At 49.5% G+C, this 54,684-nt stretch carries 67 protein-coding genes, 2 pseudogenes and 2 riboswitches (1 of these 71 only partly in view); of the genes and pseudogenes, 24 read left to right on the forward strand and 45 right to left on the reverse strand.

Annotated elements, in window-relative coordinates; all coding sequences use genetic code 11:
- Positions 1–816: 816 nt before the first annotated feature.
- The 6 genes from KNP02_RS11305 to KNP02_RS11330 form a co-directional block, all read right to left on the reverse strand.
- The gene (locus KNP02_RS11305; RefSeq protein ID WP_251129294.1) at positions 817–2,178 is read right to left on the reverse strand and encodes an NCS2 family permease; all 1,362 of its coding nucleotides are present in this window, start codon (positions 2,176–2,178) and stop codon (positions 817–819) included.
- 89 nt (positions 2,179–2,267) lie between these two features.
- Positions 2,268–2,369: riboswitch (purine riboswitch) on the reverse strand.
- Between the two features lie 137 nt (positions 2,370–2,506).
- On the reverse strand, positions 2,507–4,030 hold the full coding sequence (gene guaA / locus KNP02_RS11310) for a glutamine-hydrolyzing GMP synthase (protein ID WP_034781662.1): 1,524 nt from the start codon (positions 4,028–4,030) through the stop codon (positions 2,507–2,509).
- Between the two features lie 111 nt (positions 4,031–4,141).
- Positions 4,142–4,242, reverse strand: a riboswitch (purine riboswitch).
- Positions 4,243–4,281: 39 nt separating this feature from the next.
- Positions 4,282–6,378: a transglutaminase domain-containing protein gene (locus KNP02_RS11315; protein ID WP_214709529.1), complete on the reverse strand. Its 2,097-nt coding sequence runs from the start codon at positions 6,376–6,378 to the stop codon at positions 4,282–4,284.
- Entirely contained in the window at positions 6,375–7,442 is a 1,068-nt protein-coding gene (locus KNP02_RS11320) for a DUF58 domain-containing protein (protein ID WP_214709527.1), read from the reverse strand. The genes KNP02_RS11315 and KNP02_RS11320 overlap by 4 nt, the downstream gene beginning before the upstream one ends.
- Positions 7,439–8,392 (reverse strand): AAA family ATPase, encoded by a 954-nt coding sequence (locus KNP02_RS11325; RefSeq protein WP_214709525.1) that lies wholly within the window; start codon positions 8,390–8,392, stop codon positions 7,439–7,441. Before KNP02_RS11325 ends, KNP02_RS11320 begins: the two co-directional genes overlap by 4 nt.
- A gap of 172 nt (positions 8,393–8,564) precedes the next feature.
- Entirely contained in the window at positions 8,565–9,170 is a 606-nt protein-coding gene (locus tag KNP02_RS11330) for a flavin reductase family protein (RefSeq protein WP_214709523.1), read from the reverse strand.
- Between the two features lie 258 nt (positions 9,171–9,428).
- Here KNP02_RS11330 and KNP02_RS11335 point away from each other — a divergent pair, with 258 nt between their 5' ends.
- Together KNP02_RS11335 and KNP02_RS11340 are read left to right on the forward strand one after the other, a co-directional pair.
- Positions 9,429–11,267, forward strand: a complete 1,839-nt coding sequence (locus KNP02_RS11335) for an ATP-binding protein (protein WP_251129295.1) — start codon at positions 9,429–9,431, stop codon at positions 11,265–11,267.
- Between the two features lie 201 nt (positions 11,268–11,468).
- Positions 11,469–11,786, forward strand: coding sequence for a hypothetical protein (locus KNP02_RS11340; RefSeq protein WP_214709521.1), 318 nt, complete (start codon positions 11,469–11,471; stop codon positions 11,784–11,786).
- A 62-nt stretch (positions 11,787–11,848) separates the two neighbouring features.
- Here the strand turns inward: KNP02_RS11340 and KNP02_RS11345 are convergent, their stop codons facing one another.
- Positions 11,849–13,111 carry a tetratricopeptide repeat protein gene (locus KNP02_RS11345; RefSeq protein WP_214709519.1) on the reverse strand — a complete coding sequence of 421 codons (1,263 nt, stop codon included), beginning with the start codon at positions 13,109–13,111 and terminating at the stop codon, positions 11,849–11,851.
- 273 nt (positions 13,112–13,384) lie between these two features.
- On the opposite strand from KNP02_RS11345, the gene KNP02_RS11350 reads away from it, so the two are divergent.
- The 4 genes and pseudogenes from KNP02_RS11350 (at position 13,385) to KNP02_RS15095 (ending at position 16,069) form a co-directional block, all read left to right on the forward strand.
- The gene (locus KNP02_RS11350) at positions 13,385–14,059 is read left to right on the forward strand and encodes a hypothetical protein (RefSeq protein WP_214709517.1); all 675 of its coding nucleotides are present in this window, start codon (positions 13,385–13,387) and stop codon (positions 14,057–14,059) included.
- A 57-nt stretch (positions 14,060–14,116) separates the two neighbouring features.
- Positions 14,117–14,317, forward strand: a complete 201-nt coding sequence (locus KNP02_RS11355) for a hypothetical protein (protein ID WP_214709515.1) — start codon at positions 14,117–14,119, stop codon at positions 14,315–14,317.
- A 267-nt stretch (positions 14,318–14,584) separates the two neighbouring features.
- Positions 14,585–15,448, forward strand: a pseudogene (locus KNP02_RS15090) (SH3 domain-containing protein); the annotation flags it as partial.
- Positions 15,449–15,511: 63 nt separating this feature from the next.
- On the forward strand, positions 15,512–16,069 hold the full coding sequence (locus KNP02_RS15095) for an N-acetylmuramoyl-L-alanine amidase family protein (RefSeq protein WP_308162318.1): 558 nt from the start codon (positions 15,512–15,514) through the stop codon (positions 16,067–16,069).
- A gap of 25 nt (positions 16,070–16,094) precedes the next feature.
- On the opposite strand, the gene KNP02_RS11365 is transcribed toward KNP02_RS15095, so the two are convergent.
- Both KNP02_RS11365 and KNP02_RS11370 read right to left on the reverse strand, forming a co-directional pair.
- The gene (locus tag KNP02_RS11365) at positions 16,095–16,619 is read right to left on the reverse strand and encodes a GNAT family N-acetyltransferase (RefSeq protein WP_214709511.1); all 525 of its coding nucleotides are present in this window, start codon (positions 16,617–16,619) and stop codon (positions 16,095–16,097) included.
- A gap of 35 nt (positions 16,620–16,654) precedes the next feature.
- Complete coding sequence (locus KNP02_RS11370; RefSeq protein ID WP_214709509.1) at positions 16,655–17,497, reverse strand: CPBP family intramembrane glutamic endopeptidase; 843 nt, start codon at positions 17,495–17,497, stop codon at positions 16,655–16,657.
- 164 nt (positions 17,498–17,661) lie between these two features.
- Here KNP02_RS11370 and KNP02_RS11375 point away from each other — a divergent pair, with 164 nt between their 5' ends.
- On the forward strand, positions 17,662–20,019 hold the full coding sequence (locus KNP02_RS11375; protein ID WP_251129297.1) for a bifunctional diguanylate cyclase/phosphodiesterase: 2,358 nt from the start codon (positions 17,662–17,664) through the stop codon (positions 20,017–20,019).
- A 77-nt stretch (positions 20,020–20,096) separates the two neighbouring features.
- Here the strand turns inward: KNP02_RS11375 and KNP02_RS11380 are convergent, their stop codons facing one another.
- The gene (locus KNP02_RS11380) at positions 20,097–20,486 is read right to left on the reverse strand and encodes a mannitol dehydrogenase family protein (RefSeq protein ID WP_251129310.1); all 390 of its coding nucleotides are present in this window, start codon (positions 20,484–20,486) and stop codon (positions 20,097–20,099) included.
- Between KNP02_RS11380 and KNP02_RS11385 the strand changes: the two genes are divergently transcribed.
- Positions 20,453–20,719, forward strand: a complete 267-nt coding sequence (locus KNP02_RS11385; protein WP_214751525.1) for a hypothetical protein — start codon at positions 20,453–20,455, stop codon at positions 20,717–20,719. The two genes, KNP02_RS11380 and KNP02_RS11385, sit on opposite strands and share 34 nt — an antisense overlap.
- A gap of 33 nt (positions 20,720–20,752) precedes the next feature.
- Here the strand turns inward: KNP02_RS11385 and KNP02_RS11390 are convergent, their stop codons facing one another.
- Genes KNP02_RS11390 through KNP02_RS11420 form a run of 7 tightly spaced genes read right to left on the reverse strand, consistent with a single transcriptional unit; the run spans position 20,753 to position 24,378 of the window.
- Positions 20,753–21,511, reverse strand: a complete 759-nt coding sequence (locus tag KNP02_RS11390) for an endonuclease/exonuclease/phosphatase family protein (RefSeq protein ID WP_214709505.1) — start codon at positions 21,509–21,511, stop codon at positions 20,753–20,755.
- Positions 21,508–22,053 carry a P-loop nucleotide/nucleoside kinase family protein gene (locus KNP02_RS11395; RefSeq protein WP_214709503.1) on the reverse strand — a complete coding sequence of 182 codons (546 nt, stop codon included), beginning with the start codon at positions 22,051–22,053 and terminating at the stop codon, positions 21,508–21,510. The genes KNP02_RS11390 and KNP02_RS11395 overlap by 4 nt, the downstream gene beginning before the upstream one ends.
- A gap of 35 nt (positions 22,054–22,088) precedes the next feature.
- Entirely contained in the window at positions 22,089–22,559 is a 471-nt protein-coding gene (locus tag KNP02_RS11400; RefSeq protein ID WP_214709501.1) for a hypothetical protein, read from the reverse strand.
- Positions 22,552–23,061, reverse strand: a complete 510-nt coding sequence (locus KNP02_RS11405; RefSeq protein ID WP_214709499.1) for a hypothetical protein — start codon at positions 23,059–23,061, stop codon at positions 22,552–22,554. Before KNP02_RS11405 ends, KNP02_RS11400 begins: the two co-directional genes overlap by 8 nt.
- Positions 23,062–23,505, reverse strand: a complete 444-nt coding sequence (locus tag KNP02_RS11410) for a hypothetical protein (RefSeq protein WP_131472859.1) — start codon at positions 23,503–23,505, stop codon at positions 23,062–23,064. It lies immediately after the preceding gene.
- A gap of 4 nt (positions 23,506–23,509) precedes the next feature.
- On the reverse strand, positions 23,510–23,938 hold the full coding sequence (locus tag KNP02_RS11415; RefSeq protein WP_214709497.1) for a hypothetical protein: 429 nt from the start codon (positions 23,936–23,938) through the stop codon (positions 23,510–23,512).
- Positions 23,935–24,378, reverse strand: a complete 444-nt coding sequence (locus KNP02_RS11420; RefSeq protein ID WP_214709495.1) for a hypothetical protein — start codon at positions 24,376–24,378, stop codon at positions 23,935–23,937. The genes KNP02_RS11415 and KNP02_RS11420 overlap by 4 nt, the downstream gene beginning before the upstream one ends.
- A gap of 199 nt (positions 24,379–24,577) precedes the next feature.
- Between KNP02_RS11420 and KNP02_RS11425 the strand changes: the two genes are divergently transcribed.
- The 4 genes from KNP02_RS11425 to KNP02_RS11440 all read left to right on the forward strand — a co-directional run bounded on the left by KNP02_RS11425 (position 24,578) and on the right by KNP02_RS11440 (position 26,929).
- Positions 24,578–25,288 (forward strand): GntR family transcriptional regulator, encoded by a 711-nt coding sequence (locus tag KNP02_RS11425; protein WP_214709493.1) that lies wholly within the window; start codon positions 24,578–24,580, stop codon positions 25,286–25,288.
- Between the two features lie 151 nt (positions 25,289–25,439).
- Positions 25,440–25,787, forward strand: coding sequence for a PTS lactose/cellobiose transporter subunit IIA (locus tag KNP02_RS11430; protein WP_214709491.1), 348 nt, complete (start codon positions 25,440–25,442; stop codon positions 25,785–25,787).
- A complete protein-coding gene (locus KNP02_RS11435) occupies positions 25,784–26,407 on the forward strand; it encodes a PTS transporter subunit EIIC (RefSeq protein WP_251130740.1) in 624 nt (207 codons plus the stop codon). Before KNP02_RS11430 ends, KNP02_RS11435 begins: the two co-directional genes overlap by 4 nt.
- Before the next feature lie 339 nt (positions 26,408–26,746).
- The gene (locus tag KNP02_RS11440; RefSeq protein WP_034781551.1) at positions 26,747–26,929 is read left to right on the forward strand and encodes a hypothetical protein; all 183 of its coding nucleotides are present in this window, start codon (positions 26,747–26,749) and stop codon (positions 26,927–26,929) included.
- A 48-nt stretch (positions 26,930–26,977) separates the two neighbouring features.
- On the opposite strand, the gene KNP02_RS11445 is transcribed toward KNP02_RS11440, so the two are convergent.
- The 5 genes from KNP02_RS11445 to KNP02_RS11465 form a co-directional block, all read right to left on the reverse strand.
- Entirely contained in the window at positions 26,978–27,439 is a 462-nt protein-coding gene (locus tag KNP02_RS11445; protein ID WP_214709487.1) for a WapI family immunity protein, read from the reverse strand.
- Between the two features lie 2 nt (positions 27,440–27,441).
- The gene (locus KNP02_RS11450) at positions 27,442–27,942 is read right to left on the reverse strand and encodes a hypothetical protein (protein ID WP_214709485.1); all 501 of its coding nucleotides are present in this window, start codon (positions 27,940–27,942) and stop codon (positions 27,442–27,444) included.
- A 92-nt stretch (positions 27,943–28,034) separates the two neighbouring features.
- Positions 28,035–28,778 (reverse strand): extracellular solute-binding protein, encoded by a 744-nt coding sequence (locus tag KNP02_RS11455; protein WP_251129300.1) that lies wholly within the window; start codon positions 28,776–28,778, stop codon positions 28,035–28,037.
- Between the two features lie 390 nt (positions 28,779–29,168).
- Positions 29,169–30,182, reverse strand: coding sequence for a LacI family DNA-binding transcriptional regulator (locus tag KNP02_RS11460; protein WP_214709483.1), 1,014 nt, complete (start codon positions 30,180–30,182; stop codon positions 29,169–29,171).
- A gap of 146 nt (positions 30,183–30,328) precedes the next feature.
- On the reverse strand, positions 30,329–31,201 hold the full coding sequence (locus tag KNP02_RS11465; RefSeq protein WP_131472853.1) for a TetR/AcrR family transcriptional regulator: 873 nt from the start codon (positions 31,199–31,201) through the stop codon (positions 30,329–30,331).
- Between the two features lie 154 nt (positions 31,202–31,355).
- Here KNP02_RS11465 and KNP02_RS11470 point away from each other — a divergent pair, with 154 nt between their 5' ends.
- Entirely contained in the window at positions 31,356–32,849 is a 1,494-nt protein-coding gene (locus tag KNP02_RS11470) for an MDR family MFS transporter (protein ID WP_214709481.1), read from the forward strand.
- 48 nt (positions 32,850–32,897) lie between these two features.
- Here KNP02_RS11470 and KNP02_RS11475 read toward each other — a convergent pair whose 3' ends face one another.
- Positions 32,898–33,356, reverse strand: coding sequence for a hypothetical protein (locus KNP02_RS11475; RefSeq protein WP_214709479.1), 459 nt, complete (start codon positions 33,354–33,356; stop codon positions 32,898–32,900).
- A 288-nt stretch (positions 33,357–33,644) separates the two neighbouring features.
- Here KNP02_RS11475 and KNP02_RS11480 point away from each other — a divergent pair, with 288 nt between their 5' ends.
- A complete protein-coding gene (locus tag KNP02_RS11480) occupies positions 33,645–34,250 on the forward strand; it encodes an SAM-dependent methyltransferase (protein WP_214709477.1) in 606 nt (201 codons plus the stop codon).
- Between the two features lie 50 nt (positions 34,251–34,300).
- Here the strand turns inward: KNP02_RS11480 and KNP02_RS11485 are convergent, their stop codons facing one another.
- Both KNP02_RS11485 and KNP02_RS11490 read right to left on the reverse strand, forming a co-directional pair.
- Positions 34,301–35,314 carry an ABC transporter permease gene (locus KNP02_RS11485; RefSeq protein ID WP_214709475.1) on the reverse strand — a complete coding sequence of 338 codons (1,014 nt, stop codon included), beginning with the start codon at positions 35,312–35,314 and terminating at the stop codon, positions 34,301–34,303.
- A complete protein-coding gene (locus KNP02_RS11490; RefSeq protein ID WP_214709473.1) occupies positions 35,307–36,035 on the reverse strand; it encodes an ABC transporter ATP-binding protein in 729 nt (242 codons plus the stop codon). Before KNP02_RS11490 ends, KNP02_RS11485 begins: the two co-directional genes overlap by 8 nt.
- Before the next feature lie 171 nt (positions 36,036–36,206).
- On the opposite strand from KNP02_RS11490, the gene KNP02_RS11495 reads away from it, so the two are divergent.
- From KNP02_RS11495 to KNP02_RS11510, 4 genes are all read left to right on the forward strand, one after another.
- The gene (locus KNP02_RS11495; RefSeq protein WP_214709471.1) at positions 36,207–36,809 is read left to right on the forward strand and encodes a TetR/AcrR family transcriptional regulator; all 603 of its coding nucleotides are present in this window, start codon (positions 36,207–36,209) and stop codon (positions 36,807–36,809) included.
- A 123-nt stretch (positions 36,810–36,932) separates the two neighbouring features.
- The gene (locus KNP02_RS11500; protein ID WP_214709469.1) at positions 36,933–38,429 is read left to right on the forward strand and encodes a phytoene desaturase family protein; all 1,497 of its coding nucleotides are present in this window, start codon (positions 36,933–36,935) and stop codon (positions 38,427–38,429) included.
- Between the two features lie 110 nt (positions 38,430–38,539).
- Positions 38,540–39,265, forward strand: a complete 726-nt coding sequence (locus KNP02_RS11505) for a hypothetical protein (RefSeq protein WP_214709467.1) — start codon at positions 38,540–38,542, stop codon at positions 39,263–39,265.
- A gap of 9 nt (positions 39,266–39,274) precedes the next feature.
- Positions 39,275–40,003 carry an ATP-binding cassette domain-containing protein gene (locus KNP02_RS11510; protein ID WP_214709465.1) on the forward strand — a complete coding sequence of 243 codons (729 nt, stop codon included), beginning with the start codon at positions 39,275–39,277 and terminating at the stop codon, positions 40,001–40,003.
- Between the two features lie 245 nt (positions 40,004–40,248).
- On the opposite strand, the gene KNP02_RS11515 is transcribed toward KNP02_RS11510, so the two are convergent.
- Genes KNP02_RS11515 through KNP02_RS11535 form a run of 5 tightly spaced genes read right to left on the reverse strand, consistent with a single transcriptional unit; the run spans position 40,249 to position 43,076 of the window.
- Complete coding sequence (locus KNP02_RS11515) at positions 40,249–40,734, reverse strand: hypothetical protein (protein WP_214709463.1); 486 nt, start codon at positions 40,732–40,734, stop codon at positions 40,249–40,251.
- Positions 40,735–40,749: 15 nt separating this feature from the next.
- Entirely contained in the window at positions 40,750–41,229 is a 480-nt protein-coding gene (locus tag KNP02_RS11520) for a hypothetical protein (protein WP_214709461.1), read from the reverse strand.
- Positions 41,230–41,287: 58 nt separating this feature from the next.
- Positions 41,288–42,106 (reverse strand): SMI1/KNR4 family protein, encoded by an 819-nt coding sequence (locus KNP02_RS11525; RefSeq protein ID WP_214709459.1) that lies wholly within the window; start codon positions 42,104–42,106, stop codon positions 41,288–41,290.
- Positions 42,103–42,585: a hypothetical protein gene (locus tag KNP02_RS11530; RefSeq protein WP_214709457.1), complete on the reverse strand. Its 483-nt coding sequence runs from the start codon at positions 42,583–42,585 to the stop codon at positions 42,103–42,105. Before KNP02_RS11530 ends, KNP02_RS11525 begins: the two co-directional genes overlap by 4 nt.
- Entirely contained in the window at positions 42,585–43,076 is a 492-nt protein-coding gene (locus KNP02_RS11535; protein WP_214709455.1) for a hypothetical protein, read from the reverse strand. Before KNP02_RS11535 ends, KNP02_RS11530 begins: the two co-directional genes overlap by 1 nt.
- A 79-nt stretch (positions 43,077–43,155) precedes the next feature.
- Between KNP02_RS11535 and KNP02_RS11540 the strand changes: the two genes are divergently transcribed.
- Entirely contained in the window at positions 43,156–43,359 is a 204-nt protein-coding gene (locus KNP02_RS11540; RefSeq protein WP_214709453.1) for a hypothetical protein, read from the forward strand.
- On the opposite strand, the gene KNP02_RS11545 is transcribed toward KNP02_RS11540, so the two are convergent.
- The 10 genes and pseudogenes from KNP02_RS11545 to KNP02_RS11585 form a co-directional block, all read right to left on the reverse strand.
- Positions 43,356–43,829, reverse strand: coding sequence for a DMT family transporter (locus KNP02_RS11545; protein WP_214709451.1), 474 nt, complete (start codon positions 43,827–43,829; stop codon positions 43,356–43,358). The genes KNP02_RS11540 and KNP02_RS11545 overlap by 4 nt on opposite strands.
- 12 nt (positions 43,830–43,841) lie before the next feature.
- Positions 43,842–44,510, reverse strand: a complete 669-nt coding sequence (locus KNP02_RS11550) for a Crp/Fnr family transcriptional regulator (RefSeq protein WP_214709449.1) — start codon at positions 44,508–44,510, stop codon at positions 43,842–43,844.
- Positions 44,511–44,516: 6 nt separating this feature from the next.
- On the reverse strand, positions 44,517–44,942 hold the full coding sequence (locus KNP02_RS11555; protein ID WP_214709447.1) for a DMT family transporter: 426 nt from the start codon (positions 44,940–44,942) through the stop codon (positions 44,517–44,519).
- 15 nt (positions 44,943–44,957) lie between these two features.
- On the reverse strand, positions 44,958–45,359 hold the full coding sequence (locus KNP02_RS11560; protein ID WP_353048796.1) for a DMT family transporter: 402 nt from the start codon (positions 45,357–45,359) through the stop codon (positions 44,958–44,960).
- 174 nt (positions 45,360–45,533) lie between these two features.
- A pseudogene (locus KNP02_RS14940) lies at positions 45,534–45,895 on the reverse strand (DMT family transporter); the annotation flags it as partial.
- A 112-nt stretch (positions 45,896–46,007) separates the two neighbouring features.
- Complete coding sequence (locus tag KNP02_RS11565) at positions 46,008–46,496, reverse strand: hypothetical protein (protein ID WP_214751528.1); 489 nt, start codon at positions 46,494–46,496, stop codon at positions 46,008–46,010.
- Positions 46,493–46,948 carry a hypothetical protein gene (locus KNP02_RS11570; protein WP_214709443.1) on the reverse strand — a complete coding sequence of 152 codons (456 nt, stop codon included), beginning with the start codon at positions 46,946–46,948 and terminating at the stop codon, positions 46,493–46,495. Before KNP02_RS11570 ends, KNP02_RS11565 begins: the two co-directional genes overlap by 4 nt.
- A 17-nt stretch (positions 46,949–46,965) precedes the next feature.
- Positions 46,966–47,448: a hypothetical protein gene (locus KNP02_RS11575; protein WP_029596174.1), complete on the reverse strand. Its 483-nt coding sequence runs from the start codon at positions 47,446–47,448 to the stop codon at positions 46,966–46,968.
- Between the two features lie 11 nt (positions 47,449–47,459).
- Positions 47,460–47,921 (reverse strand): hypothetical protein, encoded by a 462-nt coding sequence (locus tag KNP02_RS11580; protein ID WP_214709441.1) that lies wholly within the window; start codon positions 47,919–47,921, stop codon positions 47,460–47,462.
- A 9-nt stretch (positions 47,922–47,930) separates the two neighbouring features.
- Positions 47,931–48,395, reverse strand: a complete 465-nt coding sequence (locus tag KNP02_RS11585) for a hypothetical protein (protein WP_214751531.1) — start codon at positions 48,393–48,395, stop codon at positions 47,931–47,933.
- 160 nt (positions 48,396–48,555) lie between these two features.
- Here KNP02_RS11585 and KNP02_RS11590 point away from each other — a divergent pair, with 160 nt between their 5' ends.
- Positions 48,556–49,761: an MFS transporter gene (locus KNP02_RS11590; protein ID WP_214709437.1), complete on the forward strand. Its 1,206-nt coding sequence runs from the start codon at positions 48,556–48,558 to the stop codon at positions 49,759–49,761.
- A gap of 14 nt (positions 49,762–49,775) precedes the next feature.
- Entirely contained in the window at positions 49,776–50,207 is a 432-nt protein-coding gene (locus KNP02_RS11595; RefSeq protein ID WP_251129305.1) for a MarR family winged helix-turn-helix transcriptional regulator, read from the forward strand.
- Between the two features lie 43 nt (positions 50,208–50,250).
- On the opposite strand, the gene KNP02_RS11600 is transcribed toward KNP02_RS11595, so the two are convergent.
- Positions 50,251–51,291 (reverse strand): flavin monoamine oxidase family protein, encoded by a 1,041-nt coding sequence (locus KNP02_RS11600; protein WP_214709433.1) that lies wholly within the window; start codon positions 51,289–51,291, stop codon positions 50,251–50,253.
- Positions 51,292–51,716: 425 nt separating this feature from the next.
- On the opposite strand from KNP02_RS11600, the gene KNP02_RS11605 reads away from it, so the two are divergent.
- Positions 51,717–51,944 carry a hypothetical protein gene (locus KNP02_RS11605; protein WP_214709432.1) on the forward strand — a complete coding sequence of 76 codons (228 nt, stop codon included), beginning with the start codon at positions 51,717–51,719 and terminating at the stop codon, positions 51,942–51,944.
- Positions 51,945–51,961: 17 nt separating this feature from the next.
- The gene (locus KNP02_RS11610; protein ID WP_214709430.1) at positions 51,962–52,234 is read left to right on the forward strand and encodes a hypothetical protein; all 273 of its coding nucleotides are present in this window, start codon (positions 51,962–51,964) and stop codon (positions 52,232–52,234) included.
- Positions 52,235–52,260: 26 nt separating this feature from the next.
- Here KNP02_RS11610 and KNP02_RS11615 read toward each other — a convergent pair whose 3' ends face one another.
- Complete coding sequence (locus tag KNP02_RS11615; protein ID WP_214709427.1) at positions 52,261–52,731, reverse strand: hypothetical protein; 471 nt, start codon at positions 52,729–52,731, stop codon at positions 52,261–52,263.
- Positions 52,732–52,783: 52 nt separating this feature from the next.
- Positions 52,784–53,206 carry an Lrp/AsnC family transcriptional regulator gene (locus tag KNP02_RS11620; RefSeq protein WP_214709426.1) on the reverse strand — a complete coding sequence of 141 codons (423 nt, stop codon included), beginning with the start codon at positions 53,204–53,206 and terminating at the stop codon, positions 52,784–52,786.
- 146 nt (positions 53,207–53,352) lie between these two features.
- On the opposite strand from KNP02_RS11620, the gene KNP02_RS11625 reads away from it, so the two are divergent.
- A complete protein-coding gene (locus KNP02_RS11625; RefSeq protein WP_214709424.1) occupies positions 53,353–53,934 on the forward strand; it encodes a cysteine hydrolase family protein in 582 nt (193 codons plus the stop codon).
- Between the two features lie 61 nt (positions 53,935–53,995).
- Here KNP02_RS11625 and KNP02_RS11630 read toward each other — a convergent pair whose 3' ends face one another.
- Positions 53,996–54,427: a hypothetical protein gene (locus tag KNP02_RS11630; protein ID WP_214709421.1), complete on the reverse strand. Its 432-nt coding sequence runs from the start codon at positions 54,425–54,427 to the stop codon at positions 53,996–53,998.
- Positions 54,424–54,684 carry the 3' portion of a nucleotide pyrophosphohydrolase gene (locus KNP02_RS11635; RefSeq protein ID WP_214709419.1) on the reverse strand. 48 nt of this gene lie beyond the right edge of the window, so 261 of the gene's 309 nt are visible here — the last part of the coding sequence; the start codon falls outside the window, past its right edge; the stop codon is at positions 54,424–54,426. Before KNP02_RS11635 ends, KNP02_RS11630 begins: the two co-directional genes overlap by 4 nt.

Consider the following 54,684-nt stretch of genomic DNA (forward strand, 5'->3'; position numbering starts at 1 on the left):
ATAGCTCTTTAAAAATGACGAAGCTTGCGCTTCATTCAAAAATTGTAAAACTTTTTTTGCCTCATCGTTCAGTTTTCAAAGTTCGTCTGTCGCTCTTGGCGACTAAATGATAATAACATTTGTCATTATTGTGTGTCAACCAGTTTGTTTACTAAGTTGTAAGCATCGCTGGCAACAGAGATAACTATAGCATCCCTTTCTATAACACGGCAAGCATTATTCTAAAAAAACTTTAAAAAGTTTTAAATCACCTTTTCACCTCGCCCGACTCAAGGATTGGAAGACGATCGACCGACGGAATGATTTTACATTACGGAAAAGTACCGACCGGGGTCAAGGGAGGATTGTACCAACTATCTAACCTAATCTACTGCTCACACTCCATAGTCCCCTTTCCGGAATCAAGCGTTATCTTCCTAGCTATGATGTCTTTCCAGACTCTCGCAGAGACCAACCGTTCGGAAACAGGCCACGTACGCTACAACTATTTGAATCTCCAAATCGCGAATCAAACGGCTCAAACGTTTCAACTCCTTCAATATATTGAGGACAATTGCCTAGTAGGTGAATGGCGGTTAAATACACCATCGACTGTTTAATACCATATATATGAAGAAAACCATCATTTCACGAAGGAATGGTGGAACAGGACCATTCGCCACAATCAAATTTTCAGATGCGTTCTCTCACAAGGTGTCACGTTTATCCGCAATGAACACATTACAGAAACCACGCACCAACGATGTATGATCTGTTCCTTCCCGAAAACACTGCATACAAAAAAAGCCGACTCATAACCGAGTCGGCTCCGTTTATTTACGCGTGTGGCAAGAACATGAAGTACGCCAAGAATATGACTAGCATTCCGTACATGATTGGGTGAATCTCTTTTGTCTTCCCTTTCGCGATCATCATGAGCGGGTACAAGATGAACCCAAGCCCAATCCCCGTCGCAATCGACGAAGTGAGTGGCATCATGATAATCGTTAAGAATGCCGGAACCGCGATTTCGATTTTTTTCCAATCGATATCAAGGAGAGCTGAAGCCATCAACACACCAACAATAATCAAGGCCGGTGCCGTGACCGGTGCCGTGACAACCGCTAAGAGTGGTGAGAAGAACAAAGCCAATCCGAAGAATAAACCTGCGAATACAGCAGTCAACCCTGTACGACCACCCGCCGCAACTCCCGCCGACGACTCTACATATGATGTCGCAGTCGATGTCCCAAAGATTGCACCTGCAACCGTCGCAGTCGAATCAGCCATGAGCGCCTTACTCGCACGCGGCACTTTGTTTTCTTTCATGATCCCAGCTTGACGCGCCACCGCGACGAGCGTGCCGGCTGTATCGAAGAAGTCGATGAAGAAGAACGTCAGGATGACGACAAGCATTTGAAGTGTGAAGACATCACCAAAGTTAATGAACGCTTGGCCGAACGTCGAAGACATGCTCGGCGGCATCGATACAACATCTGAAATCGCAGTCGGTGTCGGCACGAGACCAAAAATCATTCCCGCGATAGCCGTCAACAACATCCCAATGAAAATGCCACCTTTGACGTCTCGTGCCATTAGCAATGCACTTACAACAAGACCGAATACCGCGAGGAGCGTAGTTCCTGTTCCGAGCGAACCGAGACTAACAAGCGTCGCTTCGTTCGCAACGACAATTCCTGCATTTTTCAAGCCGATGAAGGCGATGAAGAAACCAATTCCTGCAGCCACCGCCATTTTAAGCGGAGCCGGAATCGCGTTAACAACCGTCTCGCGAATGCCCGAGAGCGTCAAAGCGATAAAGAACAGTCCTGAGACGAGAACACCCGAGAGTGCCGTCTGCCAAGGGATGCCCATGCCGATGACGACACTGTAGGCGAAGAAGGCGTTAAGCCCCATACCTGGCGCGATGGCGATCGGGTAGTTGGCGAATAGACCCATCGTGACCGATCCAATCAGTGCGACGAGACCAGTTGCCACGAAGACGGCTCCCGGATTCATGCCAGCAGCACCAAGCACGTTCGGGTTGACGAATAAGATGTAAGCCATGGCCAAGAATGTCGTGAATCCTGCGACGAGTTCGGTTTTCACGTTCGTTCCAAGTTCTTTCAACTGGAAGTGACGTTCGATTCGGCTTTCTGACGGTTGATGTTGCGGTTCTTGCTTGAGCTGTGTGCTCATTGATTTTCCTCCTTGGCTCGCCGTAAAACGAGAAAAGGTCCCCGATCGATGACCGGAGACCCCACGCGAAACATACAGGGACATACGTCCCCGAATCTATGTCTCGCCGTAGTGAAATCATTTAAGGTGATTTCGTAGAGACTCTCGGGCCATATTCCCGATATTATACGGCAAAATAATTTTTAATTGTTCGGATATGATAAGAACGTTTTTATCTTAACAACGTCAAAAATGAATGTCAACAGTAATGACGGATTTTAATCAAATATTTCATTCTAATGTTCGGTTTTTCCATATAAAAACAGAGAGGATTGCTCCCCTCTGCCTATTATTCCCACTCGATTGTTGCTGGTGGCTTCGATGTGATGTCGTACAGGACACGGTTGACGTGACTGACTTCGTTGACGATACGGACCGAAATCTTCTCGAGTACATCCCATGGGATGCGGGCCCAATCCGAAGTCATCCCATCAATTGATGTGACGGCACGTACGCCGACGGCATAGTCATACGTCCGCTCGTCGCCCATGACGCCGACTGAACGAATCGGTGTAAGGACCGTGAAATATTGCCAAATATCACGTTCGAGACCGGCTTTCTTCACTTCTTCGCGCAAAATCGCATCAGATTCGCGCACGATTTCGAGTTTCTCTTCTGTGATTTCACCCAGAACACGAATGCCAAGACCTGGTCCCGGGAACGGTTGGCGCCATACGATATAGTCTGGCAATCCGAGTTCAGTACCGAGTTCACGTACTTCGTCTTTAAAGAGCGTGTTGAGCGGCTCGATCAACGTGAAGTTCATATCTTCTGGAAGTCCACCGACGTTATGGTGCGACTTGATCGTTTGTGCCGTATCTGTTCCACTCTCGATGATATCCGTGTAGAGCGTACCTTGGGCAAGGAAGTCCATGTCCACAAGTTTAGACGCTTCTTCGTCAAACACGTAGATGAACTCGTTGCCGATGATTTTACGCTTTTGTTCTGGATCTGAGACGCCGGCTAGTTTCGCCATGAAACGATCACGTGCATCGATTTTGATGACTTTCATGTTAAATCCGTCCGCGAACGTCTTCATGACGCTGTCCGCTTCGTTTTTACGGAGCAAGCCATGGTCGACGAACATACATGTCAACTGGTCGCCGATCGCGCGGTGAACGAGCGCCGCCACGACCGATGAGTCAACACCGCCTGACAACGCGCAAAGAACTTGCTTGTCACCGACGATTTCACGAATCTTCTCAACTTCGATGTCGATGAAGTTTTCCATCGACCATTCGCCTTTGGCACCACACACTTCATAGATGAAGTTTTTCAAGATGTCGTTTCCGTACTCCGAGTGACGGACTTCCGGGTGATACTGCACCCCATACATCTTGAGGTCATCACTCTTGATTGAGGCGACCGGACAAGAAGGGTTCGTCCCATCAACGATAAATCCTGGCGGTGCTTCCATGACGAGGTCACCGTGACTCATCCAAACAGTATGTTCCACTGGAAGATCCTTGTAGAGGGCCGAAGCTTCCGGTGTCGAGAAGAGCGTCGCTTTCCCGTATTCACGATGTGCGGCCCGCTCGACACGTCCACCGAAGTGATGCGTCATGAGCTGCATGCCGTAACAGATCCCGAAAATCGGAATCCCGAGTTCGAAAATTTCTGGGTCACAGCGATATGCGCCTTCCGCGTACACACTGTTCGGTCCACCCGAGAAAATAATCCCGGCCGGAGCCAGTTCACGAATCTCAGCAGCGGTCATCTTGTGGGAATGAAGCTCACTATATACGCCAAGGTCACGCACACGACGTGTGATCAACTGGTTGTACTGGCCTCCAAAGTCGAGCACCAAAATCATCTCTTGTTCTATTTTCACAAAACCTCCACCTTTCTGCCTTCTTCTCAAAAAAAGAGCGAGCTTCTCCCACGGATTCACTAAACCGAAGAAGAAGCACGCCCTTTTCTGTGTATACGAAACGTGCTCCTTCATAGTCGGTCCATTTACGGTGGTCCGGTAGAGACTCTCGCGCCAATTTGCGAGTATATACGAAGGAATGCTGTTCAATTATCTAACTAATGCGTCTATCTTACTGTATGCATCCGCCTACTTCAACTTATAATTCGACGAATCATGATTTTCCAATATTCTTTATATTTTGAATTCGGTGTTTGGTCGGCATAGATACTTTGCTCGAACAGACGGGTCAATCTCGTCATTTCGGTCGACTCATAATAGGCATCGACCTCTGCAGCGAGTTCGGACGGCGTGCGCCCGTCGACTTTGAAGCCTGCTCCGCGGAGTCGTTTAACTAGATATCGATGCATGGCGACGAGTCGGTTTTCATTCAATGGACGCCGTGTCCACCAAAGCATCAGGACGAGGCGTTCAATCGATTTTCGGTTCCATACGAGAACGGCGACCGTAAAGACAATCAACACCCAACCCCAGACCGGCATATTCCAATTCTCCGTTGCCGCCTCACCTGATGTGACATCATCGAGTGCCAAATCTTCCTGTGGACGGTTCGTCTGCTCATTGTCTTGCGATGCTTGTGGATCGTTGGCTGCCGGGTCTTCTGAATTCGTTTCGTCCTCCGTCTCGATTTGAAGTAAGTTGGCGTCCGAGAAACTGATCGTCGCCTCAAGCGGGACCCAGCCTGCGCCTTCCACGAAATATTCTACCCATGAGTGAGCGTGACGGTTCCGGACCGTGTATTCTTCTTCCCCTTGAATGACCCCGCGCGCATCACCCATCGTGAAGCCTTTGACCCAACGCGTCGGCACCCCGCTCGCCCGTAGAAGGACAGCGGCCGAGGTCGAGAAGTTGTCGCAGTACCCAATCAACGTATCAAACAAAAATTGATCGACGTAATCGGTATCCCCTTCCGGGACGGCGACGTCTTCCGTATTGTATTGGAAATCTCCAGATTGGAAGTAGGCTTGAACCGCTTGGGCTTGGTCGTAAGGTGTCTCACTGTCGCCCGTGATATCGGCCGACAAGTCGCGGACCCGATCCGGAAGCGAGTCCGGCAGTTGCAAGTACGCCTGCCGTTCTTCTTCCGTCAACGTCGTAACCGGTTCGTTCAATGCCAGTTGCTCTTCAGTAAAGGAAGGGACGCTGTAGCGAAGTTGAATCGTCTGCGGCGTCGTTTGGCCATCATTGTCGAAGACAATCTTTCCGGACGGACGGATGTGAATCGTCTCGTTCGGGAACGGCTCCTCGATACTGCCGACCCTGAATTCGGTCCCATTTTCCGTCTCGGTCGCTTGTGGATACTCCCCGCCATACGGGACGAACGTTTGACGCCGGTCGAATCGGAGCAGCGCCTGTTCAGGCGTCGTATCGACGTCCGGGTCGACGAGCTGGCCGCGGTTGTAGTCCGAGTCGAGGACCGGGGACTCGACCCAACCTTTACCGGTGTAAATCTCTTTTGATTCGATGCGCCAGTAGCGTGCCGGTACACCACGGGCGATGAAGACGATCCCGTCATCCTGTTCGAACGGTCCACCGAGTTGCTCATCGTTCACCCCGTAGCCGACTCGACCGCTGCCTGACCCTTCATCGTTGCCAGCGTTTTGGAAACTCGTCGTCAACCGATCGGACCAGTCCCCTTCAATCGTCGGCGACACGCTCGCGAGCGCCAACACGACCGAAGCGAGGAGAGCGATACTGACATAGCGGACGAGCGACTTGCTCGGCCGTTTCGCCAAATCGGTCACGAAGAGTAATAAGAGTGACGCTAAAATCGCAAGTAGTATTTTTCCTTCTCCGTCATAAAGCGTCCATGTGTCAAAGTACGCCATCAATCCGAGCGTCGAGACGATCATCCCGAGGACGAAACCATAGCTTGGATACGTCCGTCCGACCAAGATGGCGAATAGGACACCGATGAGCGCCATCGCCGAGAAGAAAATTGCTTCTTCTGGTAAAGCCCCGCTCAGCACGCCACTCAAATCTTCTAGCCAGAGCCCAAACCAATCTAAGATACTGCCGTGATACACGTACAAGATGGTAAAGAAGTTGAGGACAACCACAGCGATGAACCCATACCAAGGCAACAAGCTCGCAAACATCGGTACGAGGAGTAAAAACAGGAACGGCCAATTGACGTCGAACGTCGTGCTTCCGACAATCGGCTCGACCCAAAACGACAACAAGTAAGCGGCAAGTGCCGTATAGACAATCCGTTTCACCCACATCGTCATGTCGTCACCTCATTCGCCGTGTACAAGTGATAGCTGCCTTGGGTCTCATTCATGATTTCGCGTACCCATTTCGTTTCGAGCGGGCTGATTAAAATCAAGTTTCCGACCTCTTGCGGCAAGTTACGCTTCACTCGTTCAACGAGATGTCCTTCCGGTTCCGGCGTCGCCGTCAGCAAGTAATGCCCGACCTCGGCGCTTTGGTCCGGCAAATGGAAAAGGCGGACCTGTTCTTCGATGACATACAGTTCAAACGGCAAGTTTTTCCGTTCAAGTTGCCGAATCGCGCCGACGAGTAACGACAGCGATCGTTCGAACGCTTCTTCGTGTCCGGCAGATGTGGACGGGACGAAGACGAGCGAGAGTTTTTTCTCCTGCTCTTGATCGAACGTTTTCGTCATCAAGTTATCTCGACGAGCCGAGGCCTTCCAGTCAATCCGGCCGATGCGGTCACCGGCCGCGTATTCCCGGACACCGCTCGTCGTGTTCGCTACTTCTGTATATGTCCGCGTGCGCCGGTACTGTTCGCCACGCCCACCGACCTGCTCATCACGCGGCAAATCGAACGGAAGTTCAGCCGGCGACACTTCGACGACCGTCTCGAGCCGCAACGTCCGTTTACGATCGAATAACCCGAACACGTCACGTACGTGAAGGACCGTCCGATCGAACACGTGGATCCCCCGGCGGATCTGTTCGATTTCGTAATGCACCGTCTCTGTTCGCCGAAAAAAGCGGTCGACCGGGGTAACAATCACGTCCGTCGATGTAGCGAGACGAGGCGGTGGTGTCTCTTCTAACGTGACGACCCCGACAAGAAACGGATACTTCCGCTCCACTTGCAGTTCTACGTCCATCGTTTGGCCCGAGACGAGCCGTTTCGTCGTGATTCGCCGCGAGACGTTGGCTGCCGTGACCGGGTAAATCATAAAGATTGTCCAATACGCCGCCAAAACGAAAAATGACCACCAAAGTGTCGAGGCGACGATACTCCCTTCGATCCGGGCGAACGCGTAAAGTCCGAATGCCGCCGCCCACACGAGGAACAGCTTCACCCAATTTTTCATACTTCTTTGACCTCACGATCCATCGGGACCGGTAGCGAGTCGAGCCAACCTTTGACGAGCTGTTCGGCCGTTTTCCCTTTATAACGCGCCTCTGCCGTCAACAAGATACGGTGACCGAGCACACTACCCGCGAGCGCCTTCACGTCATCTGGCAAGACGAAATCACGGTTATGGATATACGCCCACGCCTGAGCAGCCTTCATCAGAGCGAGCGTCGCACGCGGACTACCCCCGAGGTACGTGTTCGGGTCGTTGCGCGACTCATGGATCAAGCGGACGATATACTGTTTGACCGCACTCGAGACATGCACGTCACGCACGTCACGTTGCATCTGTTCGACTTCGTGTTTCGTGATGACACTTTGGAGCGCCTCGAGCGGCTCTGCCTTTTCGAAACGGGTCAACAAAGAGATTTCTTCATTGAACGACGGGTACCCCATCTCGATTTTAAGAAGGAATCGGTCAAGCTGGGCTTCCGGGAGCGGGTATGTTCCTTCATGTTCAATCGGGTTTTGTGTCGCCATGACGAAGAACGGGGAAGGTAAGATTTTGACTTCCCCATCGACGGTCACACTGCGCTCCGCCATCGCCTCGAGTAACGCCGACTGCGTTTTCGGAGAGGTCCGGTTGATTTCATCAGCCAAGACGATGTTCCCCATCAAAGGTCCCGGACGGTACTCGAACTCTTTTGTCTTTTGATTGTACATCGAGATCCCCGTCAAGTCGGACGGCAACATGTCCGGAGTGAACTGAACGCGTTTAAAATCCAAATCAATGGCACGACTAAACGTACGAACGAGCATCGTCTTCCCGACCCCGGGCACGTCCTCTAACAATACGTGACCTCCGGCAAGCAACGCAGTCAAACTTTTTGCGATGACATCTTCTTTCCCGACGATCACCGTTTCAATGGCATTGATGATTGATTGAATGGCTGGACGATAGGACATAGCCGACTCCCCTTTTTTCTCTAATCGCTGAAGCGTTCGAAAATTGAATGTTCTGACTTTATTGTGACATATTCAAGCGCTCGTGTGAAAGAAAACCATCACGCCAATCGGTTTTCCATTCTTTACCCGAAAAAAGGCGCCTTGTCTCTGATTTGAGCAGGCGCCATGACGTTTATTTTGGACGTTCGATTTCAAAAGTGTCCCCGAGGGTCGCATAAAAGTTGCCCGCGAGACGACTGACCGGCGCCAGTTGTTCCGCATCGATGCGTCCAGCATGATAAAGTGCTGGCTCGATGTGAAAACGGACGACGCGAGCGATCAACAAGTCCGCTGTCACGACGCCATCGTGTTCGATTGGCACGTGATGGTGAAGTTTACACTCCATCCGGATTTTGGCTTCTTTCACACCCGGTGTCTCCACGACGTCGCTAGGCACGATGGTGAAGGCCGTCCGCTCAAGTTCGCTTTCCTCGGGTCCTAGATTGGCTGCCGTCTCATTGACGAGGGTCACATTCGTTTCGTCTACGACATGGATGACGAGTTCTTCGGTCGCGACAGCGTTTCGAGCCGTGTCTTTCATGACACCGCCCTTCCGTTGAACCGACACCGAGAGAAGTGGTGGTTCGGAAGCGACGATATTGAAATAACTGAACGGGGCGGCGTTAATCGTCTCTCCGTTTCGTGTCGTCACAAATGCGATTGGGCGCGGTACGACACTTCCAATCAAAAATTTATACGCGTCACGTTCGGTTAAAGCTGAAGGTTCAATCGATAGCATACGATAGCACTCCTTTGGATTCGACTATAGGTTCAAACTATCCCGTTCACAGCGGACGTGTCAAACGTGAGCACATCGGAATGTGTAGGATGATGAAATACGGGGTATATCCGTCTAGATATGACAATTAAACAGACAATCATCTGATGGCACATCGCTTGAGCAGTTCGGTGTTCATCTGATTTTTCTTTTTGTATATTTCGGTTATGACGATTGAATTGAAGATGGTTTTAGTTAAGGAAGGAAGTAGAGCGTATTATGGGCAAGTGGATTGAACAATTGAACAGTCGTCAAATACTCGGCATCCTCTACGGAGTCTGTGCTATGAGTCTTGTCTTAACGGCAATTGGCGCTTGGGTCGTTCGAGACGGAGCGGTATCACCCACTGAATTGTTGTCGTTGCGTTGGATTTGGATGATCGGCCTCATCATGTTTATCGGTGCCATCTTATTGATTGGTCGACCGCTCATCAAACGGATATCGACTCAAAATGAAAAGATGCATGCGAAGCAACAAGAGATGCAGTCGGTGCTCGAAGCATCTAAACAAAACGAAACAAAACTGCAGTACCGTAACGAACTGATTGAAGTGCTCGCCTCGAAAGAGTCACTCTTTGATTATTCATCGGTCATCGAAAAAATCGTCTTGTTGACTGAAGCAGAGTTCGGGGCTCTACTTATCATCAAGGACGGCGAAATTGTTTCAGTCGTACCAAAAGGCATGACGGAAGATCAACAAGAAGATTTAAAGACCAAGTCTCTTCTGTTGAAACGCGTCATGATCTCTAAATCGTTAGAAGCGACATCTAAAAAGATTGCCGACGAAATTCATGAACACCCGTATTACATTCATGAAACGGTCATCCCCGTTAAAGACCCGTCAGACAGCAACATGATCGGATGTCTTTATTTAACGTGCTACGACGAACAGTTCGACGCGAGCGAAACTTCGGAATTAAACGCGTTTGCAAACCAGTTGGCGATTTCTCTCTTGCGGACCCAACTTTATCGCCAAATGCAACAAGACCGGAAAGAGACGGCTCAGCTCATCAATTCAGTACGTGAAGCCATCTTATACCTCAACTACGAGGAGAACAGCGTTGTCGGAAACCGCGCATTCATCCGTATGTTCGACGAGTTGCAATTCGAGTATCAAGGCTACGAGCAACTGACTACCGTCTCGATCGATATCGAACAGTGGGCGGAACGCGTCGATCAACGGGATCGTTTTATTAGCTACATCGAGCGCGTGTTCGACCAAGACCCGCCAGAAGATGGCCTGTCCGTCTCGCTCGATCAAGGCGATTGCTTCCTTCAAGTATATGCCGAGAGCATTTACCGGGATGGGAAGATTCACGGCACGATGCTCGTGTTGCGTGATGTGACGGCCGAGACCGAGATTGACCGGATGAAGTCAGAGCTCGTCTCAACAGTCTCACACGAACTGAGAACCCCTTTGTCATCGATTTATGGGTTCACGGAACTGATGCTCGAGCGTGACTTAAAAGAAAAACGTCGCGAATTGTATTTGAAGACTATCCATGACGAAGCGAAGCGTCTCTCCTACTTGGTAAACGACTTCCTCGACCTGCAAAAGATGGAGGCCGGGAAACAGACGTTCGAATGGAAAACGGTAGACCTTCTCGACCTTGCCCGTGACAGCATCAGCTTCTATCAAGAAACGACCGACTCGCATCATTTACATCTCGATGCCGACGTCGGACAAGACTTCAAAATCGAAGCTGACTTAGAAGGAATGCGGCAGTTGCTCGGTAACTTGCTCAGTAACGCCATCAAGTATTCACCTGAAGGCGGCAACGTGCTCGTCTCGTTGGAACGACTCGAAGGACAAGTCGTCATGAAAGTCCGGGATAACGGGATGGGCATCCCTTCTTCCGCCTTGCCGAACTTGTTCGGCAAATTTTACCGAGTCGACAACTCGGACCGCCGGAAAATCGGCGGAACAGGCCTCGGTCTCGCCATCTGTAAAGAGATCGCCAAAGCGCACGACGGACATTTACATGTCGAATCGATCTACGGTGAAGGCAGCACCTTTGTCTGTGAGCTCCCGACGTCAAAAGAGGCGATTCATCAATGAGCGCGGCCGGATTCATTCCGGTCGTGTTTTTATATCGTCGCTTCTCTTTTTTGCAGGAATGTTTTGGCATAATCTAGAAAAAGAGTAACACCGAGAACCTGAGGCGACGTCACTACACCCTTCCCATTATTCTCGCAGGTAAAATTTAAAAAAAGAGTTATACTAGTAAGGAAGAGACAGACAAGATTGGAGGTCATGGAGTTGGATCATCGCGACCCACCGTTTTCAGAAGTAGGCGACTTTAAACAATGGGGCCGTTTTGATATAAACGTGCCACTGCAGGGCGGGCAAGCTGAACTTCAGACTGCCGTGTCGATTGTAAGAAATCATATTCCGTTGCGATTGGGTGGATTTTATATCATCGCGAGTGAAGATGGGATTTTGATAAGCGGCTCACACGACGCCAATTTACAAAAGCACATCATTCACTTGCTCCAACAAGTGCAAACGGGCCATGTGGAAGATGAAGCGTTGATGAACGAACCGATTTGGACGATTCATTATTTCACCACTCCATAAAACGACAAGAGACGATTCGGGCGTCTCTTTTTTTGTGCAAAAAAAGAACGCCTCGAGAGGCGTTAATCCCATCGAGACATAATCGCAATGGATTTTTCATAGTATTCAGTGGATAGTTTATACTTCCCATTTTCACGTAGCTCACGCGCTAACCAAAGTGCGTATTTGTTTGTGTATAGATAGTCATCGAATGACTCAAAATATTGAACAGCTTTTTTTAAACTACTAATTAATTTTAATTTATCGTGTTCTTGATAACAATTTTTATAAACTTCAAAATGATGGTGAAATTCTTCTAGACCTTCATGATTCCCTATAATCTCATATCCATTACCGAGCCATGTTATAACCCCATCTGAGTCTTCTTGTTCAGCATAAACTTCGATTAAGGAAAGAACGCTGTAGAGTTTGCTTTTGGAATCAGACTTGTAAGATAGACTTTCAAGAAAATACTCCAACGCCTTTTCTTGGTTACCTAATAAAGAATAAATTTCCCCCATATTGTTATACAACATGCCATTATAATATTTTAAGTCAGTTGCACTAGTGACTTTAGTAGCTCGTTCGTAATGAGACAATGATTCTGAATAGCGTTTTCTTCTTTTGTAAGAAAGCCCGATGATTAAATGACACTCAATGATTCTTTCTACATAAAAATTATCTTTAAAATATCCAAGTGCAAATTTAACGTTCTCAATAGCTTGTAAATAATCCGTCGATTTATAATACAATCCCCCCATGATATATCGCATATCTGCAATCTCCCAATCAGGAATATTCGATGTAGGCAATTGTTCATTTAGTTGCTCTAAAAGCTGCAATGATGATTCCTTATCGTTTGATTGAAAATGGGTCAAACTTTGCATGAGCAAATATCTGATTTTATTGTCTCGATCTAATTGGTCTTCAAGCCACCCAAGTTCGTTTAAATAACGCCCTTTTCCTCCAGGCATCAAATCGAATCTTGCCAATGTAATCAGTAACATAATATATAATTCTTTCGATTGATTAACTACTGGATTAGAAATGTATTTTTCAATCTGCTTTCTTCTATCTTCATCTCTTCTCGTTAGAACTGCTTCTTTTAAAATACTTTGAATTTCTTCTCTGACTTTATCAACTTGTTGACTAAAATCAAAATAAACAGGGACATTTATATTCAACTTTTCAAAAATCAATTCTAGTACTTCTTCACTAGGTGTCGTTTGATTATTCTCAATCTTACTTAAATACGATATGGAACAAATACCTCTCGCTAAGACAGATTGCTTCATGTTCTTACGCATACGCTCTACTTTAATAAGGTTACCGTAGTTATATTCCATCTTAAGTAGTAGCTCCTTCGTCCCAAATATGATTAGTTTTTGTATTAATTATTCGCTATTTCCTGCTGTTTAGGAAAATGGAAGCTAAAAACCTCAAAAAATCCGATGCTTTTTGCACTAATTTTCCCAACCGACTACTAAACGAATGACCTAATATACATGTTAAGATTTAAATAAGAACTAATATATTAGTTCTCAATTTAGGTCCATTGGTTTATTAACAATCTACCACCAGAAAATATGGACATTTAATAATGGAGGTGAATATAGCATATGGGAAAGTTAAACTTCTTGCTTGCTGAAGACTACATTAAACCAAAAATCTATTTTCAATCAAAACAACAAAACATCTTTGATGCATCATACTCTTCGTCTGATCGAAGTCAATTTGAAGGATTAGAACATTTAACCCAATTGTTACGTTCATCAACAGGTTTTATAGTTAACGCTTTCCAAGTTGATTACTATCAAACTTTACCACGACTCATAGCTAAAACATTGAAAGAAAACAAAATGTACAAGCGCGTTTATGTTTTAGGTCCTGAACTATCTCTTTCCATTCTAAAGCGCAGTTCTAAAACCGTCTATGAGAAACATTTCCAAGAATTCGGATATATAAATATAGAACAAGCATATGATAGTGTTCTTAAACAGTGTTTAGCACTATTAAAAGAAGGTCATATCTTATATGTTCTTCCTGAAGCCTCTATTTGTTGGAATCCAGAACCACTTACACAATTTAAAAATAGATTTACTCCTTTGTGCAGCACCTTACTTAGTCAAGAAGCAAACGTTCCGATTTTGTCATCAAGCACAAAAGAAAATAATGACAAATTTATTTTACACGAACCAAACATGCCTCAACAGTACATTGGTGACTTAGAAACTCGCATTGAACAACAATCTGATGCGATTTATTCATTGCTAGAATCACCATTTTCTGAGTAAAATCATACTAGGGATCGCAACTTACAAAATACACCACCCTACATTGGAGGAATTATCATGAAAAAATTAACTGGAATTTTCTTTATTGCCACAGCACTCTTTTTACTCGGAACTTCTTTCAAGCCATTAGCAGACGATTTTCCACGTCTAACTAAACTTGAGGCTCCTATTCAAAAATTTGCAGATGATTTTCCACGCCTTACGAAAATCGAAGAGCCTATCAAAACATTCGCTGATGATTTCCCTCGCCTTACTTAATCTGAAAAAGAGACGCCTACTAGCGTCTCTTTTTCATTTCTACTTTACTTTTTTATAAATTTCAAAAAAAGTAAAGCAATTTACATATTAACCTCCATTTTTTTCTTGTTTCCTTATATAATAACGGAGACATGATAAAAAATTTCATTTCATATTCTCAATTAAAGGAGCGGATATTGTTTGAACATATCGAAACCATCTTGGAATCTTAAACTATTACTTAGCTCGTCTATCGTTTTAGGAGGACTGGTTGCCATTCCATCTGATTTGACATCACAGTACTTCGAAATAGGCCAAGTCGAAGCTGCCTCAACATATACTACCACTGCTAACCTGAACTTACGTAAGAGCGCATCCACATCTGCTACAATTCTCGTGACAATCCCAAGCGGCAAAGCTGTCACTTATCTCGGTACTTACGGTTCTTGGTACAAAGTCAGCTACGGTGGCAAGACTGGATACGTTTCTTCCCAGTACGTAAAGGTTTCAACGACTAGCACGACAACGACTAGTTCCACAAAAACCTACACGACTACCGCCAACCTGAACCTACGCCAAAGCGCCTCTACATCCGCTACCGTTCTTGTGACAATCCCAAGCGGTAAGGCAGTGACCTATCTCGGCACTTACGGTTCTTGGTACAAAGTCAGCTACGGTGGCAAGACTGGATATGTGTCTTCCCAATACGTAAAGGTTTCAACGACGACGACACCGACGACAACAAGCTCCACAACAAGCTCCACAACAAGCTCCACAAAAACCTACACGACTACCGCCAACCTGAACCTACGCCAAAGCGCCTCTACATCCGCTACCGTTCTTGTGACAATCCCAAGCGGTAAGGCTGTCACTTATCTCGGCACTTACGGTTCTTGGTACAAAGTCAGCTACGGTGGCAAGACTGGATACGTTTCTTCCCAGTACGTAAAGGTTTCAACGACGACGACACCGACGACAACAAGCTCCACAAAAACCTACACGACTACCGTCAACCTGAACCTACGCCAAAGCGCATCTACATCCGCTACCGTTCTCGTGACAGTCCCAAGCGGTAAAGCTGTCACTTATCTCGGCACTTATGGTTCCTGGTACAAAGTCAGCTACGGTGGCAAGACTGGATATGTGTCTTCCCAATACGTAAAGGTTTCAACGACGACGACACCGACGACGTCCACGGGTACGGGACGTACGATTGTGATCGATGCCGGACACGGTGGAAACGACCCTGGAGCTGTCTACGGCTCATCTTACGAAAAAGTGATTGCGTTCGACATTGCCGCACGTCTCGCGAGTACGCTCTCGAATACATATGGCTATAACGCACGGATGACACGCACGAACGATGTCTACTTGTCGCTCGCACAACGCGTCGAATTGACGAAGTCGTATAAAGGCAGCGCCTTTGTCAGCATTCACAACAACTCTTCGACGAATACGTCTTACCACGGTCATGAAGTACTCGTGCCGACCGGAGAAAGCTATACGACGAACCCATACATCTCGGCTAGCCGGAGTCTAGGGGCGGCCATCAACCGTGAACTCGGTGCCCGTATCCCGACAATCCGTAACCGTGGCGTGAAGTATCAAAACGTTTACGTCGTTGGAAAGAACAGCGTCCCTTCGACACTCGTCGAATACGGGTTCATCAGCAACGCAAACGACCGCTCGCATTTGACGAGCACCACTTACCGGCAACGGATGGCAGACGCCACCGCTTCTGGGATTCATCAATTCATGAGCACTTATAAATAAGCAAGAGACCTGACCGCATATGCGATCAGGTCTCTTTTTCTGTAGTCGTACAACGCCAAATCTTATGCGGTGCGCCAGTTCCCCAGTAATGGTCAAGCGTCAACGTCGGCGGCCCGATCCGCTTTTCCCAATAGGCTTGAGACGTCGGGAAGCCAGCATCCAAGTAAAACGCCGTCTGTCCGTTCGCTGACAATTGTCGTTTGATGTTCTCAATCAAGAAGTGACCTACCCCTTGACGTTGGGACGTAGGCGACACGTACATGCAACCGACTTCTGGCGTGTTCGGTTCGACGTCGATATGGGCAGTAATGATGTCATTGGGAGGTAAAATCGCCGCTGTGCCCACGATGACGTCGTCTTTTACGACAACGAAAATTTGAACGGACTCGTCCTCGAAACTGTCCTGAACGGTCGTGTTCAATCGCTCTACTTCTTCATCCAATAGATCGGCATCCTCAAACTGTTCTCGCCGAATCAAGTCACTCAGACTCTCCATGAACAGTCGTTGGAGCGGTTTGACGTCTTCGCGGTCAAGCGGGCGAAAGTTCAATGTCTCCACTTCCCTCTAGTCCTGAATTGTACGTGCTAGTCTTTACCCGCGTCCCGATGGGGGATAACGTTCGCTTGATGCGATCCTTCGACCGCTTCGAGTTGCTCGAGGTGATCATAACCGAGATGGCCGTGTGTCTGCCAGACGAGGATGATCGCGGTCGTAAGGAGTAACAGCGTCAAGTGAAGAAATCCAATCGGGAACGCGCCCGGCTCAATTAACGGAACGAGCGTGAACGAGACATTGAACATCGTGTGCAATAAGAACACAGACCATAAGTTCATCGTCGTGACGTTATAGAGCCACGAAATGATAAACGTGAACGCCAGAATCGCCGAGCCATACGCCCAAAACGGGATCAATGACTGCCCCGTCCCCTCCATGAAGAAGAGCGGAATATGCCAGCCCGCCCAGATGACGCCGACGAACAGGCTCGCCTTGACGGGCGTGACTTTCAGTTGAAACGCATCGAGCAAATATCCGCGCCATCCGTACTCTTCTTGGATTGTTCCTCCAAGGAACAACATGTAGAGGAAATAGGGAACAACGAGCCATGGACGTTCGAGTAACGACGCGCCATCGGCATCGGACCACCAATAGGCAATCAAAAACAACACAGGCAGGAATAAGAGCCCGAACGCGTAATAGCGAACGGACATCTTCCACTCGAACCCTCGCTTCCAAAGCGTCTTCACTCCTAACCAGCCATTCTCTCGAAACGCCATATAGCTCCCTGCCAGACTTGGACCGAACGCCCCAATCACGATAATCACCTGGATCGGTAATCCGGTCCACATATACAGCCCCCACCACGCCAGCCATGAGAACCCGAACGCGATGAGGAGAAACAGAATGATTTCTTTTTTTGTCGGAATCAACGCGTCCCCCTCCCTTCTACACGTAGTTTACCCGCTTTCTGCTTGGCTTCCCTATTTCACGCAAAAAATATTTTCAACAAGTGAAGCAAAATGATAGGTGGGCTTTTGTTTTGCGGGGTATAATTAGAATTACTATAAAAAATACATTCTTTAGCGAGGTATACATGGAACCAGTAGTCGAACACTCGATGAGTCATAATGTTTTTCTTGTGATTCTCTCTTATATCATTGCCGCCGTTTCTGCATACGCCGCCATCGAGCTGGCACGGCGTGTCAATTCAGCGAACCGTTCCGTCCAGAACGTGTGGATCTTAGCTGGAGGTGCGACGCTCGGTCTCGGGATCTGGTCGATGCATTTTATCGCCATGCTCGCGCATGAGGCGTTGCGACCGGTCACGTATTCGATCCCGCTCGTCCTATTTTCCGTCATCATCGCCATGGCTGGCTGTATTTTCGGCTTCTTGATTGTCTCGCGTCGCACGACCCGCCCCGCTTTGATCGGTGCCGGGGTTGTGATGGGCGGCAGTATCGCGAGCATGCATTATGTCGGCATGGCCGCCCTGCAAGGTGTAGTGACTTCGTATAATCCATGGCTTGCGGCGTTATCGGTTCTGATTGCGATTGGCGCCTCGCTCGTCGCCCTCTGGATTGGTTTCTTCTCGAAGTATGCCAAGCAAAAGATTGATCTCGAATTGAAAGTATTTTTCTCGTTGCTGATGGGCATCGCCATCTTCGGCATGCACTTCGTCGGCATGCTAGCCGTGTCGTTCACGTATGTCGAGACGGATCGTCCGTTCGCCAATGCGATCGAGCCATCGTTACTCGCATGGCTCGTCACGGCGATCACGATTCTCTTGTTCGCAATTTTCTTCCTGTCGCTCACGCTCGATCGTCACCTTCGTAAACGAGAGTTCATTCAAGCGACGATTCTTGAGTCGACGACGGATGCCGTCGTCACGACGACGAAAGATGGAATGATCCAATATGCGAACACGGCCTTCTATCGCTTGTTTGACGAAATCGAGGAAGATGCTTTTTTCCAAGACTATCATCCATCGCTCACGATCAATCAACCGTTTTATGAACCACGGCGCGTCGACATCGATGACCGAACGATCGAAGTGACGAGTTACCCACTCAAAGGCGAAACGATGGACCAGATGCTTTGGTTCCTCCGTGACGTCTCAGAAACGATCGCCTCACAGCGTCTCGTCGAACATATGGCGTATCACGACACGCTCACGGATTTGCCGAACCGGCACAAGCTCGAACGTATTCTCGCCGAACATATTCAAATCGAGGACCCGGTCGCTTGTCTCTACATCGACATCGATCGTTGGCGGTTCTTGAGCGACATGCTCGGTCATCACGGTTCGGACGAATTGACGATGCAAATCGCCGAACGTCTGCAAGTGACCATTCACCCGGATGACATTTTGACGCGCGTCGGTTCATCCGAATTCATCATCTTGTTGTTCGACAAGCGGAGCACGCTCGCCAAACAGAAAGCCGAGAAGTGTATCAAGGCGATCTCGCAACCGTTCGATATCGACGGGACGACCGTCGAACTGACGATGAGCGCCGGCATCAGTCATTATCCGAAAGATACGAAGTCGGCCGAGGAGCTCGTGCAATACGCACGCCTCGCCGTCCACGAGTCGAAACGGACCGGTAAGAATCAAATTAAAGAATTCGAAGACGAGTCGAAGCATCAAATCCTTCGTACCGTCGAAATCGAAAAGGCGCTCACGCAGGCGCTCGACCGAAATGAGTTTTCACTCGTGTACCAGCCGAAAGTGTCACTTACGCAAAATCGACTCGAAGGCGTTGAGGCGCTCCTGCGTTGGAACAACCGCGAGCTCGGTCACGTGTCACCGACAGACTTCATTCCAATCGCGGAGAACACCGGCCTGATTCACTCAATCGGCAGTTGGGTCATGCGTGAGTCGTGCCGAGCCTGGGTGCGCTGGAAGAAGTCTGGTGTGAAACCATTCACCCTTTCGGTCAACGTCTCGCCGCTCCAATTCGCACGTGAAGATTTCGTCGAGTCACTCCAAGCCATCTTGGATGAGACCGGGATGGATCCAATGTTCCTCGAATTGGAAGTGACGGAGTCGTCGATGCTGTCCTATGAAGCGTCGACACGGGAGAAACTTGCCCAGCTCCATCAGTTCGGCATCTTGATCTCGCTCGACGATTTCGGGACCGGCTACTCGTCGTTCCGTCAATTGCGGGAGCTCCCGGTCCAAGTGTTGAAGATCGACCGGTCGTTCATCGTCAACTTGTTCACGGACCGGAACCAGGAAGCCATCGTCCGTTCGATGATCCAGCTCGGCCATAACCTTAATATGAAAGTGCTCATGGAAGGCGTCGAGACGTCGGATCAACTCGAATGGTTGCTGAACGAACAGTGTGATTACGTTCAAGGTTATTACTTCAGTCGTCCCCTTCGTGAGAAGGACGTCGTGAAGCACGTCAAATCGGTCACCACTTATATTGAGTTCGGAAAGACCCGAGCTTGAGGAGACTGCAGCCCCTGCGCTGCAGTCTTTTTATATGCCAAAAATCTCCCATGCCGCTCGGGCATAGGAGATTCGATTTACGAGACTTGCGCTTTTTCTTGCTCGCGAATCAAGTGGTATTGTTCGAGGATTAGCTTCGTCAGCGTGTCATCCTCATGCAATTGAAGATATTTTTCCACCGTCGAGACGATGCCGTCTTCTTCGATGGACACATAAAGTTCAGAAGATTCTGAATCCTCAGGGTTGTAATAGGTTAAGGCAGCTGCGATCCCGTATGCGAGTTCGTTCGGTTCGATGCCGTTGTCGATCAGTTCACGGGCCGGTTTGACGAGCCGGTCACTTGGTCCGAGCTTCCGGATTGGTGAGCGGGCGACGCGTGAGACTTCATCTTTCAACTTCGGATTCTCGAATCGTTTGATGATCTTTTGAATGTATGGGCTATGTTCTTTCGCCTCTCGTGTTTCCAGCCGCCTTTTTCTTGGCGCTCGCGCTCTTGTTCAGCTTCCCGTTCTTTAAAGAATGGTGGGATGACCCGTCGCTTCGCCCGAAAGCGTATCGCTTTGCGGGACGTGTTGCCGGCGGCGTCTTGTCATTCCAGCTCTTCGCCTGGCTCCTATTCGGTCAAGGCGAGTGGATCGGAAGTATGTTCTTGATCCCGTTCCTCATTTGTCTCTACTTCGTCATCCGCACGTTCAAATGAAAAAGGGGGAAGCGACTAAGCGTTCCCCCTTTTTTAAGAGATGTCGAGATCGAGTAAGACTCCATAGTGATCACTCGGCAGCATGTCGGTGATTGAATCGGACGTCTTCCCAAACACGTCCACGCTCGAGATGAGCGGGACGTTTCCTTCGTCGTGACGCAATAACATCCAATCATAACGCGACGGTCGTTTCAGCAAGGCATCCTGTTTCAAATACGGATTGTGTCTATAATCCAACGTCGGCTCATCCCCTCCACGATGACATGTGGCGACATCAATCCAACGATGTGCGGTCAAATCACGATAAATCTCCGACTGCGGATTGTCATTGAAGTCACCACATAGCAGCTCGTAACGTTCTCCCTCACCAATCCACTCGCGGACGGCCCGCACTTGCGTTTCCCGAATGTCCGGCGACCGCCAATTCAAATGGACGTTCGTCAATCCGAACGCGTGACCTCCTGCTTGAAACGTCACCCGCATCGCACAGTAGTTCGCTTCTTCTACCTCGTGGTGCCAAATCGCATCATTCGTATCGAGCGGAATGTTGCTTAAGACAGCGAGCCCTTCATCGGGTGAGTCCGGATAGGCGAGAAATACGCAAAACGGATAGCCCGTTTCGTTGGCGATTTGCTCGGCCACACTGATGCCTTGCTCCCCTTCCACATACGTTTTGACTTCTTGAAACGCCAGCACATCGGCGTCAATCATCTTCACTGTGGCACAGATGGACTCGATCCGCTCCGACCATAATGTCGGATTGTTCCAGAGGTTGAACGTCGCAATCCTCATGTACTGGCTCCACTTTGTTGCAAATCTGTCAGCACGAATTGTTCGCTTTCTTGAAGCTGTTGAATCATTTCGCTCAACTCACCGACCGTGTTGTCTAAATAGTAACGGTCCGGTGCACCCGAGCTTAGAAACTCGTTCCGCAATATGATGACCCGCTCGCCCATCTGCGCATCGCTCGGCCGGTGTTGATCACGTTGGACGTGAACGTCTTGCTCCGCCCATAAGATGACGTAGCGCACTTCAATACCTTGTTCAATCCAGTGCGCCGTGTAGCGCTTCACATCTTTCCAAAACGCGACCCAATCCACGACGACGTCATAGCTTGCCTCAAGAAAATTATTGGTTAAAGATACGATGTTCTTCCACACCAGGTCGTTCGCCCGCTCCGATTCCCATGGCCTTTCACGACCGGACACCGTCATATGACTGATGTCGTCACCAGACACATATGCACTCTTCTCCATGTCTTGAGCGAGCCGTCTCGCCGTCGTCGACTTTCCGACACCAGCCGGTCCCGAGATAATCCATACCTTCCGCTTCATCAATTGTTCCCCCTTCAACATGTAAAAGGAAGCGCCTAAGCGCTCCCCCACTTTTGCTCTTCTCGTAATTCGGCTTCCGTGACGTAGTGATCGTCGAGCTGAGCCATGTGACGCTCGTACAGACGATGCTCAAGAATAGCGAGCCCGTATGCTCCTAGCCCAATCAAAGCGAACGTTTGAAGTGAAATCAAATCCGTGAGCAATGCATAAACCCATAATAGGAAGAAGGGTAGTGTCACGAGCCCAAAGATGGAGTTAAGATGGATGAGGCGCTTTGCTGCATCCGACTTCAAAAACTGCTTTTTGATGTTCTCGCGTTGCCACATCTTACGAAAATCAGGAAGACCCGCTGCGATGCTGAGAAATATGACTGTCATTGGTGAGAGCCAATTATACTCTAATGAGAAAAATAGAAGCGCGGCCAACACCGCTGACAAAAACACTTGTGTGGAATGCTTTCTCTGATCGAACGCCGTCAATTCACGCATTTGGCTCCGTTTATCCATGCTCTCGCTCCTGCTCCATCTCACGGGCTTCCCGAATCAACTTTAAATCCTCTCCCGTCAAATAATGACCGTCATGCTTTTGGATGATACGGTCGAGCCATCTCCCCAAAAAGGCAGCTCCCCAGAAAAAGGCTTGCGACAACAAAAATGCCTGGAACGTTTGTGATTGTGTCGTCTCATAAAATACGACGACCCCGTAGTATCCGATTGCGCTAAACCCAATCAAATAAACCGTGTACCGCAACGTGAGCAGCTTTCGTGCTGTTTCGTTTTTCACGAATCGGAGCCACATGAGGAATCGAGTCGTTTCGATGCTAATCAACATAGCGAAAATCGCTACTAAGAACACTAGAAAAAACGAATCGGGCATCTCCCAGTACGATGCGTAAACGAGCATCCCAACGATTGCAGAAACAGCCAGGATGCCAAAACCCCAACCTGTCCACTTTTCAAATCGAAGAATCGTATCAATTTGTTGTTTCGATTGTGGTGACAGTTCCATTCAACTCATCCTTTCGATGACTTCATCATATGTCGGTATATCGGGATCATACTGTTTCAATTGACGCGCAATGATGCGGGAACGATATTTTTCAGTCAAACCCCAAATCCCAAATAGAAATCCAATTCCAAATCCAAGCGACTCCGTTGTGAGTAAGGTCGTCATGAACGTACCCATCAGTATTGCGCTAATCCACGTGTCCGCGTATTCGACTTGCAACCACCGTAAGCTTTTCGGATGCGTCGAGAAGTGCCGAAGGAGGCGGTATTGTGTATGCCCCATGAAAATCAGAAACAGCGCCACGGACCACATTAAAGGAATCAACAACATCTTTTCGAATAGAAGGGCCACAATCATAGATAGGATATAGAGGACTAGTACTGGTACACCGATTCGTCGGATTCGCTTCACCCATCGGACTTCTTGTTGAATCTGATTCTCCATCCGCTCACCCCCTCAGTTGTTCATATGTAGGACGCCACACATCCTCTTCTTTCATCCGCTTCTCGATTCGCATCGTCAGCCATCCGGCCACGCCCACAATCAGAACTCCACCGATATATGCTGTATTCGACTCTAGCAGCTTCCCCCCATTGATGGCGATAAAAAAGGCGACCGTATTCAGGCAGTCACTTCCGATTTGTCGGCGATAGAGATGCGACAATTGCGGATTCAACGTCCGCCGCATCCGGTAACGCTTGACGTACATCACATTGATGGGGACGAGCATAAGCCCCGTAACGATGCCCCAATCCAAACTGTCCGTCCATATCGTGGCGGGGATCACGATGACGAGAAACACGCCTAAAATCCCAAAAATCAGTTGGTGGAATGCGCGAAACCAGGCGCGCTCCGCCTCTACTCGACGATTCTTCATTTCACTTCCTCCAACTCGAGGGCGCGTAAGATTGGGTCATATTCTTGTAGTGTCCGGTTCAAACGGCGCGACACAATCTCGGCCATGATTCCCCAGATGACGACAGCGAACGCCCAATAGAGGTTGTCTCGACTAAAGATCAATAGCCCACCGACCATGATGACAAGCACACTCGTATTTACGAGTTCGTATCCTAATTGCCAGCGGAGCATCTTTTTGGCGACAGGATTGACCAGAAACGACCGTCTCATCCGATATTTCGCCACGTCCGAGACGAGCAGGGCGATTCCGACGAGACCGAGCGGGACAGTCATCCACGTCGTCTGTCCAACGAACATCAACGCGAACGTCAGGATGACCACCACCAATAAGACGTACCCGATGCGTGTATGCCGTTGCTTCCATTCTCGTTCCCGTTCCATTCGAACTGATTGTGCCATATCCTTCTCCTCCTCAACTCTTCTCCTTTTCTATACGAAACCCTTTCAAATTCGTTTCGCCATTTTCAAGGATTCTCTTCACAATCGTTCGACGTTTTTCAACAAATGCCGAAGGATTGTCGTCCATCAATCTATAATTTCTGATATACTGACAGCGTATTCATACCTACAAATTTTCATGTGAAAGGTGCAGACCCTGATGGCTCCAAAGTATAAACAAGTCGCCGAACAGATTGAGACGGACATTATGAATCACGTCTATCAACATACGAACAAGCTCCTCACCGAGGACGAGTACGCCAACAAGTATGGCGTCAGCCGCAACACGATTCGAAAAGCGATTGAGATTCTCGTCAACAAAGGTTACGTCTATCAAGTCCAAGGGAGCGGCGTCTTCGTCCGTGACCATTATATGAGCGATTACGTGAACCTCGAGAAGTTGCAAGGTCTCACGAGTGACTTCAGTGGACGGAAAGTCGAGACGTGCGTCCTAGATTTCGAATTGACGACAGCGAACGATGAAGTGGCCGAGCGGATGAAGTGTGATATCGGCACACCCGTCTATTACGTCAAACGTCTCCGGCTCGTCGATGACCATCCGTTCTCGGTCGAGGATTCGTATTTCCGGAAAGACCTCGTCGTCTATCTCGATCGGGACATCACCGAGAAGTCGATTTACAACTACTTCCGCAACGACCAAAAACTCGCCATCGGTTTCGCCGACCGTGTCATTTACGCCGACTTTTTGAACGCGGAAGATGCGGCACTGCTCGGACTGAAAGAGAACGACCCGGCCCTCCTCGTCGACAACACCGTCTATTTGACGAACGGTCAAATCTTCGACGTATCGCGCTCGACACATCATTTCCGCCATGTGAAGATGCTCAAAGTCTCTAACATCAAGTCCTAAACGCATTCGAGAGATTGTTCTCGTGTGCGTTTTATTATGTTCGCATTTCGGGCGAAAGAAAGGGTTTACATGTAAGCGGTATCGTGCACTATCATCTTTTTATAATTTGTAACTATGAATTTTGGTTATCCATACAAAAAGGAGAGATAATATGGTTTCTGAAACAATTGAAATTACTCCCAAAGATATCTTCGGTTTAATCGCCCTTTCAGGCGACGCGAAAGCAAGCTACCATCATGCGATGCTGTTGATGCAAGAAGGCAAAGCAGAAGAAGCGGCTGAAGCGGTCAAAGCTGGTGACGCGACATTAAAAGAAGCCCACGCCATCCAGACGAAATTCGTCACACTCGAGGCACAAGGGAAAACGGCTACGGTCGGAGTCCTCATGGTGCACGCGCAAGACCACTTAATGAACACGATCCTCGTCAAAGAGATGCTCGGCTATATGATGAACATGCAAAACGAAATCAACCAATTGAAAGGAATGGATCAAAAATGATGAAAATCGGACTCTTCTGTGCAGCAGGTATGTCAACAAGTATGTTAGTCGAAAAGATGAAAGCGGTTGCCGAGCATACGTTCACAGAAGTCGTCTATGACGTGCTTCAAGCACCACTTCAAAACTTGACAGACACACTTGCCGGAGCCGTCATCATCATGGTGCTCATGTCAGTCATGTGGTGGTGTGGAATTCACGGAGCTGCGATCATCATGGGACCACTCATCGTCGCCCGTTCGGCTCACTTGAAGCAGCTCGGTAAGCTCTCACTCGCACCAAGTCTCTTCAACATCAACGAGCCGGTCATCTTCGGGATGCCAATCGTGTTCAACCCGATCATGTTCGTACCATTCGTCATCGTTCCAGCGATTGCTTCGTTCATGGTGTACTTCTCAATCCTTTGGGGCTGGGCCGACTCGTTCAACGCGCTTCAAGTGCCTTGGACGACACCACCGGTCATCTCTGGTTTCTTGATCGGCGGATGGCGTGCAGCGCTCTTACAGATCGTCACGATCGCTTTGGCCGTAGCCGTCTACCTCCCGTTCGTCCGCACGCAAGACCGCGTGTCGTATGGTGAAGAGTTGAAAGCACAAGAAGACGCAGACAAAGCGTCAGCCTAAGCAAAAAACGACAGCCCTTCTCAGCGATGAGAAGGGCTGTTATATTTAGGGAAACAAGTAATAATGTGGATGGTCTTCAAACATTGTCTGCTCAGTCGACACGACTTAGAAATGAGGAAAGATCTCTATGACAAGAAAAAGTATGCAATGGATTGCGTCTGCTATCGCTATTTTGCCTACGTTCGCTCTAGCGATGGCTATGATTGTCGGATTTCAGTTATCAAGAGAAGACACGAGAACTATCTTGTCTATAGCTTACGGGCTATCGGTGGCCCTACTCTTGATTTCTCTTCTTCTACCTAAGATAGTTACTAACAAATAGATAAGGAGTAACTGGATATGAAAAACTACACCCCTAGCTTCATGATCTTATCGAGCGCAGCGCTCGCTTTCGGGCTTGGGTTCAAATCCATCGTCCCGTACGCGATGTTGATCGGCATCGGGCTACATATGATTTTTCTTCTATGTGCCGCCTACTCGTTAGGCAAGTACCGGGCCAATAAATCACAACTCGATTCGTAACGCCATGACACTTACTGTCACGGCGTTTTTTTCATCTGTTTCGTCTTATTACAAATCACTCTCACGTTCCCGGACCGGAAATTCAGCAGCGATGTCTCGCAAGCCTTTTAGAAAGTGCTCCACGTTCGCTACAGAGGTTTCAAAGTTAATATCAAGTTCTTCCGTCTCGTCCCCGAGCGGGTGCTCCAGATGGCCTCGCACGTCCACTTCGTCCCCATCGCCGTCTCTCCTCGTCACCGTCAAGCGGATATACGGTTCTGTCGGTTCGAACTCGACTTTTTGTGTGTCACCGGCAACGAACGACTCGAACACCGGTATGTAGTGTGCGACGAGCAAACTGTCGAGCATGATGTCATCGAACGTGATGCGATGGTCCGGCGTATGGAGCCCGACCCAATTCCGATGCCACGCCGCATCATGGATGTCATCGGCGTCAGGATAGGCATACGCATAGCTCTCGATCGTCACATCAATCGTTTCGTCGCGCGACGCCAACTTCGTGAGCGCCATCGTCAACCGTCCTTCCTGAGCGAATAGCCGTCAATCTCCAAGAGGCGCATCCGTTTCTGATCCACCGCTGCGTGGACGATGACCGTCACGCCTGGATTGAGTTCCATCATCTTCTTGATTTTCGTCAAGTCGTCCCCTTTGATTTCGACCGGCAAGACGAACTCGCCTTCCTTCAAATGGATGAACTTGATCTTTCCTTTGTCGTCATAACCTGTCACTTCATACGTTGCATACTCGCGTTTCATCAACATCTCCCCTTCTTCCGAATCAATCTCCACACCGAGATCACGAATTTCCCGTTCCCGTTCAATCCGTTTATTCCGTTCCATCAGTCCTTTCACGCCTAAAAAAGAAGAGAACAACACAATAAAGATCATGAGGACATTCGAATAGACAAACCCATAGAGCAAACCGTACATGAACCAGCACAGCAACGACATCATCATAAGCGTGGTCGTCTTACCCTGTTCCCGCTCTTGATCCGTTCTATGGTGTGACGCCATCATCCGTCCTCCTCTCCATACTTCATACGTTCCCCGCTTGAATCGGTTCCACACAAGAAATCCACCCCTGTAGCGGCAGGGATGGATCCAGCTTACGCCTCGACGCTATCCGCGTGTTTGGCTTTCTGGTCCGCGATGACGCCTGCGTACCATTTCGCGCTGTCTTTCAAGACGCTGTGAAGACCCCATGTCGGGAGGACGTAAGAGAAGACTTGTGTCTCTGTCTCTTTGCCGCCTTCTTTCACTTTGATCGGCTTCGACATCCCTTCGAACCAAGATGGTGACCATTCTGGAGCGAGTGCCGTGTATTGTTTCTCACGAAGCTCCTTCGCGTAGTCCATGTAGTTGATCTTGTCTTCTGTCAAGACGAGTTCGTTCTTGTCGTTTACCCATGCTTTTGGGTTCGCGCCTTGTGAGAACCAACGAATCGCGCCTTCGTCCAGGAACATTTTGTAGCCTTTTTGCTTCATCTTCTCTGCAACTTCGAAGACGCCGTCCATCGAGCTCATCATGTTGCCGATTTCAGCCGGATCGTCCGTACCGAGCACTTCTTTCGCTAAGCTGCGTTTGTAGTAGACGCCACCTGGTGTCGTTTGCCACGAAAGCGCGCGCACGTTGCCATCTTTATCTTTCCCGAGGTCGAAGACGTAAGGGATGTAATCGTCTGAGATACCGTCGACGTTATAAAACTCGTCTGAAAGGTTTTCCCAGTATCCTGCGTCAACCCATTGCTTGAGGAACGCGATTTCTCCTGTGAAGACGTCCGGTGCCCCAACGCCGCTTTCAAGTGCCGGCTTAAGTTTTGTCGGATAGTTCGCGATTGGAACGATTGTCAATTCAACCTTAACGCCGTTCTTCTCTTCGTATGTTTTGATTGGCTCTTTAAGCTCGTCGTCCGTGAACGACCAAACTTTAAGTACGTCGTCTTTGCCACCTGTCGCTTCTGAAGATCCTTCGTCGTTTGAGCACGCGCCTAAGACGCCGACTGATAGTGCTCCGATCGAGAGTAAGCTGACTAATTTTTTCGCATGTGTGAACCCATCCTTTTAAGTGTTTTAAAAAGCGTTTACAAGAAGAGGTAATAATTTGTCGAAAGCGCTTTCGAAAATATTGAAATAAAATATCGAAAGCGGTTTCGATTTAGGGTGAATGATTTTCGAAATCGTTCTCTTCTCTCTATTCCGCTGAAGCGAACAGAGCGACTTCGAAAGATCATCGTGACTTGTTTACTTTTTGACCGATGCGCAAGACGCACGTTCAATCAACCGAACTGGGATGACACGACGTTCAGTCCGTCGTTCTTTGGCTGTCATCTGCTCGATGAGCAGTTCGGCCGCCGCTTCTCCGATTTCGTCCGTATCTTGACGAATCGTCGTCAGCTTCGGTGTGATGTATTTGATCATCTCGATGTCGTCATAGCCGATAATCGAGATGTCTTCCGGGACCCGGAGACCGTGTTCATGGACGGCTTCGATTGCCCCGATGGCCATTTGATCGCCTGCGACGAAGACTGCTGTCGGCGGTGCCGGCAGTTGTAATAACTTCTCCATCGCCTGCTTGCCTTCTTCGACCGAGAAGAACCCGGCGTTGACCAAGTAACCTGGTTGAATCGGTAAGTCGAGTGCGTGCATCGCAAGCTCATACCCTTTCACCCGGGCCGCACCGGCGTCAATCGACGAATCTCCGGCGATGTGCGCGATATGGCGATGTCCTAACTCGTACAAGTAGTTCACAGCCATGCGGGCACCTTCCGTGTTGTCCGAGTAGACGACGCTACAGTTCGCGCTGTCCATATCGACCACGACGATCGGGATATCGCTTTGCATGAGCTCTTGCACTTGCACGTCCATCCGGTCCGAACAAATAACGACGATACCGTCGACTACTCGATGTTTGAAATGTTCGAGATAACTCATGTCACGGTTGCGAAGGTTTCGAGAGGCGAAGATTAAATCGTAGCCGTGTTCCTCGGTCGCGTGACGGAAACTTTCAATGATGCCGTTAAAAAATGGATGTTTCATTCCGACTTCGTTCGCTTCTGAGAACATGACCCCAATCGCCCACGATTTTTTCGTCGATAACGACTGGGCGTGTGCGTTCGGCAGATAGTCCATCTCAGCCGCTGCTTGTAATATTTTGGCTCTCGTCTTTTCGCTGACGTCCTTATAGTTGTTCAACGCTTTGGAGACCGTCGTAATCGAAAAGCCAGTTTTTTTAGCTAAATCATAAATCGTGCCCATGTCATTCTCCTCTTCCCGAAAGCGCTTTCGGTAATTTGATTGTAGCGCATGAATTTGTAGGAATCAATTCTTTTTCGTGGAATATTTTGAGATTTATTTTCGTACCGTGTTTCTTCTATATTAACGGATAAAATCACTTTTTGTCGTTAGTGTGTCCGCGTGTATAACCAAACGAGATTCGTGAACTTTTGAACTTCCGTCTCTCCCGTCTCACCTTTGAACAAACGTTGGAACGGTTTCAGCAACTGTTCAAGGACGATTTTCCGGAGCCGGTCTTGATGGAGTTCGTACGTGATTGCTTCGAATAAATCGGCTTGTTCCTCGGTCATCTTCACGTGCTCATGGATGCGCGCCGCCATCCCAATCAACTCATCTTTCGTGACGAGGTTCTTATCCGTCGTCCCCCGCATTTGATCGACAGTGACCGGGTTCAAGATATGTTCTCCGGTGTCGACCATACGCGCCGCCATCAACTCGACGTAGGCGTACAAATTACGAATCAATCGCTGAATCGAGTAGGCCGTGTTCGTGATGCGGAGTGTGAACAGGATATGTTGCAACATCCCGTTGAAGAGCACTGTCAACTCGACCGAATACGGGCGAATCTCTTCCCCGATAATTTCTGTCAGGCGCATGGCGAGCCACTCGATCTCATAGACGCGGTGTTGTAAGACGAGCTTTTTCAATTCAGGCTCATTCGCTGACATAATCGACTCGAACAAGGCGTGGAGATTCCGCTCCTCGTTCAATTGAATGAGAATCGAAATCTGCTCGATAAAGACGTCCTTGTCGCGTTTGTCACGTCCCATCTGCATCTCAATCCGGCGTTGTCCAGCGTCATAGCGCAAGTTCTCGAGAATGTTGGCGACACAGTCCGTCTTCGAGGCGAAGTAGTTATAGAACGTGCCTTTTGAGATGTTGGCCCGTTCGATGATTTCTTGGACCGACGTCTGCTGCACTCCGTTCTCAATGAACAAAGCCATGGCGACGTCAGCAACTTTTCGTTTCTTATCCTTCATATATTGATTGCTCCGTTCTGTCTGGTTTCTGGCTTAAGTATACCATTTTGAACCGACAGTACAAAATGGTTGATTAATTTGTACGGCGGGTATAAAATCACTACATCGACACTTACTAGTATATAACTATTCAGAACATAAAGGAGCAACTCGTATGAAACCAGAATTCCAAAAGAAACCGCCGTATCTCATGCTCGCGGTCCTCTTTGTCGGGGCGTTCATCGCCTTCCTCAACAACTCTTTACTTAACGTCGCGCTCCCATCGATCATGGTCGATTTGGAGATTGCTGACTACTCGACCGTCCAATGGCTCGCGACAGGATTTATGCTCGTCACAGGCGTGCTCGTCCCAGCATCGGCCTACTTGATCACCCGGTTCTCGAACCGTGGTCTCTTCATCACGTCGATGGCGATTTTCGCTCTCGGGACGGCCATCGCCGCTTTCTCTCCGAACTTCGGTGTCTTACTCGCCGGTCGGATGATTCAAGCGGTCGGGGCGTCGACGATGGGACCGCTCTTGATGAACGTCATGCTCGTCAGTTTCCCGCGTGAAAAACGCGGAACGGCGATGGGCATTTTCGGTCTCGTCATGATTTCTGCACCAGCGATCGGACCGACACTCTCGGGCTACATCGTCGAATACTACGACTGGCGCGTCTTGTTCGAAATGATTCTCCCGCTCGCCATCATCGGCCTCGGTCTCGCCATTTGGAAAGCCGAGAACGTCATGGTCCAAAATAAAGAGCAATCGCTCGATTACTTGTCACTCGTCTTATCGACGCTCGGGTTCGGTGGCGTCTTGTACGGTGTCAGCTCAGCGAGTTCAGACGGCTGGGATAACCCAATCGTCTTGACGACGATGATCGTCGGATTCGTCGCGTTGATCGCCTTCGTCATCCGTCAGCTCAACATGGAGAAACCGCTCCTCGACTTACGGGCATACAAATACCCGATGTTCGCGCTCGCTTCAATCATCGCGATTGTCAACGCCGTCGCCATGTTCTCCGGGATGATTTTGACACCGGCCTACGTTCAAAGCGTCCGCGGCATCTCGCCTCTCGACTCTGGGCTCATGTTGTTACCGGGTGCGATCATCATGGGGATCATGTCACCGATCACAGGGAAACTGTTCGATAAGTTCGGACCGAAGTTACTCTCGATCACAGGTCTCACGATTACCGCGATCTCAACGTACATGCTCGCCAACGTCCAACTCGATTCGACGTACACGTACATCGTGACGACGTACACGCTTCGCATGTTCGGGATGTCGATGGTCATGATGCCGATTTTAACTAACGGTCTTAATCAGTTGCCAACGCATCTCAACCCGCACGGGACTGCCATCAACAACACTGCCCAACAAGTGTCGGGTGCGATCGGTACGGCCATCCTTATCACCGTCATGAACTCGGTGACACGGACCGAAGCCGAATCGCTCATGACCGGCGTCGACCCAGCGACACTTACCGAAAGTGCGATGGGCGCATTGACGCAACAAGCGTTACTGTCAGGGATTCAGTATTCGTTCTACGTGGCACTTGGAATGAACCTACTCGCGCTCGTTCTCGCCTTCTTCGTGAAACGGGTTGATGTTAAAAAACTTGATTTCAAAGAAGAGACAGCAGAACTCAAAAAAGCGAATTAATGAATACAACAAGCCGTCCTGTGCGAACAGGGCGGCTTGTTTTCTCGGTTATCCTTTTGTGAAACTCAAATCATGCCGACTCGGATGCTCCGGGTCAATCTGTCGAATCTTCCGCTCGTAATGTATCGTCGTGGCTGCCTGTGCAGCAATCGCACCAAAGAAAATGACGAGCCATAAAAGCAAGTTTGACTGCATGTCGTTCTTAAATAAGAAGTAGAATCCAATCGCCCCGAACAACGAGACGGCGTTGCGGCCAACGTACGTGCGACGAATGAACTTCTGAACGGTCCGTTCGTCCGTCAATCGTTGCATGAATCGGCTCTCGCGCCACTCCAAATAGATCAACACAACGAGCGCCGCTAAGAAGGCGATTCTATAACCCGTTTGAAACTCATTCATGACCAATAGCGCAAATGAGAGACCGACCGCGATGACGACCGATACGTGCAAGGGCATCCATCTTTTTTGATACAGTTGAATCGTCCGGATCCGTGCTTGTTTCTCCATTCGTAATCACCTCACTTCTATCTTACGTAAGAAAACTGGTTTTTGTTCCCTTTTTTAAGGATTTAGATTATTCTGATTAGAGGAAGATATTGAATGTAGGGGTGAAGGATAGTGACTTGCAACCAAATACGATTGTTTAGCGGACTCGCACTTCTCGTGACGGGCGTCGCTTTACTACTTAAACGTTAACAAGCATTCGGGGCATCTACTCGGATGCTTTTTTCATGTAAACTGAAAGAACAAACTTGAGGACGTATAAGCTCTACGTCCGTTAAGGAGGAACAGAGCATGTCAACTTGGGACAAACGGTTCAATACGGATGAGTATGTATATGGGGAAGCCCCGAATGCCTTTGTGAAGCAACAGGCACATCTGTTCAAACGAGGGATGCGCGTGCTCGCGATCGCCGAAGGGGAAGGTCGAAACGCGGTTTGGCTCGCAGAACAAGGAGTCAATGTGGACATGTGGGACTATTCGCAAGTCGGTCTCGACAAAGCAAACCGGTTAGCGGAACGCCGCGGGGTCACTCTTCATACTCGTCTCGTCGATTTGGCTGAGGCCGATTGGCCGATAGACACCTATGACGCCATCGTCTGTATTTACGGACATTTCCCCGACAACGTGAAAAAATCCGTCTTAGGAGGCGTCAAGCGGGCCTTAAAACCAGGTGGTTATTTTGTGACGGAAGTCTACAGTGAGGCGCAACTCGATTACGGGACGGGCGGTCCGAAACAAAAAGTACTGCTATATGCGCCCGCTGACTTCTCCACACTAACGGATTCATTCAAAACGATTCACTTTTTCGACGGGACCATGGAACGGTATGAAGGCGCGCTCCATAACGGCGAATCGGCGATCTTGCAATATATCGGTCAAAAAGCAAGCAGCCTATAAATAAACGAAAACCGACTCGCTAACCACGAGTCGGTTTTGTCTTTGTGACATCAATGCCCCCGATACTTTCCAAGCGCACGCATATTCAACAAGTAGAGCACACCGGCGTAAACGATCAAACCGAGCACGTAGCCCCAGATTCCGGCAAATCCACTACCGTACACCATCACTTCTTTGATTGCCGTCGCCCCGTAAAAGATTGGCATGACATAGCTCAAGTTGCCGAGGCCGTATGGAATCAAGTCGAGCGGGATTAACCCTGAGAAAAATACTTGCGGGATGATCGTGAACGGGATCATCTGGACGACCTGGAGTTCTGAGCGGGCGAACACCGAGATCGTCGCGCCGAACAAGACGGCCGTCCCGGCCATTAGAATCATCACGAGAAACACCCAGCCGATATTGCCGAGCGATGTCAGCCCGAGCACGTAAATCGTATAGAGGACGATGAAGACGGACTGGACGACCGCAAACACGCCATAGCCGAGCGTATACCCTAGAATGACCTGGCCGCGTTTGATCGGTGTCATTAGCAGACGTTCGAGCGTGCCGCCGCTCCGTTCTTTGACGAGCGCCATCGCCGACAGGATGAAGACGAAGAAGAACGAGAACAGTGACAAGAACACGTAGCCGAACGAGTCGAACGTCGATTGGCCTTCTTCCCCGTATACATAGTTCATCTCGATATCAGCCGCCGGGTTCAACGCCGACAGCGCCGTTTGAATCTCTCGCACCGCCTTCGATGACTTCGTCGACGGTTCTCGGAGCGTGATTGTCGTCCCTTCCTGCGTCGCTTCAAAAATCGCATCGATGTCCTTATTGTCTTCCAAGTATCCGAACGGGTCGTCGACCGTGTCCAACCGGACGTCGAGCGTCTCGGCTTCGAACGCCTCGACGAGTTGCGTTTGCGCGTTCTCATCGAGCACGACGACCGGCACGTAATCCGAGTCACCGAGGAGGAAGTAAACGAGCGTCAAAATCAAGAGTGGTGCGATCAAAATCAAGGCGACACTCCGCTTATCGTTGAGCGTCTGAAAAATGACGCGTTTCGCCAAGTTACGCATGATCCATCCCTCCTTCTCGACCGGCGATGAGGAACAGTTCCTCGACGCGACCGTTCTCCGTCTGGTCCAACAGGTGCGGGACGGTATCGTAAGCGATCAAACGGCCGTTATAGATGAGCGCGCCCCGGTCACATTCGAGTACCTCGTCCATGACGTGCGTCGAGACGATGATCGTCGTCCCGTTCGCCCGAATCGCTTGAAACTGATCCCAAATCTGACGGCGCAAGATCGGGTCGATTCCGACCGTCGGCTCGTCTAAAAATAAGACGTCGGGTTGATGGAGGATCGCGATCGCGAGCGAGAGCCGTTTTTTCATCCCGCCCGAGAAGTTACGGACGAGCTTTTTGCGGTCGTCCATCAAATCGACGAGCGTGAGCACTTCCGTGATGCGTTGTTGGAGCTTCGTTTTACCGAGTTTATAGATCGAGCCAAAAAACTCCAAGTTCGCCTCGGCCGACAAGTCGTCATACAATCCGTCGTTCTGGGGCATGAAGCCGATATTGTGGAGCATGCCCATGTTCGGCATCTTTGTTTCGCCGATGCGAATCGAACCTTTGTCCGCGGCCAAGGCACCGATCATCAGCCGAATGAGCGTCGTCTTTCCCGAACCGGACGGGCCGAGCAAGCAACAAATGTCGCCTGAGTTGATGGTAAAGCCGACATGGTCGATGGCCAATTGGTCACCGAACGATTTACTGATGTCGTTCAGTTGAATATCCATATTCATTCTCCTTTTCGATGCCTTGTTCGAGTACACTGAATTAATAGACACCGTGTTGGTTTATAGGTTCAGTATAGACCTCAGTCGACAGCCCAACAATCGGCAATATCGGCCATCGTGTCGGTTATCAGACAGTTTTCACTCAAGTGTTGGATAAAGGAGAATATTCAGATGGGACATGAAGATTTACGCATCACACGAACGAAACAATTGATTAAAAGCGCCTTCCTCGAGTTGATTGACGAGCATGGATTCGAGGCGGTCACCGTGAAAGCGATCACCGAACGGGCCGGTATCAACCGAGGGACATTTTACAGTCACTATGTGGATAAGTTCGACTTGATGGAGAAGTCGATTGAAGCGATTTTCCATGAGGCCGAACTTAAACTCGTCAAAAACCTCCCTCACGTCTTCGGTGAAGAGCGCGGCGAATCATCCTATCAACTGCTCGTCCCGTTCATCCGTTTCATCGAAGACAACAAAATCTTGATGAAACCGCTCCTCAGACCGAACGGGGACCCGCAGTTCCAGGCCCGGCTCCGGTCGTACATGCATGCGGCGCTGTTCCATCGTTCCCCGACGGTCTTGTTCGACGAGACGAAGGCGCTCGTGCCGGCCGATTATTTAGTGTCTTACATCTCGTCGGCCCATATGGGTGTCATTTACGAATGGCTCTATAGCGACCGTCCCGACACGGCCGAGGACATTGCCCGCATCATCTATACGATCACATTTGAAGGGCCGCTCGTCGCGGGTGGTCTCCATGCACATTGAAACTTTTACCGTTCCCTCTTGTACGTTAATATTTGGATAAAATACTTCTCGAATGGGTATGTATACGGAGAAGAATGTCTTAGATTTATAAAATTTAACTGGCGAAAGAAGGGCGGCTCGTCTATGCAAAACGTGAACAAGTCTGTGATTGTGATCGGGGGAGGTCTCGGAGGGATATCAGCGGCCATCTCGCTCGCTCAAAAAGGGTATGACGTCTCCTTGTACGAAAAGAACGACCACATCGGCGGGAAAGTGAATCGGCTTGAACAGGACGGGTTCGGCTTCGATCTCGGCCCCTCAATTTTAACGATGCCGCAGATTTTCGAGAAACTGTTCGCAGGCAGCGGTAAGCGGATGGAAGACTATGTGCCAACCAAGCGGCTCGACCTCGAGTGGCGCTCGTTCTTCCCGGACGGAACGGTGCTCGATTTGTATCACGACTTGGATCTGATGGAGCGCGCTAACCCGACGCTGTCGCGGAAAGACATGCGTGAGTATCGCGAACTGTTGAAGTATGCCGAGCGCATCTACAAGACGACGGAGAAGAGTTATTTGAAGGAAGGGTTCGAGTCGCCGCGCGAAGCGGTGGCACAGACCGGACTTTTCTCGACGTTGTTCGGCTTCGATTTGACGTCGACGATGTACGATGGGATTGCCAAACGAATCAGCAACCCGCATTTGCGGACGATGCTGTCGTATTACGTGAAATATGTCGGCTCATCCCCGTACAGCGCACCGGCCGTCCTCAACATGATGATTTACATGCAACACGCGCAAGGCTGCTGGTACGTCGAAGGCGGGACGCATAAACTCGCTGAAGGATTGACGAAACTCGCTGAAGAGATTGGTGTGAAGCTCCATACCGGGCAGGGCGTCGTCCGGGCCCATACGTTGAACGGTCAACTGACGGCGATCGAGCTCGAGGATGGACGGCTTCGTTCAGCTGACTATTTCGTCTCCAACATGGAAGTCATCCCGTTCTATCAAAAGATGGTCGAGGCGGATGAACAATTCGTCGATAAGCTCGTCGAGAAGTATGAACCGGCCAGCTCCGGCTTCGTGCTGCACCTCGGCGTGAACAAAGAGTATCCGGCGCTCGGCCACCACAACTTCTTCTTCTCGGAGAACTTGCATGAACAGATGGATAAGATTTTCGAGCAGCATCAGTTGCCGGACGACCCGACGATTTACTTGGTGAACGTCAATAAGACCGACCCGACACAGGCACCGCCCGGGCACGAGAACATCAAAATCTTGCCGCACATCCCGTACATCCAAGACGAGCCGTTCACTCCTGAACAGTACGCGGCGTTTGAAGAGCTTGTCCTGGACAAGCTCGAGCGCATGGGCTTGGACGGCTTACGCGAACATACGGTGACGCGCGACGTCTGGACCCCGCATGACATCGAGCGTACGTACGGCTCGGACCGGGGCGCGATTTATGGGACCGTCGCCGATAAGAAACAGAACGGCGGCTTTAAGCACAAGAAGCAGAGCGAGCTGTACGACAACCTCTACTTCGTCGGCGGCACGGTCAATCCCGGCGGCGGCATGCCGATGGTGACATTGAGCGGCCAGCAAGTGAGTGATAAGATTGCGAAACGTGACAAAGTGAAATGATTTTCTTCAATCCCTCATTCGATGTGAGGGGTTATTTTTTTGGAACTTTTTCCAATCATCTTCCGTATATTGTGCTACGATACAACAATCAAACCAAGCGGAGGAACAGGATGCATCAAATCACAAGTTATTTCTTTATGTATGCCAAAGTTGTCGTCACCGATAAAATTCCATTCATCTGGACGCTCGGGATCCCACTCATTATCGCCTTGACGCAGTCGTTTTCAGATATCCGCCAAGCGACGACAGCGGAATACTACCCAGGGCTCTCTTATTTCTGGGTGTATATTATTCTTGCTACATATGTGAACGGTGTCGGTATAGAACTCGCTCGAATGCGCGAATATGGACTGATGAAAACGTACGTGATGATTTCCGGGAACAAACTGACGTATGTCATCGCCGTCATCTTAGCACAGCTATTATTCGCCTCCATCAGCCTGCTTTTATTCACAATGGTCGTCACACTCGTACATGGGTTCTTCTCGTTCAAGTTGATTGCAACGTCTCTACTCGTATTGATCGGGAGTATCCCGTTCGCGGTTGCTAGTGTCGCCATCACGGCACTTCCAGTGAAAGTATCGAGTCTCGGGACGTTCGCGAACATTCTGATGTTTCCGCTCTTTTTATTGGCAATCAACTCACCTGATCAATGGTTCAGCTTCCTCAACCCGTTCTACGCGCTCCATGAATTCGCGCTCGGATTGCTGCACCTGACTACTCAAGTCGAACTCTCGTTTGGAGTATGGGCGACATTCCTTTCCGTACTCGGTTACTTCATCATCGGTGCGATTGCGTTGAAACGCTTCAGTCTCGTCTCACTCATCACACGCTAGGAGGTTCTTATGCACGTACACCAACTTACTTATCACTATCCGAAAGCGACGCGTCCTGTGCTCGACGGTGTCTCGTTCACACTGCAACCGAATAAGCTGAATGTCTTGATCGGACAAAACGGTGCCGGGAAGACGACACTCTTTGATTGTATGACCGGGACACTTTCAGTCGACAAAGAATCACTTGAACTCGTCCCGACGGCGGACATGTTGTATTTGACACAACTCATGTATAACCATCATGAGTTGACCGGAAAAGACCTCGCCTACTTTATCGGACGGTTGTCCAAACGTCCCGATTTCAAAAAACTCGAGTCGTATGTGAACGGACTCTCGACCGCTCGAGAGCAAGAATTGTTCGAACACTTATGGAAGATGAAACTCGGGAAAATGTCTGTTGGGGAGCGGAAATGGTTGTTCGTGACGTTGCTCGCCTCGGTCAAGCGCTCCCTCTATCTGTTCGACGAACCGACGAGCGGGGTCGACCCGGCATCGCGGATCCACATCATGCGGCGGTTACACCGTCTCGTCCAAGAGGGACGGACGTGCCTCATCTCGACGCATCAGCTACATGACCTCTCGCAATTTGACGCACATGTCATCTTCCTCCACGCGGGACGTGTGTTATACGAAGGCGACTTCCAAGACTGGTTGCGCGCCTCCGGGACGACCGACCCGGACGAGGCGTTCGTCGCGATGGTCGAAGGAACGACGAATGATGTGGCGGTGACACGATGACCGATTCATTTTGGGAACGACACCGCTTCAAATTCTATACGATTGGCATGGTCATCTGCGGGATATTGGTGGGCATGTTTTCATAAGAAAAAGCATCTGACACGACGTCAGATGCTTCTTTTAGTTGCCTGAACTCGATTTTCCGATAATCAGCTTCAATACAAGAATGACTCCGCCTAACATGACAGCAAAGGTACCAAGCGACCAGAGCATGTCAAACACTCGTAGATCCATCGTCTTCCTCCTTATTTGAGCTGACGTTTCGCTTCATCGCGATGCGCCGTCCGCAGCTCATGATTCGTCACGTGCTCCGGGTCAATCAACTCGATTTTCCGGTTCACCCATACTGACAAGAAGATGAATGGGATGAACAGAGCGAGCAGCATGATTGCGAAAATGACGAGTGACCCTTCAATCGCCCAAGCGATGGCGATGAAGACCCCAAGCAGGATGACGTTTGCGAGCACGATGCCAAACTCGAGTCGCACGAACTTTTGATAGCGCGCGTCGTCATTGAATGTGAGCAGCAACTTCATGCGGTGCCACGCCCGATAGAGGCTCGGCAATTGCGTCGCCATGATGATGATGGCGAATGTCGCGAGGGTGATGTCTTGCGTAAAGATGAAGTAAAAGACGATCCCTAAAATTGCGAACGTGAGCAAAAGCGCCGTCCGGTTCACCTTTCGGTCGTTCTCGACCATTTGTTTCAGTCGTTCATTTTTATTAACCATAGTTAGGTACTCCCATCATGATGACTTTCGTTTTTCGTGCTCGAGTTGCGCCTTGCCGAGTTCCGTCGCGGTCACGTGCTCCGGGTCAATCGTTTTCAACTCACGGTCGATGCGAATCCCAAGCGCCAAGAACGTGATCAGACCGACGATAACGACGATGACGAGCGTGAGTAGCGTGATCCACCCGAGCATCGAGCTCGCAATCAACAATAAAAGAAACACGATGTTCCCGACGGCCATGCCGAATTCGGACCGGACTTTCTGTTGGTAGCGAGCGTCGTCGTTGAAGGTGAGCAGCAACTTCATCCGATGCCACCCTTTATACAGCACGGGTAGCTGTCCGACCAAGATGATCGGCAATAGCAAGAGGACGTCCGTCGCCCAAAAATAGATGATGAACAGTGCGATGATTCCTATCGTCGGGTACAACATTTGTTTTTGTCGCTTTCGATCGTTCTCCATCATGCGTTCAAGTCTTATGTTATGGTCAACCATCCAATCCCCCTAATCAAATCTCGTTACCTTCTTTTACGAAAAGAAACGGCAAATCGTTTCACTCGACTCGAATATCGTTATCGAGAATGTACATCGTCTCTTCGTAGCGTTGTTTACTATAGGCGTCGTCTTGCCTGTGGAGCGTCTCAAAAAATGCTTCGAACAGTTGTTGATCTAAAGGCTTCCGTCGAATGATGACTTCTTGAATGACGCTTGTCGCCGTCTCTCGCAACGTCTTGTCATCCATCCAGGTCAATAGCTCACGAACGAGTTCGTCCGCTTCAAGTAAATCCAAGCTATTGAACCAAATAACCGCACCAATCCTTTTGTCTTCTAGATGATCGCTATAGAGTAGGCGTCGCGCATCGTTCAGGAGCGTCTCCCCTTGTTTCATTTCAGTACCTGATTCTGGAGTCATTTCTTCATATACTCCCATATCCACCGTCGTGAGCGCTTCCGTGAATTGACGGAATGAGTCGAACAAGACATCAATCTCTTCCGTATCCGTATCGATATAGGCAATCTTCGGCGTCGCGCCTTCACGGTAGTCGAATGCGAGGAAAAAGTGCCCGTCACCGGCGAACGCAATCAATTGTTCATCCTCGACACCCCACTCTTTTAATAACGCCTTGGATTCAATCAACCCTTTATTTAAACCAACTCCAGCAATCGAATCGACGAGGGCGATGTCATCTTGCCCATTCCATGTAATCGGTAAGTCGCGCTGTTCGACATATCCCCCGTTTTGGATACGAAGTGCCTCGAGATAATCGTCCGGCAGTTTCACTCCGAGTCGCCCTTCCACTTCAGTTAATACGTCATCCGTTAATGCGGGCAACCGGTTCGGGTCGTCCGGTATATCGTTCCAAATGATCATTGTTCCCCTGCTTTCTTCAATCGTCTGTATTGGCGAATGTCTTGATTCGTCACATGTTCTGGATCAATCTTTTTGAGTCGCTCATTCACCCACCATTCAAAATAAAGACAAGGCAAGACGATTAGCGTACCAAGCAATGAATACGTGACATGTTGAAAAGTTTGAATGACTGTACCCCAAATAAATACCGCGAGCCCGATGACCGTCATGAAGATGAATAAAAAGTTGAGTCGAACATATCGGCGATACAGCTCATCCGAACTAAAGCGAAGCAATAGCTTCATCCGTAACCAGCCCCATAAAATCAATGATGCGTAAATGACTAAAAAGGCTGCGAACACCTGCATGTTCGTTAAAGTGTAACGACTATGGAGATAAAACGAGGTCAAGATGATGATGGCTACTAGTAGACCAAATAAACGAATCGAGACTTGTTCAAACCGCATCAATTGAAGCAAGCGATTTTTATGCTCGACCATCATTCGCCCTCCCATTTCCGCTTCAAGCGCTCACGTTTCGTAAACCCAATCAAGCTATCAGTGACATGCTCATGATCGATACGAAGTAACCGGTAATCGAGCCATGTCTCAACCACTAACATGCCTGCAATCAACACCGCCGACAGTCCACTGAATACCGGCAATCCGAAGTATCCTGATACATACCCGCCCATCAGACCGAGCATGACCCATAACATCGCAATCGCGATGACGCCTTTCGCCCGAATCAACCGTTTGTAGGATCGACTTTCATTGAACGTCACAGATACGCGTGTCTTCTGCCACGCTACGCGACTGAGCGGGACAGCCGTCATCATCAAAAAGACGAACATCGCAAGCATTGGCAATGATGCATTGGTATAGATCCACCACCCCAGTCCTAGCCCTGCCGCGGCGGCCCATAACAAGTTAAACGCACCTTTTTTGGGAAGCATATATAACTGCTCGATTCGTTCTTCTCGTGTCACCATAAATGTATTCCTCCTTGAAACCAATTCGGACCGTTCACCGTATATACGAATAGCATACCAATAATTAGGAGGTATTTCGATGGATATTCTCATTTTAGCCATCCTGCTCGGCATCGTCTTCTTTATTGTGACCCGCTCTTATACCATCTATCCGTCATCGTTCGGAGACCGTTCCCCCGTTCAACCAAGCGCCTCGCTCACGACAAAATGCCCGCATTGCCAAACCGTCGTCAAACGGCAGGAACACGGGCAGACTTGTTCAACTTGTCGAAAATCCTTTTAGACGGCTTGCTTTGCTTTTTGGTGTGCCGTCTCTTTCTTCCCACTCAACTGAAACAACAGTACCCCGCCGACAATCAACACGATACCAAGCGCTGTCTTCCATGTGAACGGGATGGCTTCGAGCCCGAACCAGCCGAGCGTGTCCCAGAGGAGCGCGAATAGGATTTGCGACACCATGACGATTGAGATGGCATGGCTTGGTCCGAGCTGTTGGACGCCTTGCGTCACACTCATGACGACGCCGACCCCGATGATGCCGCTGAACCAGTACCACGTCTCCATCCCCGTGACGGCGAACAGACCCATTCCTTCACTGATCAATCCGACGAGTAGCGATGCCAGGAAACCGAGGGCGAGCACGAGCGTCGTCGTCGCCCACGCCCCGACCTGTTCTTTCACTTTGGCGTTAAACGTATTCTGCACACAGACGAGCATGCCGCCTATGACCGCGAGCATCATCCCAAGTGCCATGATGTGTCCTCCTCATTCATAAATACTCTCCCCAGCAACGGCAATCAGCCCGGCGCGATCAATGATTGCAATCGACCGACGATCCCGTTCAATCAATCCTTGTTCCACGAACCGCTTGAGTGTCCGGTTGACGTGGCGATAGCTCGTCCCAATCAAATCGGCGATATCGGTCAACTCATCGACGGTCGACCCGAGCGTCGTCTCTTCCGGTGTCATCGACAACAAATAGCTCGCGAGTCGCACATCGACCGGGTAAAACAAGTTGAAACTCATCGACTGCGACTTCATCTCGAACTTCTTCGTGATGCCTTCGAGCAAATAATGCAGCCACGTCACATCATCCTTAGCATGACGCGCGAGCTCATCGAAGCGGACGACAATCATCTCGACCGGCGTGACCGCCTCGACCGTGTTCAAGAACGGCGTGCGGCGGACGTACTCGATGTCGCCAATCAAGTCGAGCGGATATTTGAACGACAAGACGAGCCGATTCCCGGCCGCCGACGTGTGGGCCACCCGAATCTTTCCACTGACGAGAAAGTGAAGCTGCTCGGCCTTAGCGCCTTGGGTACAAATCGCCTCCCCCGTCGCGTAACGGACGAGTGTGAAATGAGGACGGACGGCTGATGGGAGCACCTCATTCAATCCACATTGCTTCATGTAATGGTCAATCTGTTCCATCGCACGTCATCCTTTCAATACGAGAATCCCAACAATCATCATGACGACACCGAGCAGTTGCGTCCGGTTCAAGTCACGGCGCAACATCCCGAACCAGCCGCGCCAGTCGATGACGAGCGCGAGGGCAAGCTGGGCAATTAAGAACAACGAGATGGTGAGGGTGACGCCGAGCTTATGCACGGCCGTCATATTGCTGAACAAGATGAACGCAGCAAACGCGCCCCCTGACAAATAGAGCGGCTCGACGCGACGCATGTGGACGTACGTCCGATCGCGGACGACGAGCATGATCACGAGCGCGACGAGAAAGCCCGTCAATTGCGTCAACGTCGCAGCCTGCCACGTCCCGATACTTGAACTGATGCGAGCGTTGGCGACGCTCTGCAGTGTCAAAAAGAAACCTCCACTGATGGCGAACAGTACTCCGCGCATGATGCCTTTCCTCCCCTATGACAAACGAATCAGCATGATCCCGATGACCATGACGAGTAAACTGACGAGTTGAATCCCGGTGACCGGGTTCTTCGCGGCCCCGAACCAGCCGAAGCGGTCGATGAGCAGACTTCCGCACAGCAAGCCGACAATGACGATGACGACGGCGATGCCGGTCCCGACCATCGGCACGATTAAGACGTTCCCGCCGATGAACAGTGCCCCGATGATACCGCCGAGCCACATCCACCACGGCTGACCGCGTAACCCGCGCCATTCGACGCTCGGCCGCAAGACGAGCAAGATGAGCAGTAACGTGAGCGTCCCGACAATGAACGAAACGAGGGCCCCTTTCAAGGCCGATTCGAGCACCGTTCCTAAATAACCATTGATGGCCGTCTGTGTCGCACTCATCATACCGGTCCCGATTCCGACGAGGCGCCAGACGTTCAAATTGCCGGTTCCCGTCTGCGATGGGGCGACTAGTTTGCCGCGGCGACGGTTAATCCAGTCCGTAAGTGCGACCGTCCCGACGACGCCAAGTAATACGAGCAAGGCCCCGAACACGCGCCACGGCGTGAGGACGTTGACGGCTGAATTAAACCAACCGAAGTGGTCAATCAACAGTCCCATCAAAATCTGTCCAAAATCGGCATGATGACAGTCTGAACGCTGCCGAGCCTTGGAAACAAGAGGATGTTACCCGTTAAAAAGATGACCCCCAACAAGCCGCCCGACCACATCCAAAGCGGTTCTGCTCGGAAGATGGACGATTCAATCCCGAACGACTGCCCGGTGAGTAATAACATAAGTGTTAAAAAGGTCGTCCCGATCGCGAACGACAGAAACGACGCGACGAACGGTGACCCGACGATGGTGCGCAGACGTGAGTTCACGCTCGTCTGCATCGGCAACAAAATCCCGATGACGAGTCCAATTACAATGGCTAACATAGTCTCTTCCTCGATTCTCTCTATATACTGTGTACATCTCAAGCTTACTCCTCGAGCGCTCGAGCATAAAGGACCTATGTCCTGAAATGTGAAAAAAGACGAGTTCCGATGATCAGGAACTCGTCTTTTCGTGTGCACGGCGCTCAGTTTTCGCTTCGTCGAACATCCGATTCGTGACGTGATGTTGATCAAATTTCAGAACGATTCGGGTGACCATGTATGAAAACAGTAACCCGCCAATCGTCCCAGTCACCAACATGACCATGAGTGGCCAAATCGTGAGAAGGCCCGTGTGATAGGCAGCGAGTAGACAGATGAACAGCAAAAAGATGAACCATTCGACGATGAAATCACTGTAAATCCAACGTCGATAGCGAGGATCCGGATTAAATGTCAGCAACACTTTCGTCTTGCACCACGCGACACACAATTGGGGAAAATACACAGCAAATAGGATGAGCGGTAAGTAAATCGATGTCTGATACGAGATGAATGCGACGGCGATCAAGCTGAAGAAAAGTCCCCAGTAGCGCCAGTGCCACGTCGCATCCTCATGCGCGAATAATCGCTCGATTCGTTCTTGTTTCGTCAACATGTTCATAGTAATCCCTTCGCCGTCACCAACTCGGAACGAACGGGTTGAGCTCCATCCGCTCGTTGGACGCTTTCAGTAAAGCGTTTATACAGAAGCGACAACATGATGGCAGTGCCCATGACGAGAACCCATGTCCACCAAGGGGCCACTAATTTATAACTCGCCACACTACCGATGAGGAAGATGTACCATCCGCTTAGAATTTGGTAGACGTTCCGCGTCGCCATTCGAGCGCCGTTTTCATCCGATAGACGAGCGAACGTCTCTCCTTCTTTCAGCAAATATACGATTGAACCGCTGGCGAACAAACCTATCAATCCTAAGCCAACCCACCAAATGTGATCCGCGAGCAACGTGACAAATAATAGTCCAGGGACAGGGGCGAACATCATGTTTCGTCGCCGCTTCCTTTGCTCACGGTATCGGTTCATTTCGTCAATCCGTTGTTGTTTCGTCATACGATTCCATTCCTTTTCTAATCATTGATTCCGTCAAGTCGACGCTTCAGCTTCTCACGATTGGCTTTAGCCAGCATGTTTGACGTAACGTGTTCTGGGTCGAGTTTGAGCAGTTTTCGATCCATCCACAGCGGCAACAACACAGACGGTGGTGCCCCGATGACCATCGCCCACATCAACACGTCCGGATGAATCTGCCCCGTCAAAAACAGGGTGATGAGACTGAACAACGTGAGGAAGGTAGCTACTAAGATAAAGAATTGTCCTTTCACGAGACGCCGATATGTCCAGTCGTCATTGAACCGAAGATACAGGACGGTCTGTTTCCATTCGAAAAACAGTGTCGGCACAAGACTGGCCACCGCAATCACACCAGAATACGTCGTGTGCATCATGAAATAAAGCGCGCTCACAAAGATGACGACACTGCTTCCAATCATGAAACGACGATACGTCGTGTAGATTTGTAACAATGCCTCAGTCCGGGCTTCTCGATCCATCTCATCCCTCCTCAGTCTCTGACGTTGTCGAGCCGTATCTCACGAAGCATCGGATGCTCCGGATCGATGTTCATCAACCGCTCGTCTTGCTTTCGGATCAAACGATACCCGACATAGATGACACCGACCGCTACACCCAATATCCACGCGTACGTCCACCCTAGCTTAAGCGTCAGGGCAAACGACAAAAGGAAAAGGACGAACAGCGCAAAGACAAATCCGTTCCGACGGACGATCATCTTTTTGGCTTCCTCTTGCTCGGTCAACTCGGTCTCGACTCGATTCGCCTTGAAGAAGATTCCGCCTAATAGTAACAGACAGACGAGCGCTCCCGCCACGTACCAACCGTTCCATGAATCCGATTCGATAAATCCGACGAGACAAAACACCATTGGAAACGTGAGCAGACTTTGGAAAACGGCCGTCTTTATATTGGTTTTATAAATCAGATTGATGCGTTCTTGTTTGGTCATATCGGCACCTCACCACATGAATCTCGTGCGTTGAATCTCGCGACGAGTCGGTTGTTCTGTATCCATCCAGCTCAACTGTTGATCGAGTTTATGCTGCGTAAACCAGATTAATGCGCTACCACCGACGAATAGAAGGAAAGGAATCAGGTTGGTCAGGATATTCAGTCGCATCATCATCGGAAAAATCACGGCCATCATAATGACGAACAAGTAATCAAGTTGATATTGGATGCCGATTACCTTCTTCACTTGGTCATGCGTCGTTAATGCTTTGACGAAGCGCGCTTCCCTCATAAACAAAATACTTGCTGCACTGGTCAACGATAGAAGGAACGTTGCCATAATCATCGGGGAGCCTTGCGACTGTAAGAAGTAATAGACCAAAACCCCAGTCGGCAAAGCAAACATGAGCCGTAACAACATCCACTGTAAATTCATTCGTTTCACATTATGTAGTCGTTCTTGTTTGTTCATATCATTCACCTCTTAACTACTTATACGGTTTTCAGTAAAAAAAGTTCCGTTTTTTTACAATTGTTTTGTAGTAGCCTACTCGCTTGACGAACCATTCACTTCACTATATAGTTTAGTTAACTTAACTATATTAAAAGATAGAAAGACTGAGGTTTTCTTTATGAATTTGCTACAAAATCCACGCTTCGTATTCACGTGGTTATCCGGCATGACGCTCACGCTCGGGTTCTCGATTTTCTTCTTGAGCGTGTCGTGGCTCACAATCGATGTGCTGAAGCAACCCGCCCTCCTCGGGATTATCATGACCGCCGTCTCGTTGCCGCGTGTCGTGATGATGATATTCGGCGGTGTATTCGCCGACCGATTCCAAAAGAGTCGGCTCTTATTTTTGACGAACCTCGGACAAGGTCTTCTCATGGTCGCGGTCGTGGCGCTTCATCTTGCGGACGCGTATTCGGTGTTCGCCTTGATTATGATTTCCATCGTGTTCGGACTGCTCGACGGCATGTCTTATCCGGCGTTGTCATCTTTGATTCCGTCGCTCGTCAAACAAGAAGAGCTGCAGCGTGCCAACTCGCTCTTCCAAGGGACGCTCGAGCTCATGTTCGTGTTCGGACCGTTCCTCGCCGGTGCCTTACTCACATGGGGCGGCTTCGGGCTAAGCTTCGGGACGGCGGCCGTCTTGATTTTCATCGCCGCTATCTTGATCATGCCGCGCTTGATTCGTGACTCCATCCCCCTAGCCCGTGCGATGTCGCTCGGCCATGTCATCGTCGATTTGAAAGAAGGCATTCGTTACGTCTCGAGCACGCCGATTTTACGGAGCGGGACGCTGTCGATTGCTATCGTCAACTTGTTCGTCATGGGACCGCTCATCATGAGCATCCCGATTCTCGTAGGTGAACGGGGTGGCAACGCGTTTGATTTGAGTTTGATTGAAGGTGGACTTGCTGTCGGGACGTTCGTCGCGAGTTTTCTCGTCCTGTTGTTCCGCTCGGTCCACCGTGGACGCTTCGTCTTCCGCGTCCTGTTTTTGACGATTGGGGCCTTCTTCCTCTATACGCAGGCGCAGTCGATCACACTCCTTGCCTTGGCTGCAGCTGCGAGCGGATTTATGTTGATGCTCGTCTATTTGCCGACGGTCACGCTCATGCAAGAACATAGCGACCACGACAAGATTGGACGCGTCATGAGCATCATGGCGCTCGCCGCATCCGGGTTAGAGCCGATCGCGTTCGCCGTCCTGTCGATTTTGGTCGCCTTGGCCGTGCCGATTCAAACGTTACTCATCTCGTTTGGTATAATCGGATTAATATTGAGTAGCGTGTTATACGTGCGGAGCCAGACGTTCCGTGACACGCGATGAAAGGAGAACAATCATTGAACGACACACGCAAACAGCAAGTCATCGAGATGTACCGTCAAATCGACGAGCTCGACTTGTTGTTCACTAAATATTTTACCGAGTTGAACGAGTTCGAACTGAGTTATCAACAGGAACAGATGCTACTCCTGTTCAAACGACAAGACACATGGACGACGACCGAGATTGCCACGAAGATGAATATCTCGAAAAGTGCGGTCAGCCAAGTGCTCAAAGTGCTCGAACAGCGTCAGTTCGTTAAAAAAGAGAAAAACCCGGACAACTTGCGCGAGAGTTTCATCCGCCTCGGTCCAATCGGTATGGAGTACTCGAAACAAATCGATGCGATTGAAGAACGACTCGCCGAGGAGATGTTCTCCGTGCTCGAAGACGATGAGATGACAATGATCAATCGTGCGCTCGCGTTGATGATCCAAAAGTTCAAATGAAAAATGCGTATCATCCTGGGTTTGGGATGATACGCATTTTTGGTTAGAGCGGCTCGACGATACGTTCTGCTGAACGGAGTGCGCCCTCGATATGACCACCGAACAAAGAGTCCGTCTCTGTCCCAGCAAGTGAAAGGCGACCTTCCCAGTCCGCATCAAGTGCAATCGGCTGATAGACAGGGAAATCAGTCAACGGTTCTCCGTCTTGAACCGTGGCCGTATACCGGTCACTCGACCAATCGACGTATAAGACATCACGCGGGGTGCGCGCCTCTTCCCCGTATAGACGGACGAGCTGGTCGCTGACGAGACGATTCAATTCGTCCCGGTCGAGTACCGAGCGTTCAGTAGCGGTCAACCGGAAGAAACCGAATAACGCGGCAAGTCCGTCCGGCTGCGAGGCATCATGAATCTCTTGCAACACACCGGCCCAGCTCATGCCTTGGCCGGATAGCCCCTTATCTCGCCAAAACGGACGGTCATATACGGCGAGCACTTTCGCCTGTCCGCCCATCCAGGTCGGCGTGTTCGACAGTTTCGTTTGCACGGTTTCCGATAGTTCCGGTTGAAACGAGATACGTGGGACGAGCCGAGGTGGGATGGCTAGGATGACGTGACTAAACGGTTGGGACCCTCCCGTTTCGAGTTCGATAGATACCCCGTCCTCAACCTGTTGAATCGAGGTGACCGTCGACTCGAGCTGAACCGTTTCGCTCGGTAATGTCGCCGCGAGCGCCGTCGACAAACTGGCCATGCCACCGACGAGTCGCATCGATGGGATTGTATGACCGGGCGGGAGCGTATGGCGTTCGATGACACCGAACTGCCGCTCGAGCATCAAGTCTCCGGCCGTGTATTGCGAGAACGCTTGAAGACCCAGTTGGTCGACCAGTTGCGTCATCGTCGTCTCCGTCTCTGGCCAATACCAAGTCGGACCGAGGTCAAAGCCATCGTGACTCAACACCCGTCCCCCGATGCGGTCACGCGACTCGAACACGGTGACGTCATAGCCTTTCTCGATGAGGAGCGACGCAGCATACAGTCCGCTCACACCGGCTCCGATAATCGCAATTGATGGATTCATGAAAACGCTCCTTCTTTATACGTGGTGTTCCTATTATACTGAAAAAGGCGAATATACATAATCTGGGCGCAAAGCTCAGGAAAGGACGTTACGAGGTGAACCGATTCTTTTATTATTTTTATTTCCCATTCATCTGGACGATGCGTCTATTGTATCGGTTCATCAAAACTGAATTCATGTTGACAGTTGCATTGATTGTCATAGCTTTCCCATTGATGTTTTTAGTATTGGATGATTTCTTTCCACTACCCCTCTATTTGAAGACATTTGCTTCGGTCTATATCTCTATGGCCATGCACACACCGTTTCATTATTTTGATTCGGACGTCAGACGGCGACGTACCAAGCCTGGATACATTCCGCTCGATGAAACCAAATCGTATTTGAAATCGTAATATCTAAGAGCCACACAAGGAGGAAACCACATGGAGGAAGTATTGTTCTCATTGCTCGAGGGAGATATGGCACTGCTGCCGTTGCTTATCATTATTTTGTTCATTGTGACAATCGTACGATTCATGAATCGCCATGAGCAACGCGCTAATGCACAGATTGAATTCGAGAAACTAACCGCCTTGCATCAACAAGAACAAATGAATGCGTTAATTGAACGACTCGATCGAATTGAAGAGGCGTTAGAAACTCGCCGTTAATGGAAAGGAGTGTTTGAATGGATTGGACCACGATCATGTTGATTGCTTCATTGATTTTGAACGCGTTCTTCCTCAACGTCATCGTTATGCAAACAAAAGATATTAATGCATTGAAACGAAAACAACTCCATACCGAACCAATCGTGCAGGATGACGAGTTTTATGCGTCGATTAAAGAAAAAATCGATACGATTGGTGTGATTCCGACCGTGAAATTCTTGCGTGAGACATATGGTCTGTCGCTACTTGAAGCAAAACAATTGGTCGATCGCGTAAATGAAAAGGAGTAGCCCGCGCTACTCCTTTTTGACTGCCTTTATTTTGGAAAGAAACCGACTTTTCCCTGAGCATACACTTTATGTGTCACATGTTCCGCGTCAAGTTCGCCAAGTCTTTGATCGAGCCGGGACGACGCGATGATTCCGATTCCGGAGAGTCCCGTTGCAAGCACCAACAAACTGATTTGTTCCGGGTTGAACAGGAGTGTCAGCATCAATACCACGTAGGCTCCAATCAGCCCAATAGCTGCCCAACCTTCAAGACGCACAAGTCGCTTGTAGGCGGCAGACGAGTTGAAGCGTAGCAATGTGTTCGTCCGCGTCACTATTTTCACGAGACCGACAGATGGCAACACTAGGAGGAACCAAATGAATTCAGCGAGACGATGTTCATTAATGGTCATCAAGACCACACTGACTCCTGTGATCAGTGCAAATAACGCGAGTGCCTGGCGGGTCGAGCGCTTCCCGCTTTCATATAAATGATCGAATCGTTCGCGTTGGGTCATTCAATTATTTCTCCTTTCGCAGGCCAAGGCGTTTAGGTGAGTACGGTTCTATTTACTCAATTCCTTTAAACGGAACCGGTGACGACAGATTGATGAGTGACGACGGCTGGCCGTAAGCCATCGATTCATCGATGAACGTCTCGAGAGTGCGTACGTTTTCCGTCACCACTTTTACCAAATAGCTGTACTGGCCGGCGAGACGATGGCATTCCATCACGCTCGGTTGTTGTCGGCAAAACTCTCGGAACGCCTCGCATCGTGTCGTGTCATATAAAATAAAGGCCGTCACATGCTTTCCTAATTTCTTCGGATTGATTACGGCACGATACGCTGTGATGACTTCGCGTTCTTCGAGCCGCTTCAGCCGTTCATTCGCAGCCGGTGTTGATAAGCCAATCCTCTTCCCGAGCTCCGTGACAGAAATCCGCGCGTTCTCCTGCATCAAGCTGACGATATGTCGATCAATTTCGTCCATTTCGGTCCCTACTTTCAAATCGTAAGTTGTGTGTCCAATCTTCCGTGCATTTTAAGGAATCGCACGCAGAACTCCGTTGATCTCGTATGTAATCAACTCTTCCTCCCCGCTACACTTAAGGTAACGTTAACAAGGGGGAAACAGACATGAAGCAAAACACAGTCGTACCATTATTGATTATTGACGTCCAAAAAGCGTTCCACGATCCGAGTTGGGGCAATCGGAACAATCCGATGTTTGAAGCAAACACTGCACGTCTCATCTCGACTTGGGAAGATGCCAATCAACCGATCATCTACGTCCAACACGTCTCTCAAGTGCCTGAATCATTATTTTACTTCCAGAAGGACGGTCATTTGTTCCAAGACTTCATTCGTCCACGCGAACAAGACACCATCCTCACCAAGCAGGTCAACAGTGCCTTCATCGGTACGAACCTGCAAGAGCTTCTCGAAGCGTATCAAGCGAAATCCATCATCGTCACAGGATTGATCACGAACCACTGTGTCGAGACGACCGCCCGCATGGCCGGCAATCTCGGATTCGGACCAATTGTCGTGTCCGATGCGACGGCGACGTTCGACCGCCGTTCATTGAGCGGTTCGTTGATTCCAGCAGATGTCATCCATGACGTCTCCCTCGCCAACTTGAACGAAGAGTTCGCGACCATCCAAACGATGGATGAGGTCATCGCGATGGTTCAAACGAAAGTAGTACAGACCCAATAACGGGCTGTACTGCTTTTTTCTCGATGTTAATACCGTACTTATCCAACTAGTTCCTGTAACGTTATTCAGCAATTTCTTCTTTATAGCCACTAATTAAAAATGGAATCTTTAAATTCGCAAGCTTCATTAAGAAATCGGGTTCAAACTCTAGTTTCACATCAAGGTGATAGACGACACCTAAATCGATATGGATACAATCGGCTCCACAAGAACGAAGGGTATCGATATGCTCCGTAAGGATGTCCACCATCCAAAAGAGTCCGATATACGGATTTTCCATTTGTTGAAATTCAAGTGGTGGTTCAAATGACGCATGACCGTACGTAGCAATTCCTTGCCATTTCCCTACGCGCTCAATCTCCCCGACTTCTGTTTGTTTATAAAATTGAATGCCTGTTTTTTCTGTTGCAACGCGAGGTGAGAAATTCTCTCCGGTTAAATGGCAAGGAATCATAAATTGATCTGGAGGATACCTTTCGAGCGTTTCACTCATGATTGTGGACTCGGATACTTCACCGCATTCTTCTGGAGCTTCTCTTCAATCGCCTGCGACACATCAATCCCTGCCGCATGGGCGAACGTCAGCGCGTAGATGAGTACATCCGCGAGTTCTTCTTTCATCTCGACGTGTTTCGTCTCGAGCGCTTCTTCGCTCGACACCCATTGGAACAACTCCAACAGCTCGCTCGCCTCGAGCGATAGCGATAACGCCAAGTCTTTCGGATTATGGTGAAACGCCCAATCGCGCTC

Origin of the sequence: Exiguobacterium sp. s40, from assembly GCF_018617905.1 — a bacterium.
GTDB classification, from domain to species: domain Bacteria; phylum Bacillota; class Bacilli; order Exiguobacteriales; family Exiguobacteriaceae; genus Exiguobacterium; species Exiguobacterium mexicanum_A.

Bases quoted from the DNA above. Each gene is read 5' to 3' on its own strand.
- KNP02_RS11305 (WP_251129294.1), bottom strand. From the start codon at position 2,178: ATGAGCACACAGCTCAAGCAAGAACCGCAACATCAACCGTCAGAAAGC.
- guaA (WP_034781662.1), bottom strand. From the start codon at position 4,030: ATGATTTTGGTGCTCGACTTTGGAGGCCAGTACAACCAGTTGATCACA.
- KNP02_RS11315 (WP_214709529.1), bottom strand. From the start codon at position 6,378: ATGACGATGTGGGTGAAACGGATTGTCTATACGGCACTTGCCGCTTAC.
- KNP02_RS11320 (WP_214709527.1), bottom strand. From the start codon at position 7,442: ATGAAAAATTGGGTGAAGCTGTTCCTCGTGTGGGCGGCGGCATTCGGA.
- KNP02_RS11325 (WP_214709525.1), bottom strand. From the start codon at position 8,392: ATGTCCTATCGTCCAGCCATTCAATCAATCATCAATGCCATTGAAACG.
- KNP02_RS11330 (WP_214709523.1), bottom strand. From the start codon at position 9,170: ATGCTATCGATTGAACCTTCAGCTTTAACCGAACGTGACGCGTATAAA.
- KNP02_RS11335 (WP_251129295.1), top strand. From the start codon at position 9,429: ATGGGCAAGTGGATTGAACAATTGAACAGTCGTCAAATACTCGGCATC.
- KNP02_RS11345 (WP_214709519.1), bottom strand. From the start codon at position 13,111: ATGGAATATAACTACGGTAACCTTATTAAAGTAGAGCGTATGCGTAAG.
- KNP02_RS11350 (WP_214709517.1), top strand. From the start codon at position 13,385: ATGGGAAAGTTAAACTTCTTGCTTGCTGAAGACTACATTAAACCAAAA.
- KNP02_RS11355 (WP_214709515.1), top strand. From the start codon at position 14,117: ATGAAAAAATTAACTGGAATTTTCTTTATTGCCACAGCACTCTTTTTA.
- KNP02_RS11375 (WP_251129297.1), top strand. From the start codon at position 17,662: ATGGAACCAGTAGTCGAACACTCGATGAGTCATAATGTTTTTCTTGTG.
- KNP02_RS11385 (WP_214751525.1), top strand. From the start codon at position 20,453: ATGGGCTATGTTCTTTCGCCTCTCGTGTTTCCAGCCGCCTTTTTCTTG.
- KNP02_RS11390 (WP_214709505.1), bottom strand. From the start codon at position 21,511: ATGAGGATTGCGACGTTCAACCTCTGGAACAATCCGACATTATGGTCG.
- KNP02_RS11395 (WP_214709503.1), bottom strand. From the start codon at position 22,053: ATGAAGCGGAAGGTATGGATTATCTCGGGACCGGCTGGTGTCGGAAAG.
- KNP02_RS11400 (WP_214709501.1), bottom strand. From the start codon at position 22,559: ATGGATAAACGGAGCCAAATGCGTGAATTGACGGCGTTCGATCAGAGA.
- KNP02_RS11405 (WP_214709499.1), bottom strand. From the start codon at position 23,061: ATGGAACTGTCACCACAATCGAAACAACAAATTGATACGATTCTTCGA.
- KNP02_RS11410 (WP_131472859.1), bottom strand. From the start codon at position 23,505: ATGGAGAATCAGATTCAACAAGAAGTCCGATGGGTGAAGCGAATCCGA.
- KNP02_RS11415 (WP_214709497.1), bottom strand. From the start codon at position 23,938: ATGAAGAATCGTCGAGTAGAGGCGGAGCGCGCCTGGTTTCGCGCATTC.
- KNP02_RS11420 (WP_214709495.1), bottom strand. From the start codon at position 24,378: ATGGCACAATCAGTTCGAATGGAACGGGAACGAGAATGGAAGCAACGG.
- KNP02_RS11425 (WP_214709493.1), top strand. From the start codon at position 24,578: ATGGCTCCAAAGTATAAACAAGTCGCCGAACAGATTGAGACGGACATT.
- KNP02_RS11430 (WP_214709491.1), top strand. From the start codon at position 25,440: ATGGTTTCTGAAACAATTGAAATTACTCCCAAAGATATCTTCGGTTTA.
- KNP02_RS11435 (WP_251130740.1), top strand. From the start codon at position 25,784: ATGATGAAAATCGGACTCTTCTGTGCAGCAGGTATGTCAACAAGTATG.
- KNP02_RS11440 (WP_034781551.1), top strand. From the start codon at position 26,747: ATGAAAAACTACACCCCTAGCTTCATGATCTTATCGAGCGCAGCGCTC.
- KNP02_RS11445 (WP_214709487.1), bottom strand. From the start codon at position 27,439: ATGGCGCTCACGAAGTTGGCGTCGCGCGACGAAACGATTGATGTGACG.
- KNP02_RS11450 (WP_214709485.1), bottom strand. From the start codon at position 27,942: ATGGCGTCACACCATAGAACGGATCAAGAGCGGGAACAGGGTAAGACG.
- KNP02_RS11460 (WP_214709483.1), bottom strand. From the start codon at position 30,182: ATGGGCACGATTTATGATTTAGCTAAAAAAACTGGCTTTTCGATTACG.
- KNP02_RS11465 (WP_131472853.1), bottom strand. From the start codon at position 31,201: ATGAAGGATAAGAAACGAAAAGTTGCTGACGTCGCCATGGCTTTGTTC.
- KNP02_RS11470 (WP_214709481.1), top strand. From the start codon at position 31,356: ATGAAACCAGAATTCCAAAAGAAACCGCCGTATCTCATGCTCGCGGTC.
- KNP02_RS11475 (WP_214709479.1), bottom strand. From the start codon at position 33,356: ATGGAGAAACAAGCACGGATCCGGACGATTCAACTGTATCAAAAAAGA.
- KNP02_RS11480 (WP_214709477.1), top strand. From the start codon at position 33,645: ATGTCAACTTGGGACAAACGGTTCAATACGGATGAGTATGTATATGGG.
- KNP02_RS11485 (WP_214709475.1), bottom strand. From the start codon at position 35,314: ATGCGTAACTTGGCGAAACGCGTCATTTTTCAGACGCTCAACGATAAG.
- KNP02_RS11490 (WP_214709473.1), bottom strand. From the start codon at position 36,035: ATGGATATTCAACTGAACGACATCAGTAAATCGTTCGGTGACCAATTG.
- KNP02_RS11495 (WP_214709471.1), top strand. From the start codon at position 36,207: ATGGGACATGAAGATTTACGCATCACACGAACGAAACAATTGATTAAA.
- KNP02_RS11500 (WP_214709469.1), top strand. From the start codon at position 36,933: ATGCAAAACGTGAACAAGTCTGTGATTGTGATCGGGGGAGGTCTCGGA.
- KNP02_RS11505 (WP_214709467.1), top strand. From the start codon at position 38,540: ATGCATCAAATCACAAGTTATTTCTTTATGTATGCCAAAGTTGTCGTC.
- KNP02_RS11510 (WP_214709465.1), top strand. From the start codon at position 39,275: ATGCACGTACACCAACTTACTTATCACTATCCGAAAGCGACGCGTCCT.
- KNP02_RS11515 (WP_214709463.1), bottom strand. From the start codon at position 40,734: ATGGTTAATAAAAATGAACGACTGAAACAAATGGTCGAGAACGACCGA.
- KNP02_RS11520 (WP_214709461.1), bottom strand. From the start codon at position 41,229: ATGGTTGACCATAACATAAGACTTGAACGCATGATGGAGAACGATCGA.
- KNP02_RS11525 (WP_214709459.1), bottom strand. From the start codon at position 42,106: ATGATCATTTGGAACGATATACCGGACGACCCGAACCGGTTGCCCGCA.
- KNP02_RS11530 (WP_214709457.1), bottom strand. From the start codon at position 42,585: ATGGTCGAGCATAAAAATCGCTTGCTTCAATTGATGCGGTTTGAACAA.
- KNP02_RS11535 (WP_214709455.1), bottom strand. From the start codon at position 43,076: ATGGTGACACGAGAAGAACGAATCGAGCAGTTATATATGCTTCCCAAA.
- KNP02_RS11540 (WP_214709453.1), top strand. From the start codon at position 43,156: ATGGATATTCTCATTTTAGCCATCCTGCTCGGCATCGTCTTCTTTATT.
- KNP02_RS11545 (WP_214709451.1), bottom strand. From the start codon at position 43,829: ATGGCACTTGGGATGATGCTCGCGGTCATAGGCGGCATGCTCGTCTGT.
- KNP02_RS11550 (WP_214709449.1), bottom strand. From the start codon at position 44,510: ATGGAACAGATTGACCATTACATGAAGCAATGTGGATTGAATGAGGTG.
- KNP02_RS11555 (WP_214709447.1), bottom strand. From the start codon at position 44,942: ATGCGCGGAGTACTGTTCGCCATCAGTGGAGGTTTCTTTTTGACACTG.
- KNP02_RS11560 (WP_353048796.1), bottom strand. From the start codon at position 45,359: ATGATGAGTGCGACACAGACGGCCATCAATGGTTATTTAGGAACGGTG.
- KNP02_RS11565 (WP_214751528.1), bottom strand. From the start codon at position 46,496: ATGAACATGTTGACGAAACAAGAACGAATCGAGCGATTATTCGCGCAT.
- KNP02_RS11570 (WP_214709443.1), bottom strand. From the start codon at position 46,948: ATGACGAAACAACAACGGATTGACGAAATGAACCGATACCGTGAGCAA.
- KNP02_RS11575 (WP_029596174.1), bottom strand. From the start codon at position 47,448: ATGGATCGAGAAGCCCGGACTGAGGCATTGTTACAAATCTACACGACG.
- KNP02_RS11580 (WP_214709441.1), bottom strand. From the start codon at position 47,921: ATGACCAAACAAGAACGCATCAATCTGATTTATAAAACCAATATAAAG.
- KNP02_RS11585 (WP_214751531.1), bottom strand. From the start codon at position 48,395: ATGAACAAACAAGAACGACTACATAATGTGAAACGAATGAATTTACAG.
- KNP02_RS11590 (WP_214709437.1), top strand. From the start codon at position 48,556: ATGAATTTGCTACAAAATCCACGCTTCGTATTCACGTGGTTATCCGGC.
- KNP02_RS11600 (WP_214709433.1), bottom strand. From the start codon at position 51,291: ATGAATCCATCAATTGCGATTATCGGAGCCGGTGTGAGCGGACTGTAT.
- KNP02_RS11605 (WP_214709432.1), top strand. From the start codon at position 51,717: ATGGAGGAAGTATTGTTCTCATTGCTCGAGGGAGATATGGCACTGCTG.
- KNP02_RS11610 (WP_214709430.1), top strand. From the start codon at position 51,962: ATGGATTGGACCACGATCATGTTGATTGCTTCATTGATTTTGAACGCG.
- KNP02_RS11615 (WP_214709427.1), bottom strand. From the start codon at position 52,731: ATGACCCAACGCGAACGATTCGATCATTTATATGAAAGCGGGAAGCGC.
- KNP02_RS11620 (WP_214709426.1), bottom strand. From the start codon at position 53,206: ATGGACGAAATTGATCGACATATCGTCAGCTTGATGCAGGAGAACGCG.
- KNP02_RS11625 (WP_214709424.1), top strand. From the start codon at position 53,353: ATGAAGCAAAACACAGTCGTACCATTATTGATTATTGACGTCCAAAAA.
- KNP02_RS11630 (WP_214709421.1), bottom strand. From the start codon at position 54,427: ATGAGTGAAACGCTCGAAAGGTATCCTCCAGATCAATTTATGATTCCT.